37 protein-coding genes, 1 riboswitch and 1 other annotated feature (2 of these 39 cut by a window edge) are annotated in these 57671 nt (G+C 48.9%); of the genes, 7 read left to right on the top strand and 30 right to left on the bottom strand.

All coding sequences use genetic code 11. From position 1 onward, the window contains the following. The 15 genes from ACTHRH_RS12525 to ACTHRH_RS12455 all read right to left on the bottom strand — a co-directional run. On the bottom strand, positions 1 to 770 hold the 5' portion of the coding sequence (locus tag ACTHRH_RS12525; protein WP_440415811.1) for an ABC transporter substrate-binding protein. It extends 289 nt beyond the left edge of the window; the window shows 770 of its 1059 coding nt (coding positions 1–770); it begins with the start codon at positions 768 to 770; the stop codon falls past the left edge of the window. Positions 771 to 968: 198 nt separating this feature from the next. Continuing rightward, positions 969 to 2273 carry a response regulator gene (locus tag ACTHRH_RS12520; RefSeq protein ID WP_440415809.1) on the bottom strand — a complete coding sequence of 435 codons (1305 nt, stop codon included), beginning with the start codon at positions 2271 to 2273 and terminating at the stop codon, positions 969 to 971. Continuing rightward, positions 2248 to 4146, bottom strand: a complete 1899-nt coding sequence (locus tag ACTHRH_RS12515; RefSeq protein ID WP_440415807.1) for a cache domain-containing sensor histidine kinase — start codon at positions 4144 to 4146, stop codon at positions 2248 to 2250. The genes ACTHRH_RS12520 and ACTHRH_RS12515 overlap by 26 nt, the downstream gene beginning before the upstream one ends. Positions 4147 to 4805: 659 nt before the next feature. Further along, on the bottom strand, positions 4806 to 5036 hold the full coding sequence (locus ACTHRH_RS12510) for a cold-shock protein (protein WP_440415805.1): 231 nt from the start codon (positions 5034 to 5036) through the stop codon (positions 4806 to 4808). Positions 5037 to 5291: 255 nt separating this feature from the next. Beyond that, on the bottom strand, positions 5292 to 5492 hold the full coding sequence (locus ACTHRH_RS12505; protein WP_144940456.1) for a cold-shock protein: 201 nt from the start codon (positions 5490 to 5492) through the stop codon (positions 5292 to 5294). Positions 5493 to 5720: 228 nt separating this feature from the next. Next, positions 5721 to 6254, bottom strand: a complete 534-nt coding sequence (locus ACTHRH_RS12500; protein WP_144940458.1) for a DinB family protein — start codon at positions 6252 to 6254, stop codon at positions 5721 to 5723. A gap of 63 nt (positions 6255 to 6317) precedes the next feature. Further along, positions 6318 to 7250 carry a helix-turn-helix transcriptional regulator gene (locus ACTHRH_RS12495; RefSeq protein WP_144940460.1) on the bottom strand — a complete coding sequence of 311 codons (933 nt, stop codon included), beginning with the start codon at positions 7248 to 7250 and terminating at the stop codon, positions 6318 to 6320. 150 nt (positions 7251 to 7400) lie between these two features. Next, complete coding sequence (locus ACTHRH_RS12490) at positions 7401 to 7673, bottom strand: hypothetical protein (protein WP_440415802.1); 273 nt, start codon at positions 7671 to 7673, stop codon at positions 7401 to 7403. 55 nt (positions 7674 to 7728) lie between these two features. Further along, positions 7729 to 8844, bottom strand: coding sequence for a diguanylate cyclase domain-containing protein (locus ACTHRH_RS12485; protein WP_440415800.1), 1116 nt, complete (start codon positions 8842 to 8844; stop codon positions 7729 to 7731). A gap of 112 nt (positions 8845 to 8956) precedes the next feature. Beyond that, positions 8957 to 11239 (bottom strand): cellulose biosynthesis cyclic di-GMP-binding regulatory protein BcsB, encoded by a 2283-nt coding sequence (locus ACTHRH_RS12480; protein ID WP_379289901.1) that lies wholly within the window; start codon positions 11237 to 11239, stop codon positions 8957 to 8959. Positions 11240 to 11264: 25 nt separating this feature from the next. Beyond that, positions 11265 to 12539, bottom strand: coding sequence for a glycosyltransferase family 2 protein (locus ACTHRH_RS12475; RefSeq protein WP_379289899.1), 1275 nt, complete (start codon positions 12537 to 12539; stop codon positions 11265 to 11267). Continuing rightward, a complete protein-coding gene (locus ACTHRH_RS12470) occupies positions 12532 to 14289 on the bottom strand; it encodes a polysaccharide deacetylase family protein (RefSeq protein ID WP_440415797.1) in 1758 nt (585 codons plus the stop codon). Before ACTHRH_RS12470 ends, ACTHRH_RS12475 begins: the two co-directional genes overlap by 8 nt. After that, entirely contained in the window at positions 14255 to 15106 is an 852-nt protein-coding gene (locus ACTHRH_RS12465; RefSeq protein ID WP_379289895.1) for a diguanylate cyclase domain-containing protein, read from the bottom strand. The genes ACTHRH_RS12470 and ACTHRH_RS12465 overlap by 35 nt, the downstream gene beginning before the upstream one ends. Next, positions 15087 to 16235: a hypothetical protein gene (locus ACTHRH_RS12460; RefSeq protein ID WP_440415794.1), complete on the bottom strand. Its 1149-nt coding sequence runs from the start codon at positions 16233 to 16235 to the stop codon at positions 15087 to 15089. Before ACTHRH_RS12460 ends, ACTHRH_RS12465 begins: the two co-directional genes overlap by 20 nt. A gap of 577 nt (positions 16236 to 16812) precedes the next feature. Further along, the gene (locus tag ACTHRH_RS12455) at positions 16813 to 17778 is read right to left on the bottom strand and encodes a response regulator (protein WP_440415792.1); all 966 of its coding nucleotides are present in this window, start codon (positions 17776 to 17778) and stop codon (positions 16813 to 16815) included. Between the two features lie 183 nt (positions 17779 to 17961). Here ACTHRH_RS12455 and ACTHRH_RS12450 point away from each other — a divergent pair, with 183 nt between their 5' ends. Together ACTHRH_RS12450 and ACTHRH_RS12445 are read left to right on the top strand one after the other, a co-directional pair. Next, complete coding sequence (locus tag ACTHRH_RS12450) at positions 17962 to 18846, top strand: hypothetical protein (protein WP_440415790.1); 885 nt, start codon at positions 17962 to 17964, stop codon at positions 18844 to 18846. After that, entirely contained in the window at positions 18741 to 21062 is a 2322-nt protein-coding gene (locus tag ACTHRH_RS12445; protein WP_440415826.1) for an ATP-binding protein, read from the top strand. Before ACTHRH_RS12450 ends, ACTHRH_RS12445 begins: the two co-directional genes overlap by 106 nt. Before the next feature lie 72 nt (positions 21063 to 21134). Here ACTHRH_RS12445 and metG read toward each other — a convergent pair whose 3' ends face one another. Further along, positions 21135 to 22760 (bottom strand): methionine--tRNA ligase, encoded by a 1626-nt coding sequence (gene metG / locus ACTHRH_RS12440; protein WP_440415788.1) that lies wholly within the window; start codon positions 22758 to 22760, stop codon positions 21135 to 21137. A gap of 62 nt (positions 22761 to 22822) precedes the next feature. Continuing rightward, positions 22823 to 23082: a binding site (T-box leader), on the bottom strand. 170 nt (positions 23083 to 23252) lie between these two features. On the opposite strand from metG, the gene ACTHRH_RS12435 reads away from it, so the two are divergent. The 4 genes from ACTHRH_RS12435 (at position 23253) to ACTHRH_RS12420 (ending at position 33509) form a co-directional block, all read left to right on the top strand. After that, positions 23253 to 24638, top strand: coding sequence for a hypothetical protein (locus ACTHRH_RS12435; protein ID WP_440415786.1), 1386 nt, complete (start codon positions 23253 to 23255; stop codon positions 24636 to 24638). A 535-nt stretch (positions 24639 to 25173) separates the two neighbouring features. Then, complete coding sequence (locus ACTHRH_RS12430) at positions 25174 to 28635, top strand: cadherin-like beta sandwich domain-containing protein (RefSeq protein ID WP_440415784.1); 3462 nt, start codon at positions 25174 to 25176, stop codon at positions 28633 to 28635. 204 nt (positions 28636 to 28839) lie between these two features. Beyond that, complete coding sequence (locus ACTHRH_RS12425) at positions 28840 to 30990, top strand: YhgE/Pip family protein (protein ID WP_440415782.1); 2151 nt, start codon at positions 28840 to 28842, stop codon at positions 30988 to 30990. Positions 30991 to 31247: 257 nt separating this feature from the next. After that, positions 31248 to 33509, top strand: coding sequence for a helix-turn-helix domain-containing protein (locus ACTHRH_RS12420; protein ID WP_440415780.1), 2262 nt, complete (start codon positions 31248 to 31250; stop codon positions 33507 to 33509). Positions 33510 to 33950: 441 nt separating this feature from the next. On the opposite strand, the gene ACTHRH_RS12415 is transcribed toward ACTHRH_RS12420, so the two are convergent. From ACTHRH_RS12415 to ACTHRH_RS12385, 7 genes are all read right to left on the bottom strand, one after another. Then, complete coding sequence (locus tag ACTHRH_RS12415; protein ID WP_144939108.1) at positions 33951 to 34808, bottom strand: carbohydrate ABC transporter permease; 858 nt, start codon at positions 34806 to 34808, stop codon at positions 33951 to 33953. Between the two features lie 109 nt (positions 34809 to 34917). Then, positions 34918 to 35874, bottom strand: coding sequence for an ABC transporter permease (locus ACTHRH_RS12410; protein WP_397347713.1), 957 nt, complete (start codon positions 35872 to 35874; stop codon positions 34918 to 34920). A gap of 235 nt (positions 35875 to 36109) precedes the next feature. Continuing rightward, positions 36110 to 37657, bottom strand: a complete 1548-nt coding sequence (locus tag ACTHRH_RS12405) for an extracellular solute-binding protein (RefSeq protein ID WP_379289873.1) — start codon at positions 37655 to 37657, stop codon at positions 36110 to 36112. 434 nt (positions 37658 to 38091) lie between these two features. Next, positions 38092 to 38388: a DUF4359 domain-containing protein gene (locus ACTHRH_RS12400; RefSeq protein WP_379289870.1), complete on the bottom strand. Its 297-nt coding sequence runs from the start codon at positions 38386 to 38388 to the stop codon at positions 38092 to 38094. A gap of 445 nt (positions 38389 to 38833) precedes the next feature. Continuing rightward, on the bottom strand, positions 38834 to 42691 hold the full coding sequence (locus ACTHRH_RS12395; RefSeq protein WP_440415776.1) for a collagen binding domain-containing protein: 3858 nt from the start codon (positions 42689 to 42691) through the stop codon (positions 38834 to 38836). 174 nt (positions 42692 to 42865) lie between these two features. Continuing rightward, complete coding sequence (locus ACTHRH_RS12390) at positions 42866 to 43441, bottom strand: class D sortase (protein WP_379288840.1); 576 nt, start codon at positions 43439 to 43441, stop codon at positions 42866 to 42868. A 247-nt stretch (positions 43442 to 43688) separates the two neighbouring features. Then, positions 43689 to 43916, bottom strand: a complete 228-nt coding sequence (locus tag ACTHRH_RS12385; protein ID WP_440415824.1) for a transglutaminase-like domain-containing protein — start codon at positions 43914 to 43916, stop codon at positions 43689 to 43691. Positions 43917 to 44587: 671 nt separating this feature from the next. Next, positions 44588 to 44674: riboswitch (cyclic di-GMP riboswitch) on the bottom strand. A 218-nt stretch (positions 44675 to 44892) separates the two neighbouring features. Between ACTHRH_RS12385 and ACTHRH_RS12380 the strand changes: the two genes are divergently transcribed. Further along, positions 44893 to 46518: an RNA polymerase sigma factor gene (locus ACTHRH_RS12380; RefSeq protein ID WP_379288838.1), complete on the top strand. Its 1626-nt coding sequence runs from the start codon at positions 44893 to 44895 to the stop codon at positions 46516 to 46518. Between the two features lie 37 nt (positions 46519 to 46555). Here the strand turns inward: ACTHRH_RS12380 and ACTHRH_RS12375 are convergent, their stop codons facing one another. From ACTHRH_RS12375 to ACTHRH_RS12345, 7 genes are all read right to left on the bottom strand, one after another. Beyond that, positions 46556 to 47689, bottom strand: a complete 1134-nt coding sequence (locus ACTHRH_RS12375) for an ATP-binding protein (RefSeq protein ID WP_379288836.1) — start codon at positions 47687 to 47689, stop codon at positions 46556 to 46558. Between the two features lie 354 nt (positions 47690 to 48043). Next, a complete protein-coding gene (locus ACTHRH_RS12370; protein WP_379288834.1) occupies positions 48044 to 48790 on the bottom strand; it encodes a VCBS repeat-containing protein in 747 nt (248 codons plus the stop codon). A 444-nt stretch (positions 48791 to 49234) separates the two neighbouring features. Beyond that, positions 49235 to 52585 carry a X2-like carbohydrate binding domain-containing protein gene (locus tag ACTHRH_RS12365; protein WP_440415773.1) on the bottom strand — a complete coding sequence of 1117 codons (3351 nt, stop codon included), beginning with the start codon at positions 52583 to 52585 and terminating at the stop codon, positions 49235 to 49237. Between the two features lie 192 nt (positions 52586 to 52777). Next, a complete protein-coding gene (locus ACTHRH_RS12360; protein WP_379288830.1) occupies positions 52778 to 53629 on the bottom strand; it encodes a helix-turn-helix domain-containing protein in 852 nt (283 codons plus the stop codon). Between the two features lie 248 nt (positions 53630 to 53877). Continuing rightward, entirely contained in the window at positions 53878 to 54939 is a 1062-nt protein-coding gene (locus tag ACTHRH_RS12355) for a glycoside hydrolase family 76 protein (RefSeq protein WP_260982141.1), read from the bottom strand. A 121-nt stretch (positions 54940 to 55060) separates the two neighbouring features. After that, positions 55061 to 56392: an ABC transporter substrate-binding protein gene (locus tag ACTHRH_RS12350; RefSeq protein WP_379288826.1), complete on the bottom strand. Its 1332-nt coding sequence runs from the start codon at positions 56390 to 56392 to the stop codon at positions 55061 to 55063. A gap of 353 nt (positions 56393 to 56745) precedes the next feature. Then, positions 56746 to 57671 carry the 3' portion of a GntR family transcriptional regulator gene (locus ACTHRH_RS12345; protein WP_440415770.1) on the bottom strand. 229 nt of this gene lie beyond the right edge of the window, so the window shows 926 of its 1155 coding nt (coding positions 230–1155); its start codon lies off the right edge, out of view — the gene reads right to left on this strand; its stop codon occupies positions 56746 to 56748.

The raw sequence follows: 57671 nt of genomic DNA, 5'->3' as shown, positions 1-57671 counted from the left end.
TAGATAATGCCCACTTTAGCTCCACCTTCGATATAACGGAGAGCCGCGTCCTCCGAGGTGATGCCCAGATAAAACTCTTTATCCGCAACCCCTTTGTAGACCATAGAGGAACTCGATAAAATTTTATTGTCCAGATTGGCGACAAATTTCTTGATGAACTCCCAGCCCTTCTCGTCATTCAAGCCGAAGGCCGTCATCATGGTGACCATTTGTGTATAGGAGGAAGCCGAACGCTGAGGATCTGCGAAAGCTATCTTGCCCTTCCACTTCTCGTCAAGCAAACCTTCCCAGCCCTTGGGCTTCTCCTCTTCGGAAACGAGATCCTTGTTGTAAATAATGATCATCGGCAGAATGGACAGCGGTGTCCAGACTTTGTTCGGATCGACGTAGTCGGCTTCCAGATTGTCGATTTCTTTGGTGACGTAGGATTCGAAGTAATCCTTGAACGCATCGTGAGATTCCTGTCCGCCGCCGAAGAAGACATCGCCCAACGGGTTAGACGCCTCGGCCTCTACCCGCTTCAACAGCTCCCCGGTTCCCCCGGAGATCAGCTGCACCTGGATTCCCGTGCGATCCTGGAACTCCTTAATGATCGGATTGTTAATTTCCGCCTGGTTCGGCGAGTATACCGTCAAGCGTCCCTTGCCTTTCGCTCCTCCCTCCGATGGATTATTTTCGGCCGTTTTGCGGCCTCCGCCACCGCCTCCGCCGCAGCCGGCAGTCACCAGAAGCAGTACCGTCAGAAGGAATAATAACGCTTTCTTTTTCACTTAAAGACCTCCCATTCCTTATTTCTTTGTCATCCTCCGGTTCCGCAGGTTGGACCCTGACGGGAGCACGTCGGTGTTGTCTAAACTATAAAGCAACCTGTAAGCGCTGCCAATGAGACAAAATTTCCTAACTGTCGATTTTTTTGTCCACTATTTTTTACCTGGGAAAGAAAAAACAGGCGTCCGTGAAAGCACCGCTTAGTGCAATCCCATTCGCCTGCGAAATTCGGTCGGGGTTTCCCCAGTCCATTTGCGAAACAGCTGGCTGAAGTAGCGAGCGTCCTGATATCCTACCGCCAGGGAGACCTCATAAATTTTGGCATCCGGCCGCAGCAGAAGCTGCTTCGCCTTCTCCAAGCGCAATTGGGTTACATATTCGATAAAGCTGACTCCGCTGTATTTTTTGAATATCCGGCTGAAATAGCTTTCGCTCATATGAACCGATGCGGCAACGTCCTGCAAGGAAATATCCTTATCGTAGTGCTCCCTGATATATTGTTCAATCGTATCCAAACCGTATTTCTCCTTGACGATCAGCTGATCCAATTCTTCATAGCAGATGATCCGGTTATAACCGATATATTCCTTCTGCTGCAAGGCCACCTCCGCCTCATGATAGGCCGCTGCCAGCGAATGGTAGTGCCGGTGCATACCGCTAATGCCGACCGCTACGCTCCATCCCTGGTCCCGGCAAGCCGCGATGAGCCCCGAAGCCTGTTCCCTCCAGCCTGCGGGCGGACAGGTCAGGAGAACGGCAAGCCGATGCTCGTGCATGAAGAGCCGCAGGCTTCCTGTTGTGCAGTAGCCGGCATCGGAAACGATTGAAGCTGCCCCACTGGAGCCCGCCACCGGGGACCAGCCATCCAAAGCTTGCATAAGCGGCTCCAAGGCGGAAGTCCATGGAGGCCTGCCATCTTGAACGCTGTCCGGCTCCCACTCTACAATTGCGACCTGAAACGAGGCAAACACTTCATTCACCCGGTCTCCCAGCAGCTCCTTCAGCAGCTCGGCTTCCCGCTCCGTAGCGCTATCCAGCATGAAATCATGCAGCAATTTGGCCAGCAGCAGCGGTTGGCTGCTCTCAATCTTCAGCTCCAGCCGCTTCGCGTATTCCTGCTGCTCCCTCGCGGCTTCAATTTGCCGGATGACTCTGCCTATCGTGCACATCAATTCATCGGGATCGGTCGGCTTGAGGACAAAATCGGCGGCCCCTAACTTAATCGCCTGCTGGGCATAAGCAAACTCGTCGAACCCGGTCAGGAAGACAATCTTCGTGTGCGAATAAGCTTCGCCTGCCCTCCTGGCCAGCTCCAATCCGTCGCAGCCGGGCATCCGGATATCCGTAAGCAGAATGTCAGGCTTATGCCGCTCAATCATCTGCCATCCGGCTTGTCCGTTAGCGGCTTCTCCGATCAACCGGCAGCCAATCTCTTCCCATGGAATCGTCTGCTTCAACCCTTCCCGTACCAGCCATTCGTCATCCACTATCAGGATCGTGTACATATCTGCCCTCCCTCTCCGTCAATATCGGAAATTCTATCCGAACCCGCGTCCCTTGGCCCGGGCGGCTGTCCAACTCCATTTCGTAATTTCCGCTAAAATATAATTCCAGCCTGCGTCTTACATTGGAAAGTCCGATGCCTGTCTTATCGAAGGCGGGCGAACGATACCGATTCTCTCTCATGGCCTGCACCAGATCTGCACTCATTCCTACCCCGTCGTCTTCGACCGTAAATCTGAGCCGACCTCCGTTTTTCTTGCCGGTAATGACTAGAGACCCTTTATCCTCCTTCATTTCCAGCCCGTGAGTGATAGCGTTTTCGACAATAGGCTGGAGCAGAAGCTTCAAGGTATAGCAGCCTTCAATCTCCGGTTCTATTTCGATGCGGACGTCAAATTTATCCCGGTAGCGCATATTTTGAATGACCAGATAATTTTTGATTTGTTGAATGTCTTCCCGCACCTCGATAATTTCGTGATCCTTGCGAATGCTGAAGCGAAGCAGCTCTCCCAGGGAAACGACGGTTTTGCTGATATCATGCACTTTATGAATTCGTGCCATCCAATTGATGGAATCGAGCGCATTATACAGAAAATGGGGATTGAACTGGGCCTGGATCGCTTTCAGCTCGGCCTCGCGCAGCTTTAGCTGCTTCTCGTATACTTCATTGATCAACTGCTTGATATGGGCCAGCATCTTGTTAAAGCTTCTGCCCAGCTGTCCGATCTCGTCATTGGAGCCGGCGGCGAACGTAACGTTCATGTTTCCCTCCTCGACGAGTCGCATCAGAAAGCGCAGCTTCCGCAAAGGACGGGTCACGTTGTTGGACAGAAAATAAGCGAGCCAGAAAGCGAACAGAATGCATATGGCAATGATGATCAGGGTCAAATTGCGGATGCTGCTTCCTTCCTTGGTCAACGCGCTGACCGGCACTACATTGACCAGCTTGAAGCCGGTCATCTCCGAGGTGTCGAAGGTCACCATGGCCGAGGAACCTCCCCGTTCTCCCGGCGGGATGCGGAAGAAGCCTTTCTTCCCCTCCAGGACCTGATCAATATAAGGCTGATCCAGCTTAGTCCCCACCTGATGCTTGGAGGGCAGACTGGAGACCACGTAACCGTTGCGGTCCAGCAGGAACACCTCTCCCCCGGGGTATAATTGGGCCTTATTATATTTATCGGCAAGCGCCGGCTCCATTATATCGATCACCAGAAAGCCCAGAGGCTGATTGGTTTCAATATTTTTGAGCATACGGCCGGAGCTGAGAACGACGCCGAAATCATCCATTTTTTTCATCGCGTAATGGGTATCCCAGACTACGTTGCCGTTCGCCAGATCGGCTTTGCGGAACAGCCCCCAGTGGACGTTGTAGTCGCGGTAGGAATTAGGCAGCAGCTCGCCGGTGAAATAGCGGTCCCCGTTTTCCCCCAATAGGTAAATGGAGATTTCCCAGTTTTTGAACCCGAGGAATGATTCCAGAATCGCATTAATTTGCTTGCGGTCGCTATGCTTCTCGGCCAAACTGCGGTCGCCCGGCTTGGACAGCACCTGCTGAATATCTTCGTTGCTATAGATATACATCGACAATTGCTCGATATCTTTAACAAAATAATTGATGCTGTGATTCACTTGTGACAGGTTCTCCAGTATGCTCCGGCATACTTGATCGAGGATGGCTTCCGCCGACTTGTAATAGGAAAATGCCCCCAGCAGCGCAAGAGGAGTAACCGCAACGACGAGAAACAGCAGTATTAATCTTTTCTTCAGCTCCACTTCCGCCACGCCTCCCATTAAAGCGTTTACATAAAAATCCCCGTAAATCCAATAAAACCATATTCCTGCCAAATCGGCAATCCAAAAATTTTTTAGACCCACAAACTTACATACCTGCCGATCGTCAGCGGAGATGGAAATTTTATCGTTGCGCCAACACTCGTATACTACGGCCTTAGCGTGGCAGTCTTTCGAAAGCAGCTTACTATACTACCTTGAAAATCCGTCTATTTTACCGTCTGCAGGCATCGTTGCAAGCGGAGCGGCACGTCTAACTGTATTTTGTACAGGTAGATTCAAGCGAATGGGCGAAAATGATCAAACTAACTGGATAAACTACAGTTAAAATGGGCAGCTTTGGGCGAAACGGCTGTTTTGGCGCAAACTAACTGTAGGTTTTCCAGTTAGTTTCCATATTTCTTCCGAATATAGAAATCTAACTGTATGAAATCCATTTAGTTTTCAAATTTCACACTATTGAAGCAATTCAACTCTATTCTACCTTGAAAATCCATCCATTTTCATCATCTGATGGTGCCGCGGTCAGCGGCATGGGGGTCTAATAGGAAACTTTGTTCTACGCTATATTAACTCTGTAAGAATTTAATGATTTCTATGTGGAAAAATAACTTTTAACGGAGCCTATCAGTTCAAAATTGATGCATTACCGCAGGAATTTGTGCCCGCTTTAATCAACTTAAAGATTCCTAAGTGATAACAAAACCCCGACCTCCTGCGGTCGGGGCTTCCATGCTCGTTGATTATTGAATGGAGATGCCTTTCTTCAAAGCTTTAAGGTCCCCGTTGGTATTGATCAACTGTGGGAGCCTCCTTGTGCCGATATCCATCGGTGCATTACACAACCGGCATCTGGGAGAACTATCGAAGGCGAAATTATCCCTCATCCAGCCCTTGCAGCCCTGTTGGGTACAGGACCATATTCTGCTATCCTCTTCCGGAATGTCCTCCGACAATCTTCTGCGATAGCTCATCTCACTAACTCCTCCCTATAGGATCATACACTTGGCCATAAAGGTAAGCGTTCATTCCGTTCTGAAGTTACGTACGTGCCAAATCCAGACAACCAGTATGCTGTATCGTCGTTTCCAAACTTTCTTGTCCGTGACTTTGCAAAAGCGTAGGCTCGCCTCTGGAGGCAAATCCACCACATCCGACTGCTAATACGGCCCTGCAACAATAAGAAAAACTGCCCCTAACTGGAGTTAAGGGCAGTTTAAGGGTTTAACCTAGAGCTTCACTACGTTCTCAGCTTGCGGTCCGCGATTTCCTTGAACCACGTTGAATTGAACGCGTTGGCCTTCATCCAACGATTTGAAGCCTTCCCCTGTAATCGCGCTGAAATGCACGAATACATCGCTGCCGCCCTCCACTTCGATAAATCCGAAGCCTTTTTCCGCGTTAAACCATTTCACTGTACCTGTTTGCATACAAACAGCCTCCAAACTTTAAAAATTAACATGATCATTTTATTTCTGGATAGAAAATAAAAATTCACATATTGGAAAAGGCACCGCAATACGAAGGATAACCCTTTACAACATGTGAATTCCAGTGTTTTCGTATATTAATCCTTATATTAACACTAACCGTTTCAAAAAGCAAGAAAAAAACGGCTGCGGGCTTTTCCCTTGATTCGCAGCCGCCGTTGTAAAGCTTCATCCGGTACGCAACCATGCTTTCAGCCGTTCTTGCTGGTGAAGGTGATGACGATAGTGCATCTCAACGAGCCAAAACCATTCCTTCGCATTTAATCCGCCGAAGCCGGGATGCGGCCTCGTATAGGCAAGAGAGACACCTTTCAATTGAGGCTCAATGTCCTGCATCCGGCTTACGACCTGCATCAAGCCGTCAATGATCTGATCCTTGCCGGCTGGCTGCGGGGGAATATATTGGTCAGAAGGAGGCACGCGAATGGCGATCGGCGGAAAGCTGCCCTGGGCGAATACCGCACGACCTCTCTCCGTTTTCTCCTCAGCCGGCGCAGCAGCCGTTGAATGATCCAGACAAGCCTCCGCATTCTTCAACTGCATATAGAGGGCCGAGTTAATCAGATGCATGTACATTTGTCCAAGCGACCATTCATCCTCGCTTGGTTTGCGGAGCATTTGCTCCCACTCCAGCCGTTCGATTTCCTGAATATATCGTTCGGTTACTTTCTGAAAGCTCTGCAAGATTTGATTAGAGTCCATAAATGCTTAGCTCCTTTCGTGTAAGTACCCTTACTATACAAAAACGCTACTGACAGCAGTATGTCAGTAGCGTTTAATTATTTTTTCCGCTTCTTCGCGAACTCTCTGCCGCAATGATTCCGGGCTTAATACGACGGCATCCGATCCCCAGCCGAGAATCCAGTGCAGGACCTCCTCGGGCCGGCGGACTCTAAGCGTAACATGCAGGCCATCCTGGCCGTCTTCCAGCTCTTCGATGTAGAAATAATCGCTCTCCTTCACTTTATCCGCGGCGCGATGATGGATAAGGAGCTTTATCAAGACGCTGCGATCATCCGGAGGCCGATAGCTGTGCAGAGTGAAATCCGGCGGACGCCGAAATCCCTCAACAAGCAATTCCAGATCACGTATACGGCTCATACGGAAATGACGGAGAGCCTGCCGCAGATGGCAGAAAGCAACGAGCACCCACGTCCCCCCGATATATACAATTCCGTAAGGGTCCACCTTGCGGACACGGACATCGAGACCAGGCTTCTTATAATTGAACCGGACTCTTCTCTGATCCAGAATAGCGCGGCGCAACAGCTTGAGCATCTCCTCCCGCCGGCCGTTGCCCTCTGACATTTTACCCGTAAGCAGTCTAAACGCATCCCGCACCCGCTCCGCTTCCCTGCGAGTGGTCCCCGGAAGGATGGCTTCGATTTTCCCCCTTGCCGCATACGCCTTAGCTTGATAATCATCGTCAAACTCGCGCTCAACGAAATGAAGGCCGATCAGCAAGGTGACGGCCTCCTCCACGGTAAAGCTCATAGGCGGCAAAAAATACCCCTCAAGCAAAGAATATCCTTGCCCGGGGGCGCCTACTATCGGAACACCGGCTTCACTCAAAGCCTGCATATCCCGGTAAATGGTTCGTATGCTGGTCTCGAATTTGGCAGCCAAATCTTCCGCCCGCTGCATTCCGTTGCGCTGAAGCTCCAGCACGATCGCCAATAGTCGATCGGTCTTGTTCATAGGGGACAACATCCTTCTTTTGACTAGAAGTTGCAAGGTCCGGTTCCGATTTTCCGTTTCGGATTCCTCTCTACTATCTTGGTTAACCTGACCTTCAGTTGTCTATATCATAACCGTTTCCGCCTCGCCAAGCCAGCATATACGGCATAATTATTTCAGAAAGAATTCCTTAACCTCGGCGATGGCATCCCCTTCGCCCGCTTCCCCTGACAGAAGCCGGTTTTCGATCCGTCCCAATTGGTCCATCATGGCTCTGTATTTGGTCTGATCTTTCATAAAAATGGGATTGTTCCGATTGACAATCAGGTGGACCTTCTTTTCTTTAATAACCTGGATCAGGAAGGTGATTTCCGAATCGGTTACTTCCGGGTACTGCTTGATAATGCTTCGAATTTTTCTGCGTCTGCCTATATCGGTCATCATTGTGCTCTCCATCTTTCTGTCACTTACACCGTTCCTTAACCGTTTAACCGCGGATCTATAACGGGAGCCCTTTAGGGAAAAAAAGCTTTCGGTTTCGGCTCCGCGCAGGTGTAGGGTAGCGCCTTAGTACGGCAGCTCCGGCACCGGAAGGGTTATGCAGCCTGGATTGCAGCGATAGCTGAACCAGACTGCGATTCATCGCAGGCGAGTACATCCGGTATTGGTTCTTGCCTGATGACTTGGCTTGGTACATGGCCAGGTCGGCATGCTCCAATAACGTTTCCGCCTCCAGCCCGTCTTGGGGATAGCAGGAAATTCCGATACTGACGGACATCTTGAAGGAGGAGCTTCCTATATTGACATCCCGGTCCAGGCAGCCCAGTACTCTCTCGGCCGCCTGCATCGCCTCTTCCTGTTGTGCAATCTCGGGAAGCAGGATTGTGAATTCATCTCCTCCCATTCTGACAACGACCCCTTGGGGAAGGACATTCTGAAGCTCTTCCGCGACTTCCTTAAGAAGGGCATCTCCCTGAGAATGGCCATACCCGTCATTAACCTGCTTAAATCTGTCCAAATCAAGATATAAGACAGCCAGCATATGTTGATTGCACTTTGCTTTATCTATCAGCTCGGGAATGGTCATTGCCAAATGTCTCCGATTGGGCAAACCCGTCAAGTCGTCATGGTAGGCCATGTGCCGGTAGGCATCCGCCATTCTGCAGCGGCTGGCGGCCTCCTTTAATTCCTTTAACAGTCGGATCTCATTTTCCAAGGATTGGACGGCAGATACCAGCATGGCGTTAAACAAGGGGTGGGCATGCACAGCCGTAGTAACGATAGAGATGGCCCCAAGCCCCTGAAAATCCTCTTCTTCCGGGAGGGGAACCGTATAGCTTTTCAGAGGCGTAAGGTCGGGAGTTGATGATTCGAGGGCTAACCGCTTTAATGAAGGGTCTCCCATAATCCCCGTAATATGGCCGTCCCGATCGGTTACCTTAACCATGACGGGGATCCCTTCCAATTGCTCGAGCCACTTATCCGTAACAGAATGAATCATGGACATGATTTCCGCTGAAGTCACTCCGCTGTCCTTATATGAGGACAACGGGGTGCCCTGCTGTAACTCCGGGACGGGACTCTGTTCCCTGCCCATCGACTTGCTCATTACCATTAAAATCCATCCTTTATATTATCCTAACCGTGTTATCTCATTCGAAGAGTATAGTATTATCCTATTTAACTATAGCAGGCTGAACAATTTCTGAACATAATTTCGATGTCGGTTAGTTGTTCTTCTTTTGCTTCTTCCACAATCGGATAAAGACAAACAGCAGCACTAGAAATAGAACGGGCAGAAGCACCAGAAGCCATGCAGAAAACTTCGATAAGCCGGCTCCCTTCGACGGAGAAGGGCTTTCCTCCCCCTGAGAGCCTTGGGATTGCTGCGGATCCAGCGAAACGGACCATACTTCCTGGGATCGGCTCATGATAACCAAGCTATGGTTCTCTTGCTCATTCTTAAGGAATTGCAGCAGCTGCGGATGCGTAAATCCCTCTTGGCCGTTGGCCGGTTGAAACACAGCCATCCGCTTGTCCTTATTCCAGACAGAGGGCTGTATCCAGGCGGCATACTCTGCCGTTTCACCGATTACGTTATATTTCGCCAAGGACAGCCGACCGTTCTCCGATTGCAGCTTCAGCTTGTCCTTCTCCTGCTGCAGTGATGGGTACAGGCCTATATCTCCCAACAGCACGATATTAAAGTCTTTCAACGATTGAACCGCATCAGCGGACAGCGGCTCGCTGAATACAACGGGCCGGTTCAGATTCCCCGTGTCGCCAACCATCTCGTTCATCAGCAGGGATAGCTGCTTCAACGTCGAGCCGTTGACCTCCTGAGGCAGAATAAAGGCGGTCTGATCGAGCCCGCGATCATTGACGAAGGGCGCAGGCCAGTATTGGAAGCTGTCATTCCCGATGATTTCATGGGGAAGCTGAACAACGCTTTCCTTATCGATAAAAATCCATCGGCCCCCATTGCGGTCCGGATAACAAACCTCTTCCGGCTCTACGATATTGGCTGCAAAGGTCAGTTCCAATACCCCGTTGAAGTCCGGATCCTCAATATACCTGGTAAGAGGAATACTGACCGTATAGCTGCCATCCTGCCCTTCGCCTCCCTGAAGCGGCACGCTGGTCGGAATTTCGTTGATCGTTACCGTTAATGCAGTGCGGGAGGTTCCCAGGGCAATGCTTCCTTCCTCCTTCTCCTGTTGATTGGCCGATGCTTTCCGGGTTTTCTTGTTCCGTTTATACTCCTCCAGCTCGTGGGTCAGTAGCGGCGAAGTCTTGAGCTTCAGCTCGAGGGAAGCCTCTCCCGTCAGCTTCCAGTAAGAAGGAATCCGGAGCGTCCACCGATCGGTCGACGGATGTACGGTATCCAACAAAACATGTCCGTACCCATAAGAAGATAGGGTCAAAGGTTTGGTTGGGCCGGCATCGGTCTGTGGCTGCGGTGTTTCCCGGATAATCAGATGGTTGCCGGTTAACTGCTTGGCCAGCTTCGAATCGGTCAATACCCGAATTTTATCTGCAATAGCCCGATCGGTTTCCGCGGAGACAAGCAGCATCTGCTTCGTCAATCCGGTTTGGTTGTCCGTAACTGAGAAATTGTCCAAGGACAGCTCTTCACCCTGAAGCTCTAAGGGGTGGTTGTCCAGAATATTCTTAACGGGTCCGTTCCATTGACCTGTCCCTCCCATGGCTAAGGCATGGGTAAACTCCGCGGAGCTTAACCATTCCGATTCCGTCTTAATGGGCATTGCCTTCCTCGTTGCCGTTAGAGAAGACAAATAGGAGGATACCTGCAGAGATGAGGCGATTATTTCCGCAGACGGATGATCCGGTACAACGATCACTCCGTACACTTCCTCCTGCATCCCCTGCTCAATAAAAGGATGCGGGAAATCCTTCAATAAATCCGAAGCAGTCCAATTCGATAGGGTATCCATGAAGACATGGGATGTCGGTGTAATTTTCAGCCAGTTGGCCGGGTTATACTGGTCAACGCAATAATTGTCCGCGATGACGCTGTACTTGCTCAGCGTCAGCTTATGATACCCGGGCGACATTTCCTCCGGGCCTAACGGAATGCGGGCATGATTTTCCTCGCCGTCCAACCGAACACTTGTTAACGGCTTATCGTCCACCATAACCGTTAAGGTCGATTGAGAGGCAAGCAGCAGGTCAGATTGACGCCATTCCAGCTCAATATAGTTGTTGTCTCCCAGTTCCGCTTTAGGAACTTGATAATAGAAATCTTGCGCCTGCTCGACCCCTTGCAGGGTGACTGCTTCGCTGAGAAAGCGATAGATGTAACCGGGAGAGGTCCCGGATACATTGGAGGCCGTCGTCGATGGCGCTGCATCTTGAAGGTAGACGGCGCTGATTTCCCTTGGAACGGGGGCCTGTCCGGCCTCGGCATAAGCCGCCCCTGCCGGTTTTATAATAGCTATAACCAGACTCGCTATAACAACCGCTTTAATCCACTTCCACTGTTTGTCCATTTGCTTTCTCCCATCCTTCTCTCCGCTACAAGGCTTCTTTTTGTTGTTTATCTTTGCTAAAGCGTTCCGTTTTGTACCATCGGGTTTCCTCGCGGAGAAGCACCCGTTTGGTCTCCAGAAACAATGCATACATCACCAGCACAATCCAGAGCTGGGAGTAGGTAAAATACATGAACAAAATAATCAGTATGTTTTTCAGCGTAAATTCCGTTTTCTCTATACTCAGTGCGATCATGACTTCCGTAACGTACAAGAAGAAGGCCAGAATCCACAGAATGATGGCGACGATACCGATGTTGAGCTGCAAATCGACAAAGAGGTTAATGATAAACAGCATGTCCGAAATAATGACGCCCAGGAAGAACAAAAAATACGTAAAGAAGAAATACAGAATGTCGAACATAATGCTTTTCTTCCGCAAAGAAAACAAGCTGCCGGCGAACTTCAGCACCACGTATTGATTGCCGCGTGCCCACCTTGTCCTCTGCTTCCACCATACCTTCCACGTTTCCGGCTCCTGCTCCCAGGTAATAGCTGCCGGGAAAAAACGGATATAATAGCCGCTATTATAAACTCGAATAGTCAGCTCGGTATCTTCCGCGAGTGCTTTCTCGTCCCAGCCCCCTAACTGCTCGATCAGGCTTCTGCGAATGGCAAAATTCGTCCCTGGAATGGTCGTCACCTTGAACCAGTTGAACCGGCCGGCCTGGGCCATCCATTGAAAGCATATGGTCTCGATATTAATGAACCGAGTGAGAAGATTGTGTGCCGCATTGACAACTCGAAACTTGCCGACGACCACCCCGGCCTTGGGATCATTCAGCATGGCCAGAACCAAATAGTACACTGCCTTGCGCTCCGGGGTATTATCCGCATCATATACGACAATAATATCGCCGGTAGAATGCTTAAGCCCTTGATTCAACGCTCCTGATTTTCCTTTGCCCGCATGGGGCGGTTTAGTATGGACCACCTTCACGGAAGGATATTTGGCGGCATACCTGTCGGCAATCTCCCCGGTCCGGTCTGAAGAGTTGTCGTTGATGACGACGATTTCCAGCTTTTCTTTCGGGTACTCGAGCCGAATCATCGCCTTCAGGGTTCGTTCGATGACCACCTCTTCGTTATGCGCCGGAATCAGAATGCTGACCTTGGGCAGAGGAATCCCGTTCTGCTCCCACCGCTTGATGGGCCGCCGGAAACGCAAATAATGCAGATAGCCTCCTTGCATCAGAAACATGTGGTACAGGAGCATGATCCAGATGACGGACAGCGAAATATAGAATAGCGTGTTAGCCATGATTTCTTCTCTCCTCAAACAGCTGTTTACGCAAGCTGAGCCGAATCCGCAATGTATATAGCAAGAAGGCGATAACCATGAACGTAACTACAGCGGTGACTATCCACAGAACCTTCTGTACTGTCCCGGCCTCCCAGAACTCGGCTAACTTCGAGAAGAAACTGTCCCCCGTATAAGGTCTGTCCGAGCGGTCGACAGCGGAGAACTTCTCCGATTTGCGATGTTCCAATGTTTTCATATCGATCCATCGCAGACCGGGTATCTCCTCGGCGTAGGCAATCATGTCCCTGAGGCCCTTCACCCCCAGATACGGGTGGTAGAACATTCCGATCATCCCGTCCTCTATAAAACTCATCTGCTCCAATTTTTCGGCAAAGTCCCCTATTGGAGTCAGCGATTCCGGATCGTAATACCCGACGGTTTCCGGCAGCAAAGTCATCCCGCCCAGGAAAGAGGGGCTGGTTACATAAGGGGCGGTGCTCATATGATGCCAATCCTCATTCCCCAATTGGGTCTGCCCGAGGAGATAAGTGAAATATTCCGATACCCACCGATAACCCTCCAGGCTCATAGTGTAGTGGGGGGCCTCGAAGCCAAGCGGATACAATCCAAGCTCTGTTAACTCCTGGATGCCCTTCTCCAGCCGTTCCCGGGTATAGCTCTCCTGAAACTCCAGCCTGTCCCTCAAATAGGCTTCATATTGCGCTTCGGAGGAAAAATGATGGCGCCGCTTGACCTCAATTACCGAATCGGGCGGACCGGAAATCGGAATGTTGTTCTCGACATCCCAGAACTCGAAGCCTTCTCCGGTCTCAGACGACCGGTACTGGTGCGTATAGCCGTGAAGGATGATGCTTGCTCCGCGTGCCTGCAAATCTCTCAGCACTTCGACCATTTCAGGTTTATCTTTAAGTCGGTACTGCGCATGGGTGTCCTGATTGGTATAGACGGGGATAACGGCGATCATGAAAGGAATTTGCTTATCTGCCAGGTATTCGCCTGCTTCTTTCACGAGATTGGGGTCGGAGAAGGGATGCACATCCTCCAGACGGATGTAGGCCAGCCGCTCACCTTTATGCTTCTCGCCAAAGAAAGAATAGAGGCCTTCCCCCAGAAAATGGATAAAGGGTGCATCCAGATTGGGTGTCGCGAAGTAGGCGTCGCCTTCGTGTACAGACAACAGAGGAATAGAATACTCTCCTCTCCAACCTTGATATACGGCTTCTCCCTGACGAAGAAGCACCTGGATGGCCGGATAGTTCTGATCCAGAAGCTGGTAGGAGGAAGCGTCTTTGCTTACTTTGTTAATTTCCGTCTTGCCCAAGACTTCAAGGAAGGAAAACCTGCCGGCCAGCTGCTCTATATTTTCTCCAATGACCAGCAGCGGGCCGCGATATGCTGTCAGAAGCTGCCTGCACTGCTCCGGTAAGCTCCGGGATACTTTGCCGTAATACACCACATGCGTACTATCGCGGATCGCTTCTTCAGTCACCTGGTCATCACTGACAAAGACAAGGTCGGCTGTAAAATGCCCCAGCACCAGATCGAGAATCCGCACCGAATCGTCCGGCTCACCCTGCTCGGTGGAATACACGACCAGTATTTTTCTCAGTTCCTGCCCCTCCGTATTTATGGAAGAGGCGGCTCCGGCGGCTTTCAGCGGAATGCTGCAAAGAATATGGAGCGCACAGACCAGTGCCAGACAAACCATTATTTTATTGAATGTATTGCTCAAGCTCATGATTCGCATTCTGTACCAGCTCCATATAATCACTTAAACTTTCGTTGTAGCTAGAAATGCCGAAAGAGAAGGTCAGCGTTACCTTCTTCCTCTTGTTGATCAGCTCATGATTTTTGCATAAATGCTCTATTTTCTCTATAACAATATCAACGTTGGTTTCCGAAGTATTAGTTAGGATGATGGCAAAGGTGTCTTCTTCCAGACGAAATTTGCGGTCGGTCCTTCTTGTGTGATTCCACAGAATCCCGGATAAAGTCTGCATAAGATGATCGGCTTCCTTCTGTCCGTATAAGGAGCAGAATTTGTCGTAGTACTTGATTTGAATAAGTAACAGGGAGAATGGAGCCTGCACACGCTGCGACCGGTTGAATTCCTCCTCCAGCTCGAAGAAGAACCGGCGTTTATTATCAAACCCGGTCGTTTCATCGATCGTAACGAATTGCTCGAATTTATCGCTCATTTCCTTATGCTCGGCAGACAGTGTCATAACCCATTTGTGCAGCAGTCCGGTAATGATCGGTGCCGCCAGGAAAACAACCATCCACAGAACGATCGCTCCCTCGGAGGGCAGTGAGGCCGAGGAGAAGAACGCGGCCCAAATCAGTGATGTCCCGAACAGAAACATAACTACAAGACTGACCCCCAAGCCGGGCAACAAGCCAAAGACAACCCCAGTTATAACTATGAGCAAAGCCGACCCGAAGAGCAGCATGTCGGATAGCGAAATTCCGGAGTAGTCGCCTACTATCCAGCCAAGCACGATAATCAGCAGCACTAACAGGCATTGAATAATATAATAGTTCTTTCTAGCGTAGAAGCCCTTCATTAAGCATCTTCCTTTCGGCCAATAACGGGACAAGGTTGTCAAAGATATGAGTATCGTTGGTATGATAGTCCACATAACCGCCATACCACTTACTGTCCGGATCCCGCGTTTGGTAACGAATCATTCGATAGTACAAGTCCCGGGCAAACTCATCTTCGTCGAACTCTAAAGCGCACAGAATGGCCAAGCCGTACACCGCGGGCGATTCGAAAGAGACGGAAGGGTGCTTACTGTCAGCGTCATATCTGCCGTACAGCATCTCGTGCATATAGAATTCATCCTTAAGAAAAAGCCACGACTCATCGGAGCGCATTCCCGCCTGCGCCCGGTGATAAATAACGTACAGCAAATCGATTAAATGGACCTCGTCATTATAAGAATACTGCTCCGTGCTGACATCATAGGAGAACGGGAAAAACCCGTTATTCTCCGGAAGATCTCTAAGCAGCTTTATCCCCTTGTTATAAAGGGGCTCCGGAAGCCGTTCATGCTTCAGCATTTCTTTAAGAGCAGACGGGCTCAGGTAGGACAAGGTTAGAACCGGACTTGTCCATTGGGAAGCACGGTCATAGAAGTCCGTAAAGATTTCGTCGGTCAGCTGGTTCTTGAGCAGGCTGCCGGCAATGGCATCGGCCAGCTCCTTATACCTGGAGACGGACCAACGGTCCGATGCTTTGTATAGAGCTTCCATAATTCGCAAATCATCAATCAATGCATTCGTGGTGACCGGCCCGTCCTGCCCGATCTTCCAATATATCCATCCGCCATCTTCCATAAAATGTTCACTTAAAACATCAACATTCTGTTCAAACAACATCTGGTCGTTCTTCTCAAGCGCATAAGCCAACCATAATCCGATGGATTCGGATAGTGCCTCCGCACCTTGAGCAGTTTCCTTGCTCTCCGTTGAACGGGGCTGCAGATTGGTCTTCAGCGTCCCGTCTTCGTTGATCATTTGGCGCCGTATAAAGATTTCGCCCGGCAGCATGCCGGCCTCGGATAGAGAATCCGCCGCCGCCTCACGCATCGGTTTGGCAGATCGCTGGGTGTAGAGTATCGTTATAACACAAATCATGATCACCGCCAAAATAATAGCTGCTGCCGGCCATCCTTTCCACTTTCCGATCACTGTGAGATCACCGTGCTTCCTTAACTCGTTCTATTATGTTAACCTGCTTCGATCGTCCGAACCTTACGAAGGTTTTTCCTCAAAATTCGACAAAATTTGAATATTACTCTATTAAACCGTGTGAACCTGAACATTTTCTGAAACTCGGGCCGTGACTTTAGTACCAGTTTTGTTATTTCCGCTCCGGGCCGCTAATTGGACCGATGTTCTTCGAGCTTCTGAGCCTGCCCCTCTTTCCAGGCCTGATACCATTCATTAATCTCGGGCTGCGGCTCCGCATCATATTCGGTGGACAGCATGGTCTTCAGACTCTCATACTGCCGTTCTACCGAACTGCGGTCACCTAACTCTTCATATAACTGCATCAGGGAAAAGTAAATATTGCTTCCTCGCTACTCTGGGTGGGGTAAATAGACAGCGATTTTATATGGAGAGGCGGGCATGATAAGCTGGTTAGCAACGCGAATTCCTTACCCTTCGCGGCTTTCGCGAGTACTCATGCCCGCAGAGGCTCCATGTCAAATCGCTCTATTATGCCTCTCAAACGTAGTTTTTCCCATGTAGTATAGCGAAGAGCCTAAATATTTTCCATATATGGATGAATCCTTTGGATGCGGTGATAGAGACCAATGGCATTCATATAGTCCCGATTGGAAACAAAATAATCGCCAATCTGCATGGCGTGCTGAGTCCAAATCGTTCTTAACCGCTGCCTTTCATTCTCCGCCCACAAATAATCATAATCGGCCAGATAATCCCCGCGATACTCTTCCAATAGCGATATATGTATAGGTAGATTGGCTTCTGTCAGCGGCGGCGCCTTGCGCAGCCCGCTCTCCCATTCATCGACGTCCAGCCTGACCTGCTGCAAATCCAGCAGGTACCCTTCCTCATAACTTTTGATAGCCACGTCTACCCCGGCTGCGGTCAGCATTTTACGAATTTGATATACCGTGGTGTAGAGCTGGGTGAACCCTTTCTTCCAATCTACATCCGGCCATAACAGGTCCAGCAGAACATCCTTGCGCACGGCTTTCCCCCGATGATGCAGCAAGTATGCGAACAGCTCCTGAGCCTTGTTGGTTCTCCACCGGACCTCAACAATTTGGGAAGCCTCCGGAGGGCCGCTTTCGATCTGAAGACTCTGAAAGCTGCGTATCCTGACGGATAGCTGCGGGGCGGCAGGCCGCTGGCCCATCAGCCGCTGAATTGTTTTGGTCAACCGTTCCTGACGAGGCGGTTTAAGAATATAATCCAAGGCATGAAGTTCGAAAGCTTTCACAGCGTACTCGTCATATGCCGTAACGAATATGATCCGGACATCCGGCAGAGCGGATTGAAGCTTCTCTGCCACCTCAATCCCGCTTATCTCGGGCATCTCCACGTCCAGAAAAACAACATCCGGCTTATGAGCCAAAGCGGCTTCCAATGCTTGCCGGGGATCCTGGTATTGCCCTACTATTTCAACCCCCCCAATCTCTCGCAGCAATAGCTCCAGATGGCTGAGTGCCAGACGCTCATCGTCTACAAGAATAGCTTTCATGATACAGCTGCCTCCCGTTTAGAAATACCGAATAACGACACTAATCTTCTCGATTTTCGGGCTCGATTTAATACATGTTGTAACACACTATTACTACCAGACTATACTCCATTCCGATTGTAACCCTAGCATTGACAGGCTGCAACATTATTCCAACTGGCATTTGGAGGGATTAGACGATTTTTGTCGAATGAATTAAACATGAAAATGAGAACCATTTTATCGATTACCGGATTATTCTTGCTTTTGATCACTGGAATCCGCTTAGCCTGGATGGGATTTCAGACGATTCCCGAGCATCCGCGAGCTGTACAAGGAATATTGGATTTGCGGGACTGGGATCTGCCATCGAATCATACCATTACCCTGAATGGAGAATGGGAATTCTACCCTCATAGACTGATCCAGCGGGACCCTGTCCAGACGAATCTGACTGAAGAGGACAAGGGGTTTCTTCAGGTGCCCGGAAATTGGATTATGTCTGAATCCGCGCAGACGCATCCGACGTTCGGGGCAGGATCCTACCGTCTGCGTATATTGGTTGAACCGGACAGCGTACAGCCCTTTGGCCTTCGAATCCCCGATATTCCTGCCTCTTCCGAGGTATTCGTCAATGGGCAATTGTTAGGTCAATCGGGATATCCGGCTCTGAGCAGCGATCAATATACAGGCAAGGAAATCCCGTATACCCTTTCCTTTACAACTGATAGGAACGAGATAGATATTGTCATACACGCCGCCAACTTCGATAATCTGCGAAATGGAGGGATAAGCCACCCTATCAAGTTCGGAACGGCGGCCGCCGTAAACAAGGAAACGATGATCTCTATCGGCCTGCAGTTAATGGTTTGCGCTATTTTGCTGATGCATGTTTTTTACAGCATTGTTTTATATTTCATAGCACAACAGCAGAAGGTTCTGATCTACTTCTCTTTTTTGATCGTGTTTGCCATTCTAACGATATTGGTCGCCGATGGCTGGTTTGGCTGCCGCTCAACTACGAATGGACTCAGAAGCTGCAAATCATCGTCTACCCGGGAGCGGCCATATTCCTGTTCGAATTTGTGAGCAGATTGTTGTCCGGCAAATCCGTCAAGCGAGTCTTACATTGGTACTCTATCGTATATGTTCTATTATTGTTATTTATTCTATGGGCACCGCCCGAATATGTTGAGATGGCCAAAACTCTGAGGGTCGTCTACCTGTTATTTGCTTTCCTGGCCGTACCGTTCCTGTCCCTTCGCAGTACGCTGCGGGGGAATAAAGATGCCTTGTTTCTGCTGCTGGGAACAACCGCTCTTATGGCCAACATCATCTGGGGTGTCTTCAAAAAATCAGACTGGTTGAATGTAGAATATTATCCTGTCGACATGATCCTGGCTTGCCTGGCCTTCGCTACCTACTGGTTCAGACGTTATTTCCGTACGGCCGCCAAGACGAAGCAGCTTGCCGAGAAGCTGCAGCGGGAGGATAAGCTGAAGGACGATTTTCTGGCGAACACCTCGCATGAATTGCGCAACCCGCTGCATGCGATTCTCAATATTGCTCAGGCGGTGCTGGACAGCAAGGCTTCAGCAGATGATAAAACGAGCAAAAATATGAACCTGCTTATGACCATAGGCCGCCGTATGTCGCTGCAGTTGAATGATCTGCTGGATCTGACCCGCCTGAAAGAAAACCGTGTCCGGCTGAACATAACCTCTCTTCGGGTACAGACGGTGGTATCGGGTGTGCTGGATATGCTTCGGTTCATGACCGAAGGCAAGCCGGTCCGTTTCGTCCATCGGATCCCGGATAACTTCCCGCCCGTAATGGCAGACGAGAACAGGCTCATTCAGATCTTGTTCAATCTGCTTCATAATGCGGTGAAATATACCCATGAAGGAACTATTACTATAGACGCTTCTATTAAGGAAGGGATGGCCCGGATCCGGGTCGAGGATACCGGCATAGGTATGGATGAGGAGACCCAAACAAGAATCTTCCAGCCTTACGAACAGGGTGATTCCAGCATCACCGCGATTGGAGGAGGAATCGGGCTGGGATTAAACATCTGCCAGCAATTGGTGGACCTGCACGGGGGAACGATCGAGGTCCACTCCGTCCCGGGACAGGGCTCCGTGTTCACCTTTACCCTGCCTTTGGCCGAGCCGGCAATTATACAGGAGGAGCCAGGCCTTCCTTCGGTTTCCCAAGCGGAAAGCGAAACGGCGGCCGCTTGTGCTGAAGAGCCATCCCGAGCTCTGAGCGAAAGCTCGTCTCGGGCGGCTCCCGGACCTGCTATCTCCCGAATCTCATCTGACGTGCCCAGGCTGCTGGCCGTAGATGATGATCCGGTCAATCTGAATATACTGGAGGCCATTCTGTCTTCCGAACCTTACGAAATAGTAACGGCAGCAAGCGCTCAGGAAGCCTTGGCCATGCTGGAAGCGGGAGAGTGGGATTTAATCATCTCGGACGTGATGATGCCGAAGATGTCGGGATACGAATTGACCCGCAAAGTCCGCGAGCGCTTCTCCCCCTGGGAGCTCCCTGTCCTGTTAGTGACCGCTCGCAATCAGTTGGAGGATATCCAGACCGGTTTCCTTGCCGGCGCCAACGATTATGTGACCAAACCGGCGGAGGCTGCCGAACTGAAAGCCCGGGTTTACGCTTTGACCGGGTTAAAGAGGTCCGTGCACGATCGGCTGCGTATGGAGGCGGCCTGGCTTCAGGCACAGATTAAGCCTCACTTTATGTTCAATACGCTGAACTCCTTGGTAGCTCTTAGCTACATTGATATGCCTAGAATGCGTACAATGCTGGAAGCATTCGGGGATTATTTACGCACGAGCTTTGACTTTCAGAACTCCGAGCGGCTGGTCCCTCTAGAGCATGAGCTTGGCCTCGTTCGCTCCTATCTGGCTATAGAGAAGGAACGGTTTGAGGATAGGCTGCAGGTTTCATGGGAGATTGACCATAATGTTGCACCGGTCATCCCCCCGCTATCTATTCAGCCTCTGGTGGAGAACGCGATTCGGCACGGTTTGAAGAAGCGGTCCGAAGGAGGGCTGCTTCGCATTCGGATAACCGATATGGGGGACCGGGTCGAAATATCCATTGAAGATAACGGGGTCGGTATTGAGAGTGAGCGTCTGCGGCATATTCTCGAGCCTTCGAGCGGCCGCTCGGGAATCGGCCTGTCTAATACGGACCGGCGTTTGAGGCAAATCTACGGCCAAGGACTGCAGATCGAAAGCATTGTCGGCCAGGGAACTATCGTTAGATTCATAGTCACGAAGTAGGGAACGTTCTTCGGGGGGCTTCCCGCTTGCCCCCTTCCCTTCCTTCTTCCGATGCCGCCTTTCCCCTTCCCGTTACCCCTTGCCCAGGCGGGCAATTTCCTCTTCTATTACAGCAGCATCAATTCTTGTAAACAGCACCTCCAATGACCGGATAATTGTGCCGGGGGCTATCTCCGTATATTGCCATCCCGCCTGCGAGATGGACAGAAAGTCCCTGATTCTCCGACAAGTAAAGGGCAAGAACGGCTCCAATACATTCGCCAGGTTCGCTATGATTTGCACGCATGTAAATAAAGTATCCGCGCAATGCCGGCGGTTTTCCTTAATTTGCACCCACGGCTTGCGTTCGTCGAAAAATTTGTTGGCTCCGCGGATGAAAGTGAAAATCATCTCCAGAGCATCCTTCAATTTGCCCGCTTCTATGGCTTGGCCCGCTTGGTTATACAGCTCCATGATCTCCGGCTTCTTGCTTATCTCCATAGTGCCAGCCGGAATACGTCCATCGAAGAATTGGACAATGAACTTAAGGCTTCGGTTTACAAAGTTGCCGAAAGCGCCCAGCAGCTCGCTGTTGTGGCTGTATATGAATTCCCTCCAGGAAAAATCCGCATCCCGGTTCTCCGGCCCATTAATCGTCAGAAAATATCGCAGCGAATCCGGTTCATACCGCTGAATCATGTCGGTCACCCATACCGCCCAATTCCGGCTGGTCGAGATCTTCTTCCCTTCCAGCGTTAAATATTCGCTCGAAATGATTCTGTCCGGCAAGTGCAGATGGCGCCCCACCCCTATAAGCAGGGCAGGAAGAATGAGTGTATGAAACGGAATGTTGTCCTTGCCATGAACATAATAGGCGATGGTCTTCTCCGACCAGTAGTTCTCCCAGCTCCGACCGGTTTCCTGCGCCCACCTCATGCTGGCTGACAGATATCCGCTGACTGCTTCGATCCAGACATATATTTTTTTATCGCTGTCTCCTTCAAGAGGAACATCTACTCCCCAGGTTAAATTTCGGGTCGCCGCCCGGTCATGAAGTCCTTCGTCCAAATATCTTCGAGTCAATTGAACCGCGTTGTCCCTCCATCCGGTCGCCTCGCCTAGGTATTCCTCCAGCTTCTGTTGAAATTTGGACAGAGCCAGAAAATAATGATCGTCCTGTCTAGTAATAGGGGGGCTCCCGCACAGCTTGCACTTTTTATGAAGCAAATCGCCGGGGTCCAGCAGATTAGAGCAATAATCGCATTGATCTCCGCGGGCCTGCTGGCCGCAATGAGGGCACTGTCCCTCTACATAGCGGTCCGGCAAAAAACGGGAGCAGGCTTCGCAATAGGTTTGCTCAATCGCCTTTTTGTAAATATATCCATTGTCCAATAGTTGGAGAAACAGCTGCTGGACGAGGTGATGGTGGAACGGTTCATCCGTCCGGGTATATAGATCATAAGAAAAGCCAAGTTTCCGGAAGCAGTCGGCAAACTCGTTATGATAACGCTCCGCAATGACTTCGGGGGAAACCCCCTCCTGGTTAGCCCGGATCGATATGGGTGTTCCGTGACAGTCACTGCCGGAGACATAGAGCACCTCCTCCCCTCTTAGACGGTAATAGCGCGCCAGTATTTCGCCCGGCAATAAGCTTGCAATATGTCCCAAATGCAGCGACCCGTTAGCATACGGCCAAGCGCCCCCAATAAAAACACTCATGATCATGACCTCCAGTATATTGAAATATTGTAGTAACCCCACAAAAAAACTCCCGTCCCCTAATAAGGGACGAGAGCCTATATCTCACGTGTTACCACCCGCATTCATCCATACTTCACAGCATGGACCTCTTCAGGTACGGCACTTAGGTGCGTATACCCTAGCACTATAACGGGCGCTCCCGGTGCAGCCTACTGCCGGATGGGTTCGATGCACAGCTCAGAGACCATATTCGCCGGATGCTTCTTTGCTCCTTCTCAGCTGCCGGAGCTCTCTGTTCAAAGAAGTGGGTCCAACTACTCTTTCTCTTCAACGCTTTTTTTCGAATATTCTTAATATTATATGTCATTATATTTCTTATAATCCCATTATGCAATCCCAAATCGCTTCTATTGACACAACCGCCAATTTTGGATATCATCTTGGCTATGATTCCTATATTTCTAATCGGAATAATAAGATTTATAAACTTTTTGTCAGGAGGAATTAATGATGAGCACCATCAAAGCTTCACTCTCCAAGTCGATACTAGCCGCCTCCCTTTCCTTGGCTGTACTGTTTGCCGCCCCGGGACAGCAGGCTCACGGCGAGGCTGTATCGCAAGCGCAGGTTTCCCAGCTATCTATCCATAGCCCGCAGGAAAATTATGCTCTCTTTCTCAAGGAAAAATTCCAGATCGAAATAGGCGATTCCATCACTAAAGGGGACTTCATTCAAGCTGTCGCCCAAGCTCTGAATATCCGGCCCTCGGAGAACGCGCCGCTTCCTTTCACCGATCTCGATGCCGCTAATCCTGCCTATGCTGCCTCGGTGGCGCTTCATGAACAAGGCATCCTGACCGCTTCCGAGGTCCATGCGGACCGCAGACTCGATGTTCTCCAGGCCGCCTTCATCGCGGTCAAAGCGGCAGGATTGAAGGAGCTGGCCTATACCTATCCCAATGATAAAGTAGAGGCAGCCCTCTCCAAGCTGGGGTTAAATCCGGCCGCCTTCGATTTCTCGGCCGCACAAGAAATTGCCGCAGCCGTTGACAATGGACTCATTGCTCCCGCTTATTACGGAATTTTCTCCGGCAATCCTCCGGCGACCAAAGCTTTTACGGAAGAACTGCTGGGGAAAGTTTTGGCTCTGAAGGGCCAATATAAGCATTACCTCGGAGAAGTGAACGACCCGGATATTTACGGCAAGCTTGCACAAGCATATCGGACTTCGGATATTATCGAAGCCCCGGCACTGCAGCAAATCGTCAACAACGCTCTGGAGAACGGGCTCGTTACAGGCTATAATCTTAAGGATTCGCGCTTCGATCCGAACTTCATTGATTCCCTGTCCCTTACATACGGGCATTCGAATATCGAGCATGCCCTCCAGCTTGTAGGGCTGCTCCGCAGCGAAGGGCTGAATGCCAAGGTTCAGCTGGAACCGAAAACTTCCGCATTCATTCACTTGGCTGAATGGGGGAAGCCCGAGGAATCCGAGACGAATAAGCTGACTCAAATCGCTAACGGAAACTATATCTTCTCCGTCAAGGAATACGATCTATCGCTCGAATTCGAGAACGCAGGGGACAAGGAACGTTTCCAATCCGTTATTCTGCAGTACGCCAAGAAGAATAGCGAAGACCAAACCGGTTTAATCGTCCATTCATGGTGGCAGCCGTTATACTATTCCTTGACGGAAATAGACGACTACGAAATTATTGCGAATAACAAAATTGTAGACGGACATTACTACGCCCAATCCTTTACTTTACAGGAAGATTCCGAGTCGATCGCGGAAGGCTTCCGGAAGTTGTCACCGGACATAGAGGTCATCAACTACACCTTCTGGGTAGATAAACCGTTCTACCATTATCTGACGGGAGAGGACTTCAAGTAAGCATCCACAGGTGCTCTCCGGAGCATCGATAAATTTAAACTATCGTGTCCTTCCAACGCCGCACTCCTTAATTTAAGGAATGCGGCTTTTTTTCTTAATTGCTGCCAAGGAAACCTACCCATCCCTTACGCATGAAGGTCGCATTCAGATCCGTAAGGACGTCGCAAAGACGAGCAAAAGTGCATTAAAATCGTGCCTTTTTCAAAAAAGAAGGCGAAAGACGATCAAATGTGCAGGTCTTTTTGACAAAATGGGGAGATTTCGCAAAAATCGCTCCAAAGACCTGCATTATCGCTTTAGAATCAGGCATTGCGTGGCTTTTTCTAAAAAAGACATGCCGTTTTGCTTGTCTTTTGCACTCATTTTTATATCGGATATCTACGTTTTTTTCCTCCTTCGGCCGATATATAACGATAGAAGGTTTATTCATAGCCAGTATAGGGCGTATCCGTTCTTATAACGGAAGCAGCTGATAACGGTGGTTTCCCAGCAAATCGCCAAGGAAGTTTATGAGGAAAGAAGGTATAGATCCCTTATGAGAAAGAATCGAAAGTCGTGGATCGGGAAGGTGCTGCTGTGCTCCGCTCTTCTGTTGTCTCCGTTGGCGGCCGGCGCCCCTGTTCCGACAGCCCATGCCGATACCAACAACAATTACAGCTTGTCCCTGGCCAATCTGGTCCTGGAAAATTATTCGCTTTCTCCCGTATTTACGCCGTTAAATGTATTTTATACCGCGGATGTGCCCTACCATAAAACTTCTATCCGGGTCACTCCTACCGCCATGGATAAGAATGCAACGATTCAAATAAACGGAACTCCGATCGGCAGCGGCTCTTCCCGGGATGTGCCGCTGATGGTAGGCTCCAATATTATTTCGATTTCCGTTATTGCTCCCAACGGCAGCTCCAAGTTATATACGGTCAACGTGACCCGCAAAAGTATCGGTCTCGTTAATTTGTTTATGGATGCGGCATCCTTGAATGAGCCGTTCGACCCGGAGGCGACCTCCTACACGGCCAGAATTCCCGAGTTTCTGTCCTTTATCAACGTTACAGCCGTAACCGATTTGAAGGACTTAACCGTGAAAATTAATGGACGAATAGTATCGAGCGGAGTGCCCGCGGCCATTCCGATAACCGGGATCAATTCCCTGATGGTTGAAGTTTCCTCTTCCGCCAACGAAATGAAGGTCTATACTATCCATCTGGACCGATCCACAGCCGATAAGAACGGATTATCCTATCTTTATCTGGAAGGGGCTTCGTTAAACAGAGCCTTCGATCCGAGCGTCACTTACTACTCTTCGGTAGTCAATAATTATGTATCCGAAGTGAAGGTCAGCCCTGCCTACGGCAGCAATGTCCGCTCCGTAACCATTCGGGGAACGAAGGTTGCGAGCGGGGCTTTCCATACCGTTCCTCTATCGGTAGGCGATAACGAAATAGCCATCGAAGTCGATTCCTATGACAATATTAAAAAGACCTACCAGATAAACATCAGCCGGTTGTCGTATAACGATAATAACCAAAACCCCGGAGGCGGCGGAGGCGGCCATTCTGGCGGGGGCAGCCAGCAGTTCGCTTATTTGTCCAACCTTTCGCTGAGCAGCGGAACCTTGAACCGGAGCTTCGACTCCAATGTGCTCAAATATTACGCTACCGTCAATAACAGCACCTCCAACCTGCAAATCAGCGTCTCATTCTGGTCCGGCATTACGGCCAAAATTAACGGAAAAGAGGTGCAGAGCGGCAGCTACCACGATATCCCCCTTAAGACCGGAGACAATAACGTCGCCATTGAAGTCCGCAGCTCCAGTGGGGATATTCGTTACTATAACGTTATGATTACAAGGCTGCCTTCGGATTACGGAGATATCGGAAATGGCGGTGGCGGCATCGGGGGCACCATCGGCGATCCCAATACTTATTTGAGCAATCTTCTGGTCGAGGGCCTCTCCCTGGATAAGAGCTTCCAGTCCAATATTAGCGGCTATTCTTCAACCGTCACTTACCCGGTGAGCCATTTCCGGTTAAGCCCGATCTATCATTCCAATATATCGGTCAAGGTAAACGGGCAACCGGTTGCAAGCGGCGAATATTACTGGGCTGCGCTCAACGTAGGAACAAACACGATTACGATAGAAGCCAGATCGAACAACGGAGGCCTGAGCTACTATACGATTGTCGTTACCCGGCTGGCTCAGGGGCAGACGGATCCGGGCGGACCGATCGGGGATAACAGCCTGATTTCAATCGGCTCTCCCAACATCGCGCTGGATCGAAGCTTTCATCCGAACGAAACCTATTATCGGGGATATACGGGAAATCCGAATTTTACTTTTACTCCTGTGACGACCGGAAGGGCCCGAATCAAAATTAACAACACTTATTATTCATCCAATCAACAAGTATCCATTCCGCTTAACCTTGGAGAAAATAGTGTGAACATTGAGGTTGTTCCGGACAATGGGGGAGCCTCCCGGACCTACACCTTCATCGTAAGCAGAGGAGATTATACTTACGATCCCAATGAGCTGTCCACCATCGTTATACCCGGTGTGACCTACAGTCCCAAGTTCGACAAGAATGTCTCCTACTACCATGCGACGGTGGAATCGGGCATAACGGCCATCAAGATGATGCCGATAGGCACAGGAATCCATTCAATTACGGTTAACGGGCATAATGTCAATAATCTTCAGCTGTCGCCGGAATTGCCGCTGGCCTATGGAGACAACAAAATAGAGGTCAAGGTGCAGAATTATTATGGAGGAGGTTCAGGCACCTACACCTTCTGGATTACGAGGACCCGCCCGGAGCAGGAGGGGCAGCCTCTAAGCCCTTATCTGCTGGATGGGGATATGATTGTGTCGATAGGTACCCCTTCGGACGCCAATATTACGTATGCCAAGCTTAAAGAGCATCTGGAGCCGGGAAATAACTTCAACAGGATTATCTTCAAGATTGCCAGCGGCAAATATTCGAGCCAACCGAATTACGTCATGTTCGATCAGAGCATGCTTGAATATTTAAGAAGAAACGCCCGTATGATTATTGCGGAAACGCCTGACGGCAAAATCACCGTCGACCCTTGGGATATTAAGTCGAACGCATTCAAAGCCTCTTTCGAGATGAAAGACGCGGACTTGATAACCAACGTTCCGTCCAATTATGAGCCGCTTTCCAATCTATATTCCATTTCGCTGGAAGGCCTGGATACAGCGGACGGCTGGGCGTCGGACACCTATTCCATCAAGGGGATGATCGAGCTCCCCACCAAGCTATCGGAGCAGGAGCTCAAACAGGCTAATGCCTACGATTTCTCCGATATCTATCAAAGATGGGAGCTGGTTCCCAGCACCACCAAGGACAACATTAAAGAGATTGTCATCCATGGAAACAGCGATATCGCCATCATGAAGACAGCGATCACCTTCCCTGATATTGCAGGCCACTGGGGACAATCCTATATTGAATATTTAGCATCAAAAAACATTGTCAACGGCTATGAGGACGGTACCTTCAGACCCGATAGGCCGATCACGCGCGCCGAATTCATTACGCTGCTGGTCAATGCACTGCCGTTGGATAGCCTGTCCTTCTACCCAAGCTTCAGCGACGTTCATGAAGGAGAATGGTACTTCGAGGATATCCTGCTCGGGGCCCAGCACCGGTTAATTGAAGGCTATGAGGACGGCCGGTTTAAGCCAAACGAACTGGTTTCCCGTGAGGAGATGGCTGTCGTCCTGGAACGGCTGATGCGACAGCAGCTTGGAATGAATATGTCCATCACTGATGAAGAAGTGGATGCATTGTTAGGCCGCTTTGAAGACGCCGGCGAAGTCAGCGATTGGGCCAGACAAGCGGTTGCCATTAACATTAAAATGGATGCCATGAGCGGATTAAGCGACAGGCAATTGGCCCCGCAGGCCAAAGGTACCCGGGCGCAAATTGCTACCCTGCTGTACAAAGTGTTTGATAAAGCCAAGCGTTTCTAAAGGACACACCTTGTGAAACGTGCAGCGAATAATTGATAAGGAGGGCTTGGCCGTAGAGGGCGGGCCCTTCCTTTATTCTATGCGGGGCGACTGGAGGGCTTTTTCCACAGAGACGTAGAAAACTCCGGCTGACATCATGTTAATGAAGGGTATGTTTGGCAGCGAAAGCAGAGATACTAACGAAAAACCATTTGGGTGGCTTCCATGAAAACTATTCGAGATATCTACTTTCGCGACCTTAAACATATTTTCACCAACTGGGCGGCATTAATTGTTATTACCGGACTCGTCTTTTTGCCCTCCCTATACGCCTGGTTTAACATCGAAGCTTCTTGGGATCCGTATGGTCAGACGGGAGGACTGGCCGTGGCTGTTTCCAATAACGATGCAGGATCGGTCATTAGAGCTCAACCGATCAACATTGGAGAGGAAATCATTGCCTCGCTCAGGGATAACCGTCAAATCGGCTGGATCTTCGTGGATGAACCGACGGCACTCAGAGGAGTTCAGCATGGAGACTATTATGCGAGCATAACGATTCCCTCCGACTTTTCCGAGAAGATAGCGTCAATTCTGACGGACCATCCTCAGAAGGCCGAGATTGAATATACGGTGAATGAGAAAATCAATGCCATTTCCCCTAAAATTACGTCTAAAGGGGCCAGCGGAATTATAGAGGAAGTTAGCCGCAACTTTATCAAGATTGCTAACGGAACCATTTTTCAAATTTTCAATGAAATCGGCGTGACGCTGGAGAGCGAGCTTCCGACTATCGAGCAGCTTAGAAGCCTTGTCTTCAAGTTGGAAGCGATGTTTCCGGAGATCTGGCAGACGGTCGCCACTGCTTCGGAAGACCTGAGCAAGGCTAACGAGATTGTCCTCAAAGCTCAGGAGAATGTACCGATTGTCGCCCAATTGGCCAAGGACGGGCAGGATTTTACCGAGCGGTTAGGCCAGTTCCTCGACCGGAGCAGAGAGAATGCGGCTGCAGCAGGCCCTTCCATCAAGAACGATCTCGCGCTGCTGCAGCAAACGGCGACGGCCACGGAGCAATTGACTGCACTGCTGCTTGAAGAGAAGCCGGACCCGGCCGCAGTGAAATCAGCCCTCGACCGGGCCTCCCGCAGACTGGCCCTGGCCATTGACATCACCGACAAGACAAGCTCGCTATTTGCCAGGCTCAACAGCATGGTTGGCGGCAACCGGCTCGCTTTCGTGACCGATAGGCTCGGACAGATCAAGACGAATTTCGAACAGCAGGCAGCAGCCGTCAATCGGATCAGGGAAGTTATAGATAAGGGAGAGAAACCGGCTGACGACCTGGTCCAAAGCTTAAACCAATTGTCCAAGGATGCCTCCGCTTGGATTGGAGACCTGCTCAACCGATACGACAGCGAGATCCAGCCCCTCATTCTGGAAGGGCTGAACAAGGCGAGAACGGCGGCCGAGCAGGCCCATACCGTTCTGACAGAGGCTTCCCGCAGCATTCCGGATGTTCAGAAGATTATTAACGATGCGGCTGCCGGACTGGCATTCGGGGGCCGTGAGCTGCAAGCCGTCCAGCAGCATCTTCCGGTCATCGAAGCGAGGATCAAAGCACTTGCCGACCTTATCCGGCAATTGGAGAGCGAGGGGAACCTGTCGGAAATCATTGATTTGCTCAAGCACAATGCGGAAGAGGAAAGCAGCTTCTTCGCCGAACCGGTCGTGCTTAAGGAGAATAAGCTGTTTCCAATTCCGAATTACGGATCGGCCATGTCCCCCTTCTTCACTACTTTATCTCTTTGGGTAGGAGCTCTGCTCCTGGTCTCTTTGCTGACGGTAGAGGTTCATCATCCCGAACTTAGCTACAAGAGCTATCAAATTTACTTCGGGCGATATTTGACCTTCATGTCGATAGCCATCCTGCAATCGCTGATGGTGACACTGGGCGATTTGTTTCTGCTCGGAACCTATTGCGTCAACAAGGACTGGTTCGTCTTCTTCGGCGCACTGCTTAGCGCAGTATTTATGCTCATTGTCTATACTCTGGTTTCCGTATTCGGCAATATCGGCAAAGCGCTGGCCATCGTGCTGCTGGTTCTGCAGCTGGCCGGCTCCGGCGGCACCTTCCCGATCCAGGTGACTCCCCCATTCTTTCAGGCGATTCATCCTTACCTTCCCTTCACGTATGCTATCAGTATGATGCGTGAAGCCGTCGGCGGAATTCTATGGGACATTATCCTTCTCGACCTGCGGATGATGGCCGCCTATGTCGGAATCACCCTTCTTATAGGGTTAGCCTTGAAAAAATCGATCAACCGGGCGTCTCAACGTTTTATCAAGAAGGCCCAGGAAAGCGAGCTGATTCATTAGCGCTGTATTAAGCTCCTCTCTTTCGGCTTACCCCGGACGCCGAACCAAACTTCTTGGCTGCTCTTGAAATTAAGGCCGTTATTCCCTTCGATCAGTTTGTCCCGGAGGGCAGATCCGGCCCTATTTGCATCTGCAAATATATCGATGTTGTATGGATTCAACCTGAAATAAAGTCAGCAATCCTAAAAAGTGTTCATTTATAGAGGCGCCGGGATTAGTTATAATTAGCAAAAACCATACTCATAGGGAGTGTCAGCATGTTCCGGTTTTCAGGTCTTAACTTCAAGGTCAACTCTTTATTTATGAAATTATTGATTAACTTTCTAATTATTATCATCTTACTGGCTTCCTATAATTTATGGTCCCTGTACCTTTACTCCCGCAATGTCGAGAGAGAAATTATAAGCCATAATCTATCCCTGATGAAAAATACGTCGGAAACGCTGGAGAATCAATTCCGCTCTTTGAAAGGGCTTATGTTCAATTTGTATCACGATAGCAATGTGAAAGCGCTTTATAGACAGTCGCTCTCGGGCAGCTTGCAGGATCTGGACTACCTTATGATGACGAACTTAGTGAACCAGCTTCGGAATGATGTGGCGAATCCCTACTATCATTTGGAGAATTTAATGATTTATTATCCCGGGTCTTCCTTTCTGATCGAAAAGGAAGGGCTTGTTTTGGAAGAACGTATGTTCTCCCGTTTTTATATCAGTAATTCTTATCCGGCTTCTTTCTTTCAGAAGCAATGGGAGGAACCGATTTCTTTCTCTATCTTCCCGGCGGCCAACTTCCGTAACGAGCATACTCAAAACACATCCAGCCTTCTTCCGGTCATAGCCCAGACGATGCATCGGGATTACCAGATCATTGCCTTTATTCAAGCGAACAAGCTGCTCCAGGCCTACAGCGGGACCCCGCAATCGGAGCTTCTTCTGCTCGACCCGCAGGGGAGCGTTATCTTGGCTTCGTCCGAATCGGCCGGCAAGCGCAGCCTCCCGGAATGGGACGGGAGCAAGAAGTGGCTGCTTCAAGATCACACTTACTATTTCTTTAAGAAGGGGGAAGAATCGGGAGCCACCTATGTCTCCATTATTCCTTACCAGACGATGAATGCCACCCTGCAGCAGTTAAACTGGATGGCCGTGTTATTGTTTGCCGTCACCGTGCTGATCGGAATCGCCGCATCCTTCTTCTTCAGCCGCAGCATCCACCGTCCGGTGCGCGAGATCATTTCCAGCTTCGTTCAGGGCAAGAAACCGGCGGCCTACCACAGCAGCATCAATGAATTCAATCTGATTCACGACCGGATGGACGGATTGTTCCAGGAACGGAATCAGATGAACCAGAAGCTGATCAGCAATAAATCATTGTTAACCAATTACGGCTATATGACCCGTTTCAAAAAAATTTATAGCGATGTTCCCATTACGCGGGAGTTTATGGTGGGAGAAGGAACTTTTATCCTCGTGCTATATCGGCTTCATTATCGGAAGAGCGCCATGGATCAAGCGCTTCTGCGGCAGGAAAAAGTAGCGGCTCGCGTCTGTGAATTTATTCAGCTGCATATCCGGAAGTCCTTTCCCGTATCGCATACTCTTCAGATGGAGAACAATCAGATTCTGTCCATCATTCACACGGACAAGAGAGACGAGCCACTGCAGAACAGCATCGAGGCCTTAAAGAAAACCTTTGACTTCGACCGGAATTTCTATCTCGTAACCGTAGCCGTCAGCTCCGTCTTTAAACAGTCCTCAGACTTCGATAAAGCGTACGAGCAGACATTAATGATGATCCGCCAGGCCAGGCCGGTGGAAGAAACGCAAATCATATGGGAATTGGCGCAGACGGACTCCCATTTCATGTTTACGCCGGAGCAGGAACATGAATTTTACGTCAATGTCCAGGCCGGCAATGATGCCCATTGCAACCATCTCGTTGCCCGGATGCTCGATTCGATGGACAAGCATCAGGCTACCTCGGAACAATTGTCCAGATTCGCCGAAACGCTGATTGTGAAGACCTGGAAAACGATGGAGCTGCTTAAAGTGCCTTGCGAAGGCTCCCCGGCCGACATTTTGGCCCAGCTTCAGGAATGTATAACTACGGAGCAATACAAGCGGGTGCTCAGCCAGTTTATTTCCAGATCGGTTCGGACCATTAAAGTAAAACGGGAAGAGCAGTATGACATTATCGAATTTGTTATGAATTTTCTGGAGAACCATTATGAAGAGGATATTTCGCTGGATCTGCTTGCCGATAAATTGAACATGTCCCCCACTTATTTATCCGGCTATATTAAGGAAAAGACCGGCCACAATTTCACCGAGCATCTGAACCGGGTAAGAATTCGCGCGGCCAAGGAGCTGTTGTCCAAGCCGGAGCTGACGATCAAGGAAATCGGTGAACGGCTTGGTTACCGCAACTCCACTTCGTTCATCCGGATGTTCAAGAAATGGACCGGCCAGCCTCCGGGCGACTACCGCAAAACCCTTCTTTTTGAAAAAGAAAATGGCTAGCATGACTCAGCGTCACATAGGGACTGTCTCAAAAGTAGTTTCAAAACGATTGAGAAACAGCTGCAGATCATTTCTGCTAACGAATTTGAGAACCGCTATTACCGTAAAAACGATGTCATTTCAAATATAACGAAACTCAGGATCGTTATCAGGGCGAAAAGCTGTGCTGTGACCTTCTATTTTGGTGAATAGCGATCTTGAGTTTCGTTACAAAATGGAGAAGTTCCATTTTGCCCAAATAACATTTCTATGTTTCGTTATACAGACCGGCTTATAAGGCGGCCCCCTTACTTTCCCCTAAAGGGGGTCGTTAAAATCACCCTACGACCCTATCCCCTGTTTGTCGATGCATATGCGGTTTCTGGCGGCTCCGCCGAGGCTGCCCGGAACTAGTGCATCCCTTCCAGGCCCCCAAGCCTACCCGAGGCCCGGACCCCGGCGTTATCCTTTAACCGAACCGATCAACGCACCTTTAACGAAATATTTCTGGATGAAAGGATAAATGATCAGGATCGGCAGGGTGGACACCAGAATGGTAGCAAACTTGATCGCTTCCTCAATGACGACAATTTCCGTGGGCCCCTCGCTTCCGGACAGCTGACCGGATAAGACGATATTTCGCAGAATGACCTGAAGGGGAAACAGCTCCTGGTTCCGCAAGTAGAGAAGCGGCCCCATGAAGTTGTTCCATATGCCTACCGCATAATATAACCCGATCGTAGCCAGCACGGCTTTGGACAAGGGCAGCACGATCCGAAAGAAGATACCGATTTCCGATAAGCCATCGATTTTTCCCGATTCCTCCAGCTCGCTGGGAATGCCTGCAAAAAACGTTCGCATAATGAGCAAATTCCAGGTTGAAATAGCCCCCGGCAGAATCATCGCCCAAATCGTATTAACCAGTCCGAGCTCTCTCACTACGAGAAATGTAGGAATCATCCCGCCGCCGAAAAACATCGTAAATACAATCATCAGCATTAACGATTTGCGGAAAACCATCTTTGGCTTCGACAGAGCATAGGCTCCTAATGCAGTTAGCAGCAAGGAAACCGCTGTTCCCAGGGTGACATAGATGAAGGTGTTTTTATACCCCGTAAAGATTCTCCCGTCGGCCATCACATATTTGTAGGCTTCCAGAGTGAAGCCTTTGGGCCAGAACCAGACTTCTCCCTTCAATATGTAGATATCATCGCTTAGCGAGACCGCAATCATATAGATGAACGGGTATAGGCAGAGGAACACTACTCCCAATAAAATGATTCCATTCACGATATCAAACCAATTTAAGCGTTGTTTCATTTAGCAATCTCCTTATTCGATACAAGACCTGGAAGGTAGGGTTGGAGTGCCGAGCTAACACCTGCTCGCACGTTTAGCCCGGATTTGGCGGAAGCCTTGAGCGCACCGTTTACCAGATGCTATGTTCACTTACCTTCTTGCTGATTTGATTCGCGCCGATAATAAAGATAAAGCTGATAATTCCGGTAAACAGGTCAATGGCGGTCGCGTAGCTGTAATTTCCGTTGGCCAGACCCGTACGATATACATATGTGCTGAGAATATCCGCCGTTTCATAGGTGACCGGACTGGATAACAAATATACCTTCTCGAAGCCGATTTCAATAATCTTTCCGATATCGAGAATTAATAGAATAACGATGGCCGGAGCTATTCCCGGCAAAGTAATATGCAGGGTTTGCTGCCAGCGATTGGCCCCATCTATCCTCGACGCTTCGTACAATTGAGGATCGATCGCCGTTAATGCGGCTAAATAAATAATGGTTCCCCACCCGACATGCTGCCATATATCGCTGGTTACATAGATCGTCCGAAACCAGGACGCTTCAACCATAAAATTGATTTTGTCCATACCGAACATTTCCAGAAGGCGATTGACCATTCCGCTGGACGGGGACAGAAACATAACGACGATCCCGGCCACTACAACATTGGAAATAAAATGCGGCAAATAACTGACCGTTTGCACAAACCTTTTATAGAAGGAGTTTCTTACTTCGTTAATCAGCAGGGCTAAAATAATCGGAGCCGGAAACCCGAACAGCAGCTTATAGAAGCCCAGTAAGAAGGTGTTGCGGATAATGGGAAAGAAATCCGGGCTGTCAAAAAACATACGGAAGTATTTAAAGCCCACCCAATTGCTGGCGAATACCCCTTTATACATGTTATAGTCCTTGAACGCAATCGCTATCCCAAAGATCGGCACATACTTGAAAATGATGTAATAAAGCACACAGGGCAAAACCATGAGCAGGAGATATCGGTCGCGCTTAATTTTATATCCCAATGATGTATTGGACAGAGGCTTCGATTGAACATCAGTTATAGCAGGACGTGAGGTTGACATAGTTTTTTTACAATCTCCTTGTTGCGCGTATTTCTCTTTCCGGCCCCGTCTTATGCCGAATAAGAGATCCCTTTCAGTCTCCTATAAGCACGAGAGCTGAATCAGATTTATAACCTTATCCCTGGATCCTTCGATAAGCCGGACGGGAACTTCAGCATCTTCCAACAAGCCGGAGCAACGGATTGCAGTATTCCCGCCGCCTATAAGCATGCATGCTTATAGGCGGCAGGTATAATTATTTGTCCATGAGGCTCTTCGCCCGGTCATGTGCCTTTTTGTAGATGTCGACATATTTCTGAACGCCTAATCTTTCCATTTCAGCGACATAGGCATCCCATTCATCGAATGATTTCTGACCAAGAATAAACTTCCCGACGTTCTCCTCCATGTATTTCTTGATGCTCTCACCTGTAATGCCCAGCTCTTCGTTCTCCTGATCGGTAAAGGCAAAAACCGGCTGCTGAGGGTTTAAGGAGTATTGGTCGATCACTTTCAACCCCTCCTGCATTTCAGGAGAGAACATTTTGAAGAAGCCTTCCATGTCATGAACCGTAAATGATCCGTAGGTGGCAATCCCTGTTCTTGTTCTTAAGTCGGCGAAGCTGGTATATTCCGGGTTAATTTTTTTCTCCCCGTTCTCCACAATGTAAGTTTCGCCTTCCTTGCCCCAGCTCACCAGTTCAATGCCTTCCGGGGAATACAGAAAATCCAGATAGCGCAGAACGGCTTCCCTGTTCTTGGTATTGCTCGCTACTGACCAACCCTTAGGCATAAAACCGGAATATTCATTCAGCGGTTTTCCTTCAGGTCCGCCGGCCGGCGGCGGCATAAACTCGACTTTAAAGCCCGGAATTTGATCCTTGAGAAGAGACATCAACTGGTCGATGGACCCAATGTAATCCACGGCCATGAAAGCTTTCTCCTGGGCAAACAGGTCCTGGAACTGCTTCCGCTGGATGGACATGAAATCGGGCGGAATAAGCCCTTCCTTATAAAACTTGTTCAAATAGGTCAGCATGAGTTTGTAATTTTCTTCAACCGGGCCGTATCTCCACTCATCCTTGTCATAGTCGTAATACTGCCAGTTAAAAGTATTGAAGTTTGTCGCCATGTTGCCGAGCGGACTCATGCCGCCAAAGATCGCAAGCGGATAGCTGTCGGGATACAGTTCCTTTAATTTTTTGGCTACCTCGTACAGCTCATCGTAGGTTTTCGGAAGCTCCAGACCATGCTTCTCAAATACGTCAGATCGATACAGCCATGAACGCCTGGACTCCTTCTCAAGTCCATAGAGCGGAAGGTAATAGCTTTTACCATCGGCGGACATGACCCTCTGCTTCACTTCCGGATGATCCTCAAGAAACTTCTTGTAGTTCGGCATCTCGTCCAAATGGTCGAAGATATTAAGGAATGCCCCGCTATTCCCGTGTTTATTTGCCGTAGCCAGGTTCGTGATCGTCATGAGATCAGGCATATCTCCCGAAGACACTGCCAGGTTAATGGCCGTCCCGTAATCGTTAGGCGGCGCCTGCACATTGAATTCAATGTTTGTCGCTTCCTTAATGTACTTGTATATCGGCCAATCTTCTTTGTACGGCCAGTTCGGATGGGAATCGACCATCATATTCAGCTTGACCGGAGGATGGCTGGTCGGCCCTGACGATTCCGGCGGCTTTTCGGTCCCCGGGTTAGCACTGCCACCGCCGCATCCTGCCAATACAGTGCCCAACAGAGCTGCCGCGGCGGCCGTTTTAGTTGCTTTCTCCCATACTTGCTTTCTCATCTACTTCTTCTCCCCTTCGCTTAATGAAATCATTTTCACCATTCTGGCTTTCTTCTTCCTGATGATAGTGGCTGTTCGTTTAACCGCTTGCACAGACAAGAGTAGCTAGTGAACAGATTCAGCCAAGCTGAACATTGGGAACCGGATGAGATTCTACTCTGCCGGATTCAACACCGCCATAGAGACGGCCTTAACCCCGATAGGGAATACCGGTGATTACAGATGCGGCCAACTCCAGCGACAGTATTGATCTTACCTTCTTCTTTTAACAAAAACTACTGACAATTCATGCGAACATAAGCTGAAAACCCGAAGGCTGAAAAAAAGTCAACGATCTGAAAACCGGACTATGGAAAATATAGCCCATAAATGATGAACATAAAAAAGAACCTCCAGAGCCACTATGGAAGTGAAACGGGAGGTTCTTTTTCTACTCAGTGTAAAGATAGGAAGTTATTAAATACGCCTAAAGCTTTAATCTTGTTTTTATCTGTAAATTTGGTCTCACAGACCGTGAAAACAACATAGTTCGAGCAGGTCGTTGTGCTTTGGATCAGACCGTCCAGCTTATCTCCAAGAAAATCTATGCCCCAAGAAACGATTACATTATCCGCCTCTTTCTTGACTTGCGTCTTAATCCACCTGGTAAAATCATCTTTCTTGGGAGCGGTAGCCGCTGCCAGAAGAGCCACAATAATCACGAGCCCGAACACGATATACTTCTTTTTCAACCTTTTGCCCCCTGTCGAAGAATTATTCAGCTATAGGCAATTATAACCAATTGCGACCTATTAAAGAAGACACTCTTTTAAATCTAGTGAAGGATAATGTGCGAACATTCCATTAAAAAAGCTTTCCTTCCGTTCCGAAAGAAAGTGCCTCCGAAGCTTTAAATCCAGTCCAAATCATATTTCTACCGCACCTCAAAAAGGGCGGCCCTCTATTGGGAGGGAACGCCCTGTCCGACATTTAATTAACCACATTAACCTAAATCATGCCCGATTATGATGATATAAGCAATTAAGAAAACCTATTTGCATCTTAATTTAGTTTTCCTATCTGACGACGCACTGATTCTGGTTTTGAGCCATAGATATCTGCGTAAATTGAGAATGAGCAGCCGACTGCGTAAAAAAATCCGTTGCCTTATTTCAGGCAACGGATTTTGGTGAACCCTTAGCGTTTCGAAGCTCTTTGTCTGAACCAGAGCACCACGGCTGCGGCACAAAGAAGTAATCCTACCCATGGTGTAATAGGCATCGTTTCTCCTGTCAGCGGCAGCAATCCATTTTTCCCGGTGGAATCTTCCTTATTCTCAGGGTTATCGCTTGTCTCCTGCTCTGTAGGTCGATAAGCCTCCGGGCTCAAAGCATTGTCAGCATTCTGTTCGTTATCCGATTTTTCTTGATCGGCTATTTCTTGGTCGGGCAGATTCCCATCCGGCCGGTTGTCTTCCGGTTCTTGATCATTATCCGTTTGATTATTATCAGTCGGATCGTCATCCTTATCCTCATTACCAGATTCAACAGGTGATATAATCGGATATTCTTCAGGTTCTGGTGTCGAGCTTGGACTTGGTGTCGCACTTGGTCCCGGTACCGGACTTGGGCTCGGTGTTGTACTTGGTTCAGGGTCCGGACCCGGGTCTGAGCCTGGTGTCGGTTTCGGACTTGGTGTTGGCTCCGGACTTGGTGTCGGTTCCGGGCTTGGTGTTGGCTTCGGACTTGGTGTCGGCTCCGGACTTGGTGTCGGCTCCGGACTTGGTGTCGGTTCCGGACTTGGTGTTGGCTTCGGACTTGGTGTCGGCTCCGGACTTGGTGTCGGTTCCGGACTTGGTGTCGGTTCCGGACTTGGTGTCGGCTCCGGACTTGGTGTCGGCTCCGGACTTGGTGTCGGTTCCGGACTTGGTGTCGGCTCCGGACTTGGTGTCGGTTCCGGACTTGGTGTCGGTTCCGGACTTGGTGTCGGTTCCGGACTTGGTGTCGGTTCCGGACTTGGGCTTGGTTCTGGAGAATCCTTGCTCTTATTTTTTACTGTAAGCTCAGCATCTTTAATCGTTTCTTTAATTTCGATTGGTTGTTCAGCAACTTCAATTATATATCCTTCTGGCGCTTTATCTTCTTTCAAGATGTATTTCGCAAACAAAAGATTCTCGAACTTTACTTTTCCGTCTGTTCCCGTTGTTAATGTTCTAATAAGCTTACCATTCGAAGCAAAGTAAAGCGAGAATTCGGCGCCTTCCAACGTTTTGAATGAATTGTCAGCATCGACCTTGGTGATCGTAAGGCTGCCAAGCTCGCCGCTTCCTGTACCTGATCCACCGGACAGTTTTACTTGGATGGGCTTGCTTGAGGTCATTTTATCAGTGGCAATTCCGTTTCCTTGGAATTCAACTTCATTCTTAACGACGTCATTATGCTTAGCGTTAATAAACGACTGATATTCCAATACATAGGCAGACTTAAAATCTTCTATAAATATGATTTCAAAGGTTTCTTGACCCCCGGCATCCGTATTGAATTCGAGAGTATAGTCTTGATCTTCCACTAATACTTTACTCTCATCTTTCGAAACTACTCCATTTGCCGCAATCGTTGTTCCATAAAGCTTAAATGTGTCCTCAAGCAGGATCTGGTTTACACTGAGCGTGTCAATGATTTTAGCTCCTGCCGGAATTTGGGATTGCCCGCGGTTAATGAAAACTTTCCACTCTATCTTGGCGCCTTTCTGCTCACCTTCTTTATAGGTGTATTCCGTTCCATGATTAATCCCTACTCTAGCTGGCAAAGTGGTTAATAGTTTATCGCCTTCTTTAAGCCATGCTGTATTGCTGTACTCCTCGTCAATCAGCGTCCCTTCAAGAGAGGTTTCATAAGTAATGAGGTAGGGGGTATTAATAGACTCAAACGTAATTTTGAATCCTGGATTTCCATCGACATCTGTAATGTCTTCTACTTTATACTCGCCCTTATCGACTTTATCGCCCTTCTTGACTCCATTCCGTCCTCCTGTAAGTTCCATATGATGAACTGTAAGAGACCCCTCTACAAACTTTTGCTCCGGAGTCTTCGGCATAAAGTCTTCTACACTAGCAGATTCAATCTTATCCAGGTTGTAATTCACGCCAATTTCCCATGTGATTTTTTTATCTTCGGCGTTGTAGGAACCATTTTTAAAGCCGTTGTTTTGGGTGTATTGATCCGGGTTGAAATTATTTGTTACAGATCCTTCATACTTCTCGTTTCCATCCTTCCAATACACGGTTGCTTTGTTTTCAAACCATGTTTTCCCGTCTATTAAAGATCTAAAATTGAATTTCGTGGTGTAGGTTATAGTAATTTTGGAAGTAATTTCTTGATCCTTTAAATCATTGATCACAAAACCTGCATCCCACGAATCATGGCCATCCAAATATACGATATCCGTCACTGCACTTGTTTCGGAGTTTCCGATTTTAATCCGTGCGGTTTCTGGAAGCAACTCTAGCCCGCGACTGGTAAACTCATCCCTAACAACGATTTCGTTCATCTTGTATCCATTTTCGTTTATTACAATGGTCCAGTCGACAGTCTTCTCTTTGTAATTAACGTTGCCGTGCAACTTGCGAATAGCCCTTTGCTCAATAGATTGAGAATCTGAACCTACCTTGCCGTCAAATTCAACCACATTATCTATTTGGCCGTTTTTAATAACAAGACCTTCCGCTTTGGTCTCATATTGAATCTTATAAGCGGAATCGAAGTCTTTCAGGAATTGAAGTGTAAAGCCGTTGTCTTTAGTTTCAGTGTCGACTTTATAATAGACGGATTCAGTAACGGTTTCGAAGCCGCTCTCCTTGCCTGTTTTCGGATCGATCGTTACTTTCTCTACTTTAAAGGATCCGTCCATTATTTTAAAGGATGCTTCCTTCAGTCCATCACTTACTGTAAAAGTATCCTCGAGAATTGCTTTGTCCGGCGGGATGCTCTTCTGGGCATAATTATATTTAATCGTCCAGGTAATCGTTTGGGTTATCGGATCATAATGCCCTGCCTCTTTTTCCAGTAATTTTCCGCGCCGTACAGATATACTGGCTTCCGCAGATTGAGCCCCACTTTCAGTGCTGGTTAATGTTGCTTTATTGTTGAATGTTATCGGTCCGTCATTCTGATCGGCAACCTTTGTTGTATACCGAATTTGATAAGCTGAACCAATGTCTCCAAACTCAATCTTCACTTCGTTACTGTCGGAAAGATTATTGTACTCGCTTGGATCTATCAGCGAACCCTCAGTCACTTTACCCTGCGGATCCACATTCAGACGATATACTTCTATGGAATCGGTCTGCAAGGTCTGGCCCGTTTGAATAGGATCACTGACGGATGCCCCCTTGAGGGATTTCAGGTTCGTATTAATATCTATAGACCAATACAATTCCTGCCCATTATATTCTTTATCCGGGGTTCCCGCTTTTTGAATGGCCGACCCTCCCTTGGGCTGCAGGTTAATAGGTATGATCTTACCGTCGCCTACAAGGGGAAAATGAATTTCTCTATTGATCGTTTCTCCCACCAGGTCTTCCCTAATAGCGCTCCAAATCATGATTTTTCCGCCGACATTGGAACGATCTACATTTTGGTTAAACTTCATAGTAACAATATTTGTGCTTTTATCAACAGAGAACGTTCCTACACTCCCCAGATCAGTGGATAAAGGAGTATCTGGAATGTCGTTGTAAAGCTCAAAGTCTGATGGAAGCTCAAATTGATAGATTTCCCCACCTTGTAATCCATGATCATCTGGAAGCCCCCAACCATAATGCAGAACAACAACTGAACCCGGGACGATCCGACTATCCGGATTGTATACTGCATTGATGACCGTTTCTTCATCGTCTTCAGTTATTTTCACATCACTGAAGTAAACCGCATTCGTCACTGTGCTCCCAGTTCCCTGAAGCGGTACTATTGGATTGGCCAGTCCGGATATTGCAAAGAAAAAATTTTGTATAATCAACAAAAATGCTATGGCCAGAATATTCCCTTTCCTCTTCATATCTTTCCTCCATTGGATGGTTGTATGTACTTTCTCCTTCGAAAAAAATTGCTGAAATTCACCCCATCCCAGTCATGAAGCTGTGCCTTACTAAGATGTGGTCTTCCGGTTAATAAAGTATTCCTTCCTCTTAAAAACTGACGGGAAAATTCTGTTCCCCGGCCCTATAACGAACTAATCTATCCTCACAGCCTTGACAATAAGCCGGTGAGTTGGGTTATACGCCGGCTCGCAAGTAACGAGGGTCACCTCCTCTAGATCCGCATTATGATCCAACACGGATAAATCATCCGGCTCCACAAGGAACTTCGATGCGACGGAGTAGACATACGAGTCCTTCTGGGTCTCAATGACAATCTGGTCGCCTTCCTCCATCTCATCCAGACGGCTGAATTGTTTACCGTAAGTCCAGCTGCGGTGACCAGCTAACGCGAAATTGCCGGGTTGTCCTAGATGACGGTCCGTTTCGATAGTTCCTATCCCTGCTTTCAAGGTCTTTTTATCCGTACCTTCCAGTACGGTTTCGCGCAGATCAATCTTATCGATGGTGATGGTACCGAGAACAGCATGGCCGTCGATAGTGATCGTTCCCACCCCGCCCTCCTGAGAGGAGTCCACAGGGGGCTTGGATACAGGCTCTGAGGATAAGGGTTCAGAAGATTTCTCTTGCAGCAGATCCCACTGAGCCAACATTTCCAATTGTTTCTTCTCTTGAATATGCCGGTCCCACCACGGATAGAGAATAAGCACGATTCCCGCCATAAAAAGCAGTAAAATTGCCCCGCTTATCCATTTATTTTTAGTTATTTTGTCTCACCTTCCCACTCTTTAAGATAAAGGTAGCTTCCAATATCCGCTCCTTTCCCAATCCGGTAATATATCGACATATAGTATCAAGGTCCTCTGAACAAAAACTGAACAAAATAAAATAACCCGCTGGAACATTCAGCTGGTTATTAATGAAATGGTTATAAAATTTAGTCGATATGCCGGAAACCTAGTACACTCTCATGGCTTCATACTTGTCCGAATTTTTATAAACCGCTGCCGCATTGCTCTTACCCGAATCTATTGTAGTATCAATAGTCACCCATTCGTTATTTAAATAAACTTCATTCCAAGCGTGATATTCTGTTACGTACTGCGAATGACCCATAACCAATTTGGCAGGGATCCCCACACTTCGCAGCATAGCCGCAAATAGAGAAGAGTAACCGTAACAGATGGCTTTACCCGTTGTAGGGTATCATCAATATCCGGGATGTAACCGGCCGTAATCTGGCCAGCCAATTCGTGATCATAGCTAACATTATTAATTATATAGTCATAGATTGCTATTACTTGGCTCTTCGCTATACTACATGGGAAAAACTACGTTTGAGAGGCATAATAGAGCGATTTGACATGGAGCCTCTGCGGGCATGAGTACTCGCGAAAGCCGCGAAGGGTAAGGAATTCGCGTTGCTAACCAGCTTATCATGCCCGCCTCTCCATATAAAATCGCTGTCTATTTACCCCACCCAGAGTAGCGAGGAAGCTATTACTTTCTCTTCATCGGTCTTAAGATTCCGCGTTAATTCTTCTGCCTTCTTAACCGCAAGTTCCGCTTCCTTCCAAAAAACATTTTGGATAGAATTCAGGTAGATGATCTTCGAATCTTCCACTTCTAATTGAACGGAAGCCGATTGAATTGTCTTATATTTATTCCCGGATATATTCTCCATCATCGAAATATTATAGGTGCCATTGCCTAATTGCAGTGGGAACCACTCTATTTCTTGGGAATTAAGTAAATTATACGTATAGGTTTGGCCTTCCTTGGTTTACCACGCCATTCTGAACAAAATCTGAACAAAATTTCATTCTTGATCTATGACTGCCAGAATTTAATAAATTCATGGCAGTCGAACGATCATAGTACCTTAGGTACGTTAGACTCAGACTTTGCGTCCCATCCTTTCGAATGGTTTGCTATTGACATGGAACATTATGTAGTTAATCATGAAATGCGCAAGTGTACAGCCATTCTAATTCTAATGCATGTAGAGGAGAGTTCCACGATTTGCATTAAAACATATCAAACTGAACAATAACTGAACAATATATGGTTATTTTTCAAAAATTTTTTCTAAACTTCTTTCCAACCTTTTGTTTATTACGCCCACTTTATGGATGACAGGAAGCTTAAGGGAGAGGATTTCATGCTTGAGCAAACATGGAGTGAACGCTTGCAAGATTATGTCAAGCCCGTATTTGGCTATGCGCTGAACCGGACGGGAAACCGCCAAACGGCTGAAGATTTGACTCAAGAAATCTTTCTGCAATTATTGAAGACACTGGCCTCGGGAACATCGGTTAATCATCTGGAAGCCTATGTTTGGACAGTTGCCCGCTACACTTGGATTAACTGGCTGAAGCATAAGGGGAAGCACTCCATCGTAAGCAATGGTCTTCCCGAATTTCTGGCTGACGGCACCGCCGAACCTCTGGATCAATTGGTCCATCACGAGGCCTTCGACCAATTGCGGCGGGAGATCGCTTACCTATCCGAGCTTCAGCGCCGAGTACTCGTAATGCATTATTACGATGGTTTAAAGCAAAGAGAAATAGCCGCCGCCTTGAACCTTCCTGTCGGAACGGTAAAATGGCATCTTCATGAGGCCAGAAGAGAATTGAAGAAAGGAATGAATCTTATGCGTGTCAAAGGTGAGCTCAGCTTTAACCCCATTAGTTTCACCGGAACGGGGCATACCGGACAGCCCGGACCCGATGGAGAAACCGGAAAGTTCCTCCGAAGCGCCATTTCGCAGAACATCGTCTACGCCGCTTATCACAAGCCCGTAACTGTACACGAACTGGCCGACGAGCTGGGGACTCCGCCCCCTTTCATCGAGGATGAAGTCAGATACCTTGCGGAATATGATTTCCTGACCGAGGTTAGTCCCGGCAAGTTTCAAACCAACATGATTCTATGGAATACGACGCGGGAGCAGCTAGAAGAAACCTATAGTTTGTACAAGGAGTGTGCAGCCGAAGTTGCTGATCTTCATTTCCAGGCTTTGATGGATGTCCGCCGTTCCGTAGAGGAAACCGGAATTTACTATCCGGACAAGGACTATAACTTTCTGCTGTGGACCCTGCTGCCCAAAAACATTGGAGAACAAGGAGCCGCAGCCAAAGCCTTCGAGCTGAAGCAGGAGGAGATTCCGCTCCGGAAGGATGGAGGCCGGTATATTGCGACAGCAACAATAGCTCCACAAGATTGGAGCCGGGAGGAGCTGCCTTTCGACCTGCGTCACTATGAGATCTGCGGACCTATGATAAGAAACGGGGGAGGAGAGCTAGCCCTATGGCAACTAGATTCTTACTGGAGTAATAGGCCGGGCTGGAAGCATCTGCATTTTCAAGACGCCGAGCTCTGCCATGCTTTCTGGAAGGGGGACCTGCGGGATGAGACAGCATCTAACGAGCAGCTGGCACTACTTCTGGCCAAGCAATATGTCTTAAAACAGGATAGAGGCTATTCTTTCAATGCGGTATGGATCGACCATCCGGACATCATCGCCCGCTTGCGGAAGGTTATTCCTGATTTGTCCAAGGAATACAGGCCTATAGTAAGTCGGATCCATGAAAAGATGTACGAAATTACGATGCGCAATAAACCTAAACATATTGCCCCCCAGGTCGATTATATGAGCAAAATAAACGCCTTCGACGGCCAACTGATTCCATATATCTTAAAGCATTTGATAGACCGGAACCTATTGCAGCCGCCTAAACCGCACCAAAGTAAGTCAATTACCACTCTTGTGGGACTTATCCATTAAATCTTCGCGGGCCCTCGATGATCGGGGGCCTTGTACGTTAAGTTAAAGCGCTATCAGCTTGGGGAAACGGGATAGCGGGAAAGGTTATCGTGAAGCAAGTCCCTCTACCGGGTGTGCTCTCAACCTCGCATTCTCCCTCCATAGCTTTAATAATGCTGAAGGAAACCATCATGCCGAGCCCGGTGCCCTGTTCTTTGGTCGTGTAGAAAGGGGTTCCCAGCATGCGGATTTGTTCGGCACTCATCCCCTTCCCGGTATCCTGAATAATGATGACCGCTTTGTCATCCTTCTCCGTTAAACGAATCGTAAGATCTCCACCCTGCTCCATGGCTTCGATTCCATTTTTGATAATATTAATAAGCGACTGATGGAACTTCTTCCCTTGCCCTAAAATATAGATGTCTTTTTCATCGTTTTTGATCGTATGTACACCAATATTCCCCATACTGGCATAAGGCTGGATAACTTGGACAATGTATTCCAGCTCGCGGTTTAACTCCAACAGCTCTGCATTTTGCATAGAAGGCTTGGCGAAATTAAGATAGTCCGTAATAATATGCTCCGCACGGTCCAATTCGGCCAAGCTTATATTGATATATTGCTTTTTCTTTTCTTCACTGACTACCGTATCCCGCAGTAATTGAATGAATCCTCTGGTCACCGTAAGCGGGTTTCGGACTTCATGGGAAATGCTGGCCGCCAACTGGCTGACCGTTTGCAAATGCTCCACTTTGCTTAACTCGTTGGAGAACGTCCGCTCTAGAGCCATGCGCTCCAGTCTTTCCTCCAGAAGCTTGCGGTCTGTAATATCCCTCATGTATACCGCAATACTAACTACCCGACCCTCTATTTCATTAGGTACCATCATCACCTGGAGAATTAAACGGTTCCTATCGCTGCCGCTCATAGCCAGTTCAAACTGATTAGTTTCCCCTTCAGCTGCTTTTTGAAAGTAATAATGAAAGGCTTCCATTTCCCCGGACACCATAACTTCCCTGTAGCTGCGGCACATGAGCTCATCTTTCGGACAACAGAACAGGTCGGATGCAGCCGGATTGGCATAAATAATGTCGCCTTGGAGGCCCGTGACATAAATAGCGTCTAAGTGATTTTCAAATAGACCGTAATCGAAAGAAACATTCAGAAAGCCCGAATACTGGTTATTTTTCAAATCTCTATACCTCGCTTTACCAGAATGTCAAACTCCCTCCTAGAAAACTATAGCACATCCCTCCCGGGAAAAATTTAAAATTTCCGCAACCCGGGAAAAATCGGGATTTTAGCCCCATAAAAGATATAAAAAAGACTCCTATCGGAGCCCTATAAATCCCCTACCCCCTACAAATGCCAATAGGAGTCTTCGTTCTTCGCCACATTAACACTATAAAGATTCCTATGTGCAAGGATAAACGGCTATCGCCGTCCTTGGGACAGGCCGTTTACCGATGAAATATAAGAGCAGGTATAAGGTGAAACTTTCGCTTTCTTATATTTTAGAAAAACACCTCCAAGGCGTCCTTCTATTCTAGTCCTTCCCCGTTATCCAAACCCACTGCTGGTAAGGAATGAATCGGCTGCCGTTCCATTTCAATATATTCATAACATAGCCCAGGCCGTCGGCGTTATATCTGCCCGTAATACGCTGCAGGGCCATCAGCTCGTATTGCCCGTCGCGCTCCATATCTGCCGGATAGAGCCCGCTTAGCGGATTGACATCCCCTCGGATGGGCTCTTTCAATTTTCCATTGGCATCGTAAATTTCGGACAAATATTCTCGACCTTTGTAGGTCAAATCGATAATGTACGTACGCTGCGGAATCAGGCTCCTCACTTGCGCCTTGTAACCATCCAGATATTGAACGTCATATTTGTACTGCTCATTGTATTCCATGGCATCAAATAATTTGCGGGGCTGATTATTAACATAAGAAAACACATAGTCGTAGGTAAAAGCGCCGGATCCTCCCGAATCAATGCGGATCAATATATCTTCCACACCATCCCCGGTAAAATCGGCCAATGCCAGGGTAGGGTTATACCCTGCGTTCTGTTGGAGCGGAATGGGACGGCTTCTTCCTGTCCTCCCGTCTTGAATGAGTAGCGTAATATGCTGGATAAACGGACTATCCGGGCTTTTGCTGCCCGCCAAAAATATTCTATCGGGCACATGATCCCCGTTGACGTCCCCAACCTTCTGATCCAATATCCGCATGGCAGCGGTCGGATCGGGCTCCGGTCGCCTGTAGACTAAACCGTTAGCATAACCGTACATCGGATTCACCCCTCCGTTGAGTTTTCTGTAGGTTTAGTTTATGACGAGTCTATGGGCGATGTGCACAAGGCGGAAGCCCTCGAAGTATAGCTGAGGGAGGGTCGTAATTGGAACACACGACTCTGTTAGGTTGCCGATAAGCTTCGGGCCATAACGCGGGCTTATCGATCCATCGGATACGAATTCCTGCGATAATACATCCATTTCGGTCTCAAATCACCCGCTCACCCCTGGAACAAGAAAAAAGATGTATTTTTGCAGGCTTGTTACTGGACACGGAGTCAACCGACCAAAAGCATGCAGAATTGCAGGCTTTTAATTTCCGAAGCTATCTTATTGGCATGAAAAAGCAATCTCTAATACCTGGATTACCACATAGGTATCTTTAAGTTCTTTAAGGAGAAAAAAACGGACCCCCGCCAAGCGAGAGTCCGTTTCGATTATTCATTTCTTAACCCGGATCGTATCACGGCCTGTAAAGCGTGTGCCGTCCTGCAGTTGACCGTTCAGCACCATCTCCGCTTCCCCTTCTGTCTCTCCCAGCGTGGCGATCACTTTCTGCCGGTCGAACTTGAGCATCAGATCCCGGACTCCATTCCGGTCCCTGTCTCCAATTTCAATTGGGTGGGCTTGCGCCGCGATGCTGACTCCTCCTATGTTCAGACTGACAGAGGACGGATCAATCATGGACACTTCATGGGAAGACGGCAATTCTACGTACACCGTCATGGAATTCGCCCCTCCCTGGCTTTTCAGGTTCAAAGTGCGCGGATGGATCTCGACCGAAGCTTCCAATATTTCCGGCTCGGGCGGCTGTACCGAATGATAGATTTCTATTTCATTAATCGTCGGCTCTTTCTCCGTGGTAGAATTCATCCACAGTCTGAAATAGGACGAAGTCACCGGGGCGAATTCGATCGTCTTGCTCTGGCCGATGGTGGTCCCCTCGGTGCCGGGAATATCGATATAATTGATGCCGTCCTCGGAATACTGCAGCACATAGGAATTAACCCGAGGATAATCGATCTCCTTAATGATGACCATGTTATAAGTCACGTCTTCCCCGAAGTCTATGCCCAGAAATTGATCGGCGGTTTCCCCTCGCCCTGCCGACCAGCGGGAACCGGCATTCGAATCGAATGCCTTCGCTGCCCCATAACTTTCGTTCCACACAGAAGAGGCAAAATAGCTTCGGTTCGCTGCAAGATTCTCATTGCGGATTTCCACAGTCAGTTCAACGCTGCCGGAGCTGAATTCAAAAGTGAGCGTATGCAGGCCGAGCGGAAGCGACGCCAAGTATTCCTGCTTTAAGGTCACCGCCGGGCCATTGTCGATGTAATCGATCCCTTCGGTTAATTCACCATTCTCTCCTTGAATAGCGATAAGTGTATTTCCGTTTAACTTCATTGGAATCACACGGTCTCCCGAATTCCGGGGATAGATAATGGCCGATACTTCCAGCTCCGCCTTCTTCGGCGGCATGACACTGAGGCTCAGGAAAGCATCATTGCCTTGAGAGTAGGAGAATTTCAACGCATATTCCCCGACAGGCAGAGAACTCAAGTAAGCTTTCGTCAGCACAGCCGTCTCTCCGCTTACGATATAATCCCGCCCTTCGGTCAGCTTATGCGTTCCGTTAGCTATCGAAACGAGATTGTGCCCGTAAAGTCTCATGCGGATGGTCTGATCACCGTTATTTTGCGGGTACTCCACAAAGGGGGTGCTTATTTCCGCGTGGGCGGGAGGCAGACCGTCCCCAATCACCCCGATTTCGTCAAACGGGATCTTCTCGAATTCCGGTAACTGTGCATAGATCGGAGAATCGTCCCGCAATCCGAAATTACCGTTAGCCGGATCCACAAAGCCCAGTCCTTCTTTATCCGCATAGGCGATATTATTCTCGAACGTTCCCATCTCCATATTCCGGCTGTCGCCGGTGATATCACCCGTATTCACATATACATTGTTGCGGACGACATTTCGCTTGGGAAGCAGAGGATCGTCCTCCAATATATTGGGAAGGGTCGGATATCTCGCGCTCCAGATTTCCCCTTGGTAAGGAACCTGATTGAATTTGCTCATTAAGGATTCGTAATTTTTCTCGCCCGGCTTATAGCCCCGGTTCATGAAGGCAATGAAGGTCCCGCTGTCGAGAACGATATTGTTTTCCACTACGTTCTCCCGTCCGTTAGCCAGCTTGAAGGCCTGCTTGCCGATATTATGAAACACGTTACCGCGCATCTCCACGCCGCTCATGTAATCATCGAGATAAATGGCTGCCGTGGAAACCCGCAATTGGCTGGCCACCATGTCGTGAAAATAATTATAGCGAATGATGTTGCCCCGCCATACGAAGCTTCTGCCGGAATAGATGGCGGACGCATCGGCCGTTTCTTTGACCACATCAAAGATATCATTATATTCGATGACATGGTCGTTGCCCCGGAATTGAATCGCAAAGTGAGGGGCATTATGCAGGTTGTTATAAGCCACACGATTGCCGACGCCGTTCAACTCTACGGCAGGGGTATACGTCAGCTTGATTCGCGAATAATTCGAGATGTCATTGTTGACCGCATAATTCTCAGCAGGCGTCAACGTCTCGAAATCGCCCCCGTCCAAGCGGATTCCGCCGTTCCCCATGCTGTAAATCAAGCTGCCATATACGCCGTTATTCTTTCCTCCATAAACTCTGACGGCGTACCCGCCCATTTTGCTGATTTCGCTATATTCGATACGATTGTTTTCTCCTCCGGTGATCTCAATGCCGTTGCCACGGCTCACTTCCATATTCAGTCCGCTAAAGACGATATTCGACGTTTGGTCCATCCGAATTAAACTGTCTTTCATAAGCGAGAGCTGAACTTTCCCTTCTCCCAGCGGGGTGGGCGGATAAAGATACAAAATGCCCGTTTCCCTGTCCAGATACCATTCTCCGGGCGCGTCCAGCAGTTCCAAAATATTATAAAAATAAAACCGCTGGTCTGCTTTCATGGCATAGCTCGAGGTGTTATCGGTTTCAATCGTCTTCCGCTCGAAATCTATCGATTTGATATGCAGGTCATTGGCGAACCAGTCATTTCCCCAATAACCGAGCATCCATACGTCACTATTATTAATCCATGGATTAGGAATTTGATCTTTATAGGTAAACGTATAGCCCGGGTTAGCTTCATCCGGTTTAACCAGCACCTGATCTACTTGGGTAAATCCATGGTTGGGCCAGCGGGCCAGTCCCATCACATTTCCGTTAATAAACAGTTCCGGAGCCACATCCAGATTGTTCCCCAGTACACCATAATCGGTTATACCGATAGACTGTAGGTCCAACTGAAGGACATGCTCTCTCGCTCCTTGCGGAATTCGCTCCAACACAGCCGCATCCGTTACCGGCTTGAACCGGGCCGCATCCAGGGTATCCCCTCCGGTGAAGATCACCTTCTCTCCTTCATACGCTTTGTATACGATCGGCGCTCCCGAAGCTCCCGAATCGCGCTCATCCAATTGGAAGGTATGCGTGAAACGATAGACCCCCTCCCGGATAACAATTTCAACCCCTCCTGCAGGGAGTCCCTCCCCGCTCTTCAAAGCGCGAACCGCATCCCGAGCTTTCTCCAGAGTCGCAAACGGATGACCGATAGAGCCATCGTTGGCGTCTTTTCCATCCTTGGCTACAAAGAAACGAACCGCCGCATGATCCTTCGCCAGGGCGGATTCGCCTGGACCGCTAACCACAAAAATAGCGCACAATGCCGTAAACAGAACCAGACCCTTTAACAACAGCTTGTCTTTCATAAGATCCCACCTCTCCTCTTTCGGTAATGTATCTCCGTTCAACGGTTTTTCCAAACCGTTATGAATCGTCCTCCTTTCCCCGTCCAAACTGAGTGCCGTCTTTCTTCTCCTCCATTGTATGGCGCTTTCCCGCACGGATAAATTAGCTATCCTAACCTTTTTTGTTGTTAAATTAACTTGTTCATACCCGGCTTACGGGTTTGTCCGCTCATCAATACTCACCCGGTTTCTATATTCCGAGGGAGAGAAACCGACACTCTTCTTGAACGCCGCCGAAAAATAAGAGCCGTCGTTAAATCCCGCCCGGCAGGCGACTTCATTCACCGCAAGGTCGGTAAAGGCCAGCAAATGCTTCGCTTCCTCCAGCCTTCTTTCATAAATGTAGCGCTTCGGCGGCATCCCCAAATGCTTCTTGAAAAACCGAATAAAATAGTTGGGGTGGAAGTGGGCGGTCTGTGCCAATTCTTCTATCGTCAGTTCCTGAGTCAAATGGGTATCGATATAGTGAATCGTATCCAGCAGCTTTCGAACGGACATCATCTGAGGGGTATCGTCCTTCTCCTCATAAGCTTGATCGATAAAATACGCGATGATTGCAAACAGTGCGGAGTATATTTTGAGGGTAGTGGCCGGACCGCCGTTGGCACGATGATCGGATAACTGCCGGAAATGCTGCTGCAGCCCTGCGGAGGGATCCGCCTTTACGACTTTCGGAAGGTCGAACAGATTAAATAAATGCACAAACTGGATATTCGATCGGAAATGGCACCAATACATCGTATAAGGGGTGCCTTCCGTCACGGAAAACGACTGCAGGACTCCCCCCGGGATAAACATCAGTTCCCCCGGCCGGGGAGTGTACTGCTCATTCCCGAACTGAATCCAGCCTTCGCCGTCGCAAATATAGTACAGCTTGTTATAGGACGGAGCATAATTAAAACGCTTCCAATCACGTCCGCAAACAGAAAGCTTCGCATGAAGCAATTCAATCCGCAGCTTGGAAAGATAATCGTTAAGCCACTGCTTCTTGTCCTTCTCCATCATCCATTCACCTTCCTATTCAGATAGGTCTAGCCTCTGCTCGCCCATACCGGACCCGAAGAAGAAACGGCCGTCACCGTCGTTGTGCAAGAAGGTACCGTTTCTCGATGAAATATCATTAAACCGCTATCGCCGTCCTTTGGACAGGCGCGTTTACCGATGAAATACATAAGGTGAAACTTGTCCTTTATATTTGAAGAAAAGACACCTGACCGGTGTCTTTACCCAATAGTTCCAACGGGTAAACTGCCTTACTCTGATTGAATAGCAGCCGCTTTCTCCAAGAGCATGACGCCGCTTAACTGGGCACTGAGATCCAGCGGTAAGACAGGTGGAAGTCCCCAATAGGTCCCGAATAAGATACGCTCCCCCTCTTGCGCATGCTCCCACGCCTGTTCCGCATGATGCAAGATGAACGGCGTCAACGCTTCCTGCGCAGGATCGGCTGCTGCCAATTCCGCCAAATAACGAATAAAAATCCCTTTAAACAACCCTCCGTCCCCGGTTCCCTCATCGCGCAAGAGCATGGAAGAAGAGTCCGTTAATCTTCGCATGGCCTCCTCTGCCGTTCGTATGGCCGAATCCAGAAAGCTTCGCTCCTTAGTGATCCGGTACAGCTCTACCGAGGCGCCTATATAGGTCCCTTGGTTATAGGAGAAGATCCAATCCTTGTCGATTCTCCCATCCCCGGTGCGATTCATGCCATCCCAGACAATGCCTGTCTGCGGATCTACCATATGGCTCCGCAGCCAATCATACGTTTGATTGGCCCGGTTCAGATCCTCTTCCTGCCCCCACCTCTGGTATAATCGGGCGGCCAGAATGACGGCCGGGGCGTTGGACGGAGTATTTTTATAGTCCGGCTGCGATTTGCGCCATGCAAAGCCTCCTCCCATCTCTTCATTCCAGCCGCCTTGAATGTCCTTCCACAAGATTTGTACGGCATTCTTGTATTTTTCTTCTTCGGTATGGTCATAAAGCCGGAGCAGGGCCAGCGCCATCCACAGCATGTCGTCATAATAATCGATCGTTATCCCGCCCCTCTTCCGAATGACCCCTCCGAATAGTTCATCCGCCTGGCGCAAATATGCAGCATCTCCTGCTCTTTCATATCCGTCCACAAGAGCATCGATCGCATGAGCCTGCCACCAATAATGGAACTGCCGATTACAATCGTGACAGGGAAATTGGGTGTCATACAATCCGGTCTGCCGGTTCCAGTAGGATGAATCCAATGCCTTGTGTGCCTGCTCTGCCCTCGAGGCCCATACAGATTCCTGCATCGTTTCCTCTTCCTTTTTCTTTTCCGCCATAAACAAATTCCCTCCCCCAATGAAGATGAGTAACGCGCACAGGCCAATTAATATCCCGCTCCTCCTCCGCATGCAATCCCTCCTGCGGCCCATTCTGCCGGTGGGCAAGCGGCTACTCTTCCTACTCCGATTTGCTTCTTTCTTCTTTAATCCGGATTTCAGCTTCCTCTTTAACTACACGCAAGAATTCGGAGGCATCCATGCCGGACTCCGCAAATTTCCCGACATCCAACTCTACAAACCGGTCCCATAAGCTGATTCGCTCAGGAACAGGGGCAGGCTTATGCTTAAAAATAGCCGTTATATTCTTTCCATGGGTACTTTCGTTGTCATAGAAAAACTTCTCCTGAACGGAGGTATCCTGAGTAATGGGACCGATTCCGTTGCGGGCCGTCCACTCCTGAACCTCGGGGGTTGTCAAATAATAAATGACACGCAGCGCTTCTTCTATATGCTTGCTGTTAGGATTGACATGGAAGGAGTGAAAATCCAAACGATGGGTAATGCCCGGTTGATCCGGCCACGTCGGCAGTGAGGCCACATCGAAGTTGAGCCCTTCGGCATTTCCCCACCAATTCAGTCCTTGGGCATTCGTGATCAGCATCGCGGTGGTCCGGTCTCCTGTAAACCGGTCGTTGGCATTAAAGAAGGTTTCGTCATAGTTCCCGGGGATATCGATAATTTTCTTGTAAAGCTCGAGAAAACGGCGATACTCCGGCCGTTCCAGAATTAGAACCTCGCCGGTGTCCGGATCGGTCGCATTGACGGAAAATTGCCAGAGAGGCACATCCCGGTCACGAAAATCAAGGCCGCGATACTGAACCCCGTTCTCCGTCTTGGTTAATCGCTGCGCCAACCGGACGGCATCGTCCCAGGTCAGGTCATCCGAAGGATAGGGCTCTCCAAATTGATCAAAAATATCCTTGTTATACATCAACACATAGTAAGAGGTTTCATAGGGCAGCCCCAACAGCCTGCCTTGTTTATCGCGTGCCCGGATCGTATCCAGCAGCGTCGGTTGAATGTGGCTCAAATCATATCCATTCTCGGCCAGCGGTTCCGTCAGGTCAAAGTCCAGCTCCAGATACTCCATAACATCTTGTGACAGGGTAAAGAAAATATCCGGTGTTTCTCCCAGGCTGAACAACTCCTCCAGCTTGCTACGGTCAAAGTTGTTCACGTGCAGCAATTCCATAGTCATATAAGGGTATTTCTCCTCGACGATCTTTTTGATCCTCTCGTTAAACATGTCCTCCGGCCATAAGGTAGCTACTTTCAAGGTGACCGGCTCCTGCTGTTCCTGTTCCGCCGCCCTTGCCCCGTCCGTCTGCGTCGGTTCCTGCTTCCGGTCAGGCTGCCCCTCGTTAACCGGTTCCGTTCCGGTACAGGCCCCTAATAATACCACGGCCATCAGCAACATAATTACCATCCCAAGCCTTCTCATCGTCTTCATGTTCACATCCTCCCACTTCATTGTTAAATCATCGCCGAGGAATAAGCGGCCGCCAGCAAGCTGCAGAAGCGGCTCCGATGACAAAATCGAACGCCCTTAATGATGAAAGCGCATACTGTTTTTCTTTTTACTTACCTTGGTTCGGAGCGGCGAAGTGTGCGCCATTCGTCATAACCAGGATTGTGAAAAGAAAGCGGTGAAAATAAACGATGAAAAGCAGCAAGGGATGACCGATGGGATGAACCGCGGGCGCTCCGGCCGGCAGAAGCCGAACTACGGGAATGACGGCTTTCCGGCATATCAATATCAATACAATATATGTTATATCAATTGCATAAATAACCGGGAATGAACTATTTTTTATTCGCTGCGGCCGTTGATTCTCCCTGCACCAGCCTGGCCGCCAGCCGAACGGTCATATCGACCGGCTCTCCCTTCCGGAGCTTTAAAACCGTTTCTACCGCCCGCCTTCCCATCTCTTCCTGCTGCTGAAGCAAGTGGGTGAACCAATAGCCGCCGCCCGGGTTGGAAGGAGGGCAGTCGAAGCATACGACGGAAATATCCCCGGGTACGGTCAAGCCCAGTTGCCCGATGGCCGCTTTGGCCAATAAAGCAATATTGTACTCCGTTGCAAATATGGCCGTCATGTCCGGATGCTGCTGAAGATGGTTTTTTATTTTGTCGATATCCCGCTCTATATTTTCCTTGGTAAAAGAACCCGGAAGCGTAGATGTAATATCATTCAGCCAATAGTTCTTCTCGATGGCGACTCCTTGCTCCGCATGGGCCTGAACGAACCCTTCCATCCGTTCCTCCGTTGCCGAAGTGTCGACGGGCGGCGGGGAAAGCAGGCCGATCCTTCGATGCCCCCATTCCAGCAGGTGCTTCGCCCCCTCTCTGGCGGCGGCCGCATGATCCGTGCTGACCGATGCAGCCTCCACCCCTTTCAGATAACGGTCGATCAATACTAGCGGGATTTTGTTAATCACCAGCTTCAGAATTTCCGTGTTGATATATCGGCCGTGGCCAGGAAAAATAATAAATCCGTTCGCTCCTAGTTCCGTAAATTCCCGAATCGCCCTTTCTTCCCGCTCCGGCTTGCCGAAAGAACGCCGCAGCAGCAGGAAGACGCCGTGCTGTTCGGCGGCGCTCTCTATCCCGCGAAGAAGATCGATCCCATAGCTCTCGCCGAAATCCGTCATGATCAACCCCAGCACGGGCACATCGGTACGCCTAACCGGCATGTATGAGGAGGCTTGATCATCAGGTGTCTGCTCCA

This window comes from Paenibacillus sp. SAFN-117 (genome assembly GCF_051966115.1).
Lineage (GTDB): Bacteria > Bacillota > Bacilli > Paenibacillales > NBRC-103111 > Paenibacillus_L > Paenibacillus_L residui.
Note: the sequence above shows the minus strand (reverse complement) of the source record. Positions and strands in the feature narration are given on the sequence as shown.

Coding starts and splice junctions, on each gene's coding strand:
- ACTHRH_RS12520 (WP_440415809.1), bottom strand. CDS start 2,273: ATGTACACGATCCTGATAGTGGATGACGAATGGCTGGTACGGGAAGGG.
- ACTHRH_RS12510 (WP_440415805.1), bottom strand. CDS start 5,036: ATGAGCTATCGCAGAAGATTGTCGGAGGACATTCCGGAAGAGGATAGC.
- ACTHRH_RS12505 (WP_144940456.1), bottom strand. CDS start 5,492: ATGCAAACAGGTACAGTGAAATGGTTTAACGCGGAAAAAGGCTTCGGA.
- ACTHRH_RS12500 (WP_144940458.1), bottom strand. CDS start 6,254: ATGGACTCTAATCAAATCTTGCAGAGCTTTCAGAAAGTAACCGAACGA.
- ACTHRH_RS12495 (WP_144940460.1), bottom strand. CDS start 7,250: ATGAACAAGACCGATCGACTATTGGCGATCGTGCTGGAGCTTCAGCGC.
- ACTHRH_RS12490 (WP_440415802.1), bottom strand. CDS start 7,673: ATGATGACCGATATAGGCAGACGCAGAAAAATTCGAAGCATTATCAAG.
- ACTHRH_RS12485 (WP_440415800.1), bottom strand. CDS start 8,844: ATGGTAATGAGCAAGTCGATGGGCAGGGAACAGAGTCCCGTCCCGGAG.
- ACTHRH_RS12480 (WP_379289901.1), bottom strand. CDS start 11,239: ATGGACAAACAGTGGAAGTGGATTAAAGCGGTTGTTATAGCGAGTCTG.
- ACTHRH_RS12475 (WP_379289899.1), bottom strand. CDS start 12,539: ATGGCTAACACGCTATTCTATATTTCGCTGTCCGTCATCTGGATCATG.
- ACTHRH_RS12470 (WP_440415797.1), bottom strand. CDS start 14,289: ATGCGAATCATGAGCTTGAGCAATACATTCAATAAAATAATGGTTTGT.
- ACTHRH_RS12465 (WP_379289895.1), bottom strand. CDS start 15,106: ATGAAGGGCTTCTACGCTAGAAAGAACTATTATATTATTCAATGCCTG.
- ACTHRH_RS12455 (WP_440415792.1), bottom strand. CDS start 17,778: ATGAAAGCTATTCTTGTAGACGATGAGCGTCTGGCACTCAGCCATCTG.
- metG (WP_440415788.1), bottom strand. CDS start 22,760: ATGAGTGTTTTTATTGGGGGCGCTTGGCCGTATGCTAACGGGTCGCTG.
- ACTHRH_RS12435 (WP_440415786.1), top strand. CDS start 23,253: ATGAGCACCATCAAAGCTTCACTCTCCAAGTCGATACTAGCCGCCTCC.
- ACTHRH_RS12430 (WP_440415784.1), top strand. CDS start 25,174: ATGAGAAAGAATCGAAAGTCGTGGATCGGGAAGGTGCTGCTGTGCTCC.
- ACTHRH_RS12425 (WP_440415782.1), top strand. CDS start 28,840: ATGAAAACTATTCGAGATATCTACTTTCGCGACCTTAAACATATTTTC.
- ACTHRH_RS12420 (WP_440415780.1), top strand. CDS start 31,248: ATGTTCCGGTTTTCAGGTCTTAACTTCAAGGTCAACTCTTTATTTATG.
- ACTHRH_RS12415 (WP_144939108.1), bottom strand. CDS start 34,808: ATGAAACAACGCTTAAATTGGTTTGATATCGTGAATGGAATCATTTTA.
- ACTHRH_RS12410 (WP_397347713.1), bottom strand. CDS start 35,874: ATGTCAACCTCACGTCCTGCTATAACTGATGTTCAATCGAAGCCTCTG.
- ACTHRH_RS12405 (WP_379289873.1), bottom strand. CDS start 37,657: ATGAGAAAGCAAGTATGGGAGAAAGCAACTAAAACGGCCGCCGCGGCA.
- ACTHRH_RS12395 (WP_440415776.1), bottom strand. CDS start 42,691: ATGAAGAGGAAAGGGAATATTCTGGCCATAGCATTTTTGTTGATTATA.
- ACTHRH_RS12380 (WP_379288838.1), top strand. CDS start 44,893: ATGCTTGAGCAAACATGGAGTGAACGCTTGCAAGATTATGTCAAGCCC.
- ACTHRH_RS12370 (WP_379288834.1), bottom strand. CDS start 48,790: ATGTACGGTTATGCTAACGGTTTAGTCTACAGGCGACCGGAGCCCGAT.
- ACTHRH_RS12365 (WP_440415773.1), bottom strand. CDS start 52,585: ATGAAAGACAAGCTGTTGTTAAAGGGTCTGGTTCTGTTTACGGCATTG.
- ACTHRH_RS12360 (WP_379288830.1), bottom strand. CDS start 53,629: ATGATGGAGAAGGACAAGAAGCAGTGGCTTAACGATTATCTTTCCAAG.
- ACTHRH_RS12355 (WP_260982141.1), bottom strand. CDS start 54,939: ATGGCGGAAAAGAAAAAGGAAGAGGAAACGATGCAGGAATCTGTATGG.
- ACTHRH_RS12350 (WP_379288826.1), bottom strand. CDS start 56,392: ATGAAGACGATGAGAAGGCTTGGGATGGTAATTATGTTGCTGATGGCC.